Source organism: Methylobacterium sp. WL1, from assembly GCF_008000895.1.
Taxonomy (GTDB): domain Bacteria; phylum Pseudomonadota; class Alphaproteobacteria; order Rhizobiales; family Beijerinckiaceae; genus Methylobacterium.
Genome location: NZ_CP042823.1, coordinates 3,473,380 through 3,529,513, shown reverse-complemented (window position 1 = coordinate 3,529,513; position 56,134 = coordinate 3,473,380). Strand labels below are relative to the sequence as shown.

Sequence of the window (56,134 nt, the reverse complement as noted above, 5' to 3'; positions counted from 1 at the left end):
CGACGCCAAGAAGCTCGCAGGAGCCGACATCGTGTTCGTCAACGGCCTCGGTCTGGAGGGCTGGCTCGACAGGCTGATCCGGGCCTCCGGCACCCGCGCCCCGGTCGTCGTCGTCTCCGCAGGGGTGAAGACCATCGCGGCCGTAGACGATCACGCGCATGCGGAGGACGGGCACGACCACGGCGCCCACGCGGTCGATCCGCATGCCTGGCAGAGCGTGGCCAACGTGCGGATCTACGTCGCCAACATCCGCGACGGCCTGGCGAAGGTCGATCCGGCCCATGCCGACGCCTACCGGTCGGCTGCTGAGGCCTACACGGCGGAGCTCGATCGTCTCGACACGGCGGTGCGACAGGCCGTGGAGAAGATCCCCCCGGCAAACCGCCGGATCATCACCACCCACGATGCGTTCGGCTACTTCGCCGACGCCTACGGGCTGCGCTTCATCGCGCCCCAGGGCGTGTCCACCGACAGCGAGGCGAGCCCCCGGGACGTCGCGACGATCATCCGGCAGATCCGCCGGGACAAGGTGCCGGCGGTGTTCCTCGAGAACATCAGCGATCCGCGCCAGATGGAGCTGATCGCGCGGGAGGGCGGCGCCCGGATCGGCGGCAAGGTCTATTCGGACGCCCTGTCTGGTTCGGACGGGCCGGCGGCGACCTACCTGGACATGATGCGCTCGAACCTGCGGGCGTTCGACGCGGCCCTGGCCCCGGGCTGAGCCGCCCGAGACGCGGCTCTTGCCCCGGGCTGAGCCGCCCGAGCCGCGGCTTGCGCACCCCGATCCGCCCCGGTGCTTCAACCGGGGCGTGCGCAAGCCCGCAATCTTTCCCGCCCCGGGAATGACACAGCGTAAACCGCCGGTTAAGAGGCCGCCTCTACCCTGAAACGAAACGGGTGCCAGCCGATCCTCGTACCCGGGGGCTCGGGCCCTTGGGGCCTGGCGAGATCGCGTGGCTCGGAGATCGCGTGGCTGGGATATTGCGTGGCTTGGGGGCCTGACCGCTGGCGCTTTTATCGGCTCGTGGGGCGCGAGGCCGCGCGGACCCTCCGTGCCGTCGGCGCCAGCCTGACCGCCTCGCCCGACATCCTGACGCGGATGCGCGTAACCGGGCTGGTGATCGCCCCGCAGGACCTGCGCACCTCCGACGCGACCTTCGCGGACGACATCTATTCCGGCCTGTTCGTCTTCGCCGGACGCTCGCTGGCGGCGAGCGGCGGCTCGCCCTTCGACTACGCGGCGCCTTCGCCGGAATGGGCCGATGAGCTCTACGGCTTCGGCTGGCTGCGCCACCTCCGGGCGGCCGACACCGCGCTCGCCCGGGCCAATGCCCGCGCCTTCGTGGCCGATTTCATCGCCGGCCGGGGCGATGCCGCGTTGGCCCGCCACACCCCGGTGGCGGCGCGGCGGCTGATCTCGTTCCTGTGCCAGTCGCCCCTCGTTCTCGAGGGCGCCGACCACACCTTCTACCAGAACTTCCTCAAGGCCATCGCGCGCAACGCCCAACAGCTCGAGCGCGACCTGCGGCGGGGCGTGCCGCCGCAATGGCGCCTGAGCGCCGCCGTGGCGCTCTGCTACGCCGGCCTGTGCTGCGACGGCATCCAGCCGATCCTGCGCCGGGCGACCCGCATCCTGTCGCGGGAGCTCGACCGGCAGATCCTGACCGACGGCGGCCACCGCTCCCGCGACCCGCGCTACGCCATGGAGCTGCTCCTCGATCTTCTGCCCCTGCGCCAGAGCTATCTCAGCCGCAGCGTCGAGCCGCCGGCCGCGCTGCTGCGGGCGGTGGACCGGATGCTGCCGCTGCTGCGGCTCCTGCGCCACCCGGACGCCTCGCTCAGCCACTTCAACGGCATGGGCGCCACCGATGCCGACCATCTCGCGACGCTCCTGGTCTACGACGGCGCGCTCGCCCGGCCGATGATGCACGCGCCGAATTCCGGCTACGAGCGCCTGGAGGGCGGCCGGGTCATCGTGGTCGCCGATGTCGGCAAGAGCCCGCCGCTGCCCTACTCGCTCAACGCCGGAGCGGGCTGCCTCGCCTTCGAGATGTCGAGCGGGCCGCAGCGCATCGTGGTCAATTGCGGCCTGCCCGCCAGCGGGCCGGACCTGCGCCTGCTGGCCCGCTCCACGCCGGCCCATTCCACCGCCAGCGTCGCCGACGCGTCCTCGTGCCGATTCCTCACCGCGACCGGGTGGTGGGGCGAGCGCCTGGCGGCCGCGTGGCTGATTCGCCGGCGCGGCGCCGTGGTCCTGCGCGGTCCCGCCGCCGTCGCGTCCGAGCGGGTCGAGGAGGCCGACAGCGTGATGCTCGCCGCCCGGCACGACGGCTACGCCCCGGATTTCGGCATCGTGCACGAGCGGCGCTGGCAGCTGTTCCCCACGAATACCCGGCTCGAAGGCCGGGACGCGTTCCTGCGCCAGGGCAAGGCCCGGGTGCGCGGCCACGACGTGGCGATCCGCTTCCACCTGCATCCCGGCATCGCCGTGCGCGGGGTGCCGGATGGGCTCGAACTGGCCTCCGCGCTGGGCGAGGTCTGGGTGTTCCGGGCGTCGGCCGCGGAGATCGCGATCGAGGAGAGCGTGTACTTTTCCGGCCTGACCGGGCCGCGCCGTACCGACCAGATCGTTCTGTATCTGCGCGTCTCCGACGACGTCGAGGTGCGCTGGAGCTTCGAGCGCCTGGCTTCGGCGCCGATGCGGGGCGCCATCGCGCCCTGACTCTGGCGGCTGGCCCCCCGCACCGGTTCCATGCTACCGCGCGCCGAAATCACAAGGTTCGGCAAGCAGCTATGGCGCACGATCAGGTGCGGGTCTCCCGCGCGCTCCTCTCGGTCTCGGACAAGGCCGGCCTCGTCGATTTCGCCCGGGCACTGCATGCCCGCGGCATTGCGCTGGTCTCGACCGGCGGCACCCATCGCGCCCTTCAGGAGGCCGGCCTGCCGGTCACCGAGGTCGCCGACCTGACCGGCTTCCCCGAGATGATGGACGGGCGGGTGAAGACCCTGCACCCGGCGGTGCATGGCGGCCTGCTCGCCATCCGCGACAATCCCGAGCACCAGGCCGCGCTCGCCGCCCACGGCATCGGGGCCATCGACCTGCTGGTGGTGAACCTCTACCCGTTCGAGGCGACTATCGCGGCCGACAAGCCGGAGGCCGACTGCATCGAGAACATCGACGTCGGCGGCCCGGCGATGATTCGCGCGGCCGCCAAGAACCACGCCGACGTCGCGGTCGTCACCGACGTCTCGGATTACCCCGCGGTGCTGGCGGCGCTGGAGCAGACCGGCGGCGCCATCGGGTCCGAACTGCGCCGGCATCTGGCCCAGAAGGCCTTCGCCCGCACCGCCGCCTACGACGCCGCCATCGCCAACTGGATGGCGGTCCAGTTCGGCACCGAGACGCCCGGCCAGTTCCGCGCCTTCGGGGGCGCGCTGGCGCAGGGCCTGCGCTACGGCGAGAACCCGCACCAGTCGGCCGCCTTCTACCGGGCGCCCGGGAAGGTCCGGGCCGGCGTCGCGACCGCGCGCCAGCTGCAGGGCAAGGAGCTGTCCTACAACAACTTCAACGACACCGATGCCGCCTACGAGTGCGTCGCCGAGTTCGATCCGGCCCGCGCCGCCGCGGTGGCGATCATCAAGCACGCCAATCCCTGCGGCGTCTCCGAGGGGGCGAGCCTGCTCGAAGCCTACGAGCGGGCGCTGAGCTGCGACCCGACCTCGGCCTTCGGCGGCATCGTCGCGCTGAACCGGACGCTCGACGCGGAGGCCGCCCGCCGGATCGTCGAGATCTTCACCGAGGTGATCATCGCCCCGGACGCGACCCCGGAGGCCGCCGCGATCGTGGCTGCCAAGAAGAACCTGCGCCTCCTGCTGGCCGGCAGCCTGCCCGACCCGCGGGCACCGGGCGAGACCGTGCGCACCTTGTCCGGCGGGCTGCTGGTCCAAGGCCGGGACGCAGTCGTGGTCGACGACATGCCGCTCACGGTCGTGACCAAGCGCGCGCCGAGCGAGGCCGAATTGGCCGACCTCCGCTTCGCCTACCGGGTCGCCAAGCACGTGAAGTCGAACGCCATCGTGTACGCCAAGGGCGGCGCTACGGTAGGAATCGGGGCGGGCCAGATGTCCCGGGTCGATTCCTCGCGCATCGCCGCCTGGAAGGCCGCCGAGGGTGCCAAGCGCCTGGGGCTCGCCGACAGCCTGGCGGTGGGATCCGTCGTGGCCTCGGACGCCTTTTTCCCGTTCGCCGACGGCCTGCTGGCCGCGGCCGAGGCGGGGGCGACGGCGGTGATCCAGCCGGGCGGCTCCATGCGCGACGCCGAGGTGATCGCGGCCGCCGACGAGGCGGGCTTGGCCATGGTGTTCACCGGCCACCGTCACTTCCGTCACTGACGGCCCCGATCCGGCAGAGATCGCGACGTTCGCGCAAACGACGGAGCGGAGGTTCGCCGCCGCCGCTCCGGGGGCGGTCCGGCGTTAACGCTTTGCGGAGAAACGTGCGCCGCTGCGAAGGCTTGAGACGCGGCGGATGCGCCCGCCGGTAGCTTGCTGACCGATCTATTGGCGCAGCCTCGACCAGCGACAAGCCGGTCTAGCAGAATCGATTTTACAGAACAGAATAATAGATAGCCGAATACGCGGCATTTGACACGATTTGCGTCGGATCTGTCCGGGGCTTGATATTTTGGCGCCCGGGCGTCATGAAAAATTTGCCGCTCGACGGAACTTTGTCGTCGGACTACGCGCTCTCTTCATGGATCGCGTGTGCGGTGCCCGTGGCATTGGGCTTCGGAGCCCCCATTTCGGGGATGTTGTTTCAGTGTCGTGCGCTGAACAACCTTGGGCCAGGTGACGCGATGTTACTCGCTGCAGTTCTGTTCGTGATCGGATTGCTGATCGGCTGGGCTTATACCATGCTGGTCATGATCGCGACGTCGTTTCTGATCCTGGTCGGCGCCGTGCTTCTGTTCGCGTTCGGCCCCGGTCTCGACCTGCTCCACGTGCTGATCATCCTCGGCTATCTCACCGCGCACCAGTCCGGATACCTGTTCGGCGCCTATTGCAGCGGGTATTTCGATGGTAAACGCAATCGCCAATCGCCGCTACCATAGCCAGACCGGACCGCCGGCGAGGTTGTAGATAAGCGCCCAGACGGCAATCATGGTTGTGTTGGCACCGATAACTGCGACGAGCGGCGGCCTGCGTCCGGCCCTGCGATGTAAGTGCGTCACAGCCTCGTCCACGATCCGTTCCCTCTTGTGTCTCAAAGCGTATCGAAGACGGAAGAGAACCGCTTTTGGTTCCACCAAGACTGATTCTTGATCGGCAACAAGCGGTTGTCAGCATACAACCTGTGTGTTTGTGTCGGCCGACTTCGGAGCTGCCCGTACCATTGGGTGCAAAATAATAATAGCCTTTTCGTGGCCGAATTCGCGGCAATGCCAATCTTGAGGCTGCCCGTCCCTTCTTCATGAGGCGGGATCCTCAATAGGCTGCCGATCAGCCAGTACCGAAGTTGTCGGAGCGGATGCGTGACGAAGCGCACCGGAGGCAGCAGCCCCCGAGCCCGCCCGCGCAGGTCCCACCGCGACCCTGGAAACGAAAACACCCGGACCGCGTCGGCGGCCCGGGTGTCGTCACCTGAGGAGGGTCGTGGGTCGGATCAGGTATCGGCGAAGATGTCGCGATCCTTGGTCTCGGGCACGAAGATCAGCCCGATGACGACCGTCGCGACCGCGATGACGATCGGGTACCAGAGGCCGTAATAGATGTCCCCGGTCTGGGCCACCATGGCGAAGGCGGTGGCCGGCAGCAGGCCGCCGAACCAGCCGTTGCCGATATGGTAGGGCAGGGACATCGAGGTGTAGCGGATCCGGGTCGGGAACAGCTCCACCAGCATGGCGGCGATCGGGCCGTAGACCATCGTCACGAACACCACGAGGATGAACAGCAGGCCGATCACCTGCGCCACCTGGGGCCGGAAGATGTCGAACGGGTTCGCCATCTTGACGATGTCGGCGTCGCCGGCCTTCGGGTAGCCGGCCGCCTGGAGCGCAGCGGTCACGGCCTTGTTGGCCTCCGGCGCGCCGCCCTGCGGATAGGCGATCTCGGTGTCGTTCACCCGAATCGTCGCGGGCTGGCCGGGGGCGCCGGGCGCGGTGGCGTATTTCACCGAGGCCTTCGACAGGAAGTCCCGGGCGAGGTCACAGGGCGCCGTGAACACCCGGGTGCCGACCGGATTGAACAAGGTCCCGCAGGCGGCCGGGTCGGCCGAGACGGTGACCTTCACGTTCTCGATCGCGGCTTCGAGCTTCGGGTTGGCGGTGGCGGTGATGCCCTTGAAGATCGGGAAGAACGTCGCCGCCGCGATCGCGCAGCCCGCCAGGATGATCACCTTGCGGCCGATCTTGTCCGACAGCCAGCCGAACACCACGAAGAAGCCGGTGCCGAGCAGCAGCGACCACGCGATCAGCAGGTTCGCCGTGTAGCCGTCGACCTTCAGGATCGATTGCAGGAAGAACAGCGCGTAGAACTGGCCCGTGTACCAGACCACCCCCTGGCCGGCGACGAGGCCGAACAGGGCGATGATCGCGAACTTGGCGTTCTTCCACTGGCCGAACGCCTCGGTGAGCGGCGCCTTCGAGGTCTTCCCGTCCTCCTTCATCTTCTGGAAGGCCGGCGATTCGGACAGCTGCAGCCGGATCCAGACCGAGATGCCGAGCAGCAGGACCGAGACCAGGAACGGGATGCGCCAGCCCCACTCGGCAAAGGCCGCCTCGCCGGTGAGGCTCCGGGTCGCCAGGATCACCAGCAGCGACAGGAACAGGCCCAGCGTCGCCGTGGTCTGGATCCAGCTCGTGTAGAAGCCGCGCCGGCCATTGGGGGCGTGCTCGGCCACGTAGGTCGCCGCGCCGCCATACTCGCCGCCGAGCGCGAGGCCCTGGGCCAGCCGCAGGACGATCAGGATGATCGGCGCCGCGATCCCGATGGTGGCGGCGTTGGGCAGGATGCCGACGATGAAGGTCGACAGGCCCATGATCAGGATCGTGATCAGGAAGGTGTATTTGCGCCCGACGAGATCGCCGATCCGCCCGAACACCAGCGCGCCGAACGGCCGGACGATGAAGCCGGCCGCGAAGGCCAGCAGCGCGAAGATGTCCCGGGTCGCCGGCGGGTAGGCCGAGAAGAACTGGGCGCCGATGATCGCGGCGAGCGACCCGTAGAGATAGAAATCATACCACTCGAACACGGTGCCGAGTGAGGAGGCGAAGATCACCCGCTTCTCGGCCGAACTCATCGGCCTCGCGGCGTCCCCCGCCCGTGGGATCGCAGTTGCCCCAGCCATGACCCGGTTCCTCCCTGACGACACGTGCGGCCGATGGCGTCGGCTGCGAATCTACGGACTGCGGGCCCTGCACGGGGCGCAGATCACGTATGCGTGACTGTAAGGAACCTGTTGGTCAATCCGCAATCTGGCGGTGGGGCCGGTCATCAACATGGCGGCTTGCGGTGGGTGCGATCCGCCGCTCCGGCGCCGGCCCGGGCGCTCGAACGACGAAGGGCGCGGCTCGCGCCGCGCCCTCCGATCCGTCTGCGTCGGCTCGGCTCAGTGAGCGTGCGCGCCCACCGCTCCGATGCCGGTCTCGGAGCGCACGAACTGCGCCTCGAAGGCGGCGCGCTCGCGCTGGGCCTTGCGGGACCGGTCGAGGCTCGACACGGCCCAGATCGTGAAGAAGGCCAGCGGCATCGAGAACAAGGCCGGGTTGTCGTAGGGGAAGATCGATGCGGCGTTCCCGAACGTCACCACCCAGACCGCCTTGGACAGCACGACCATCCCGACCGCCGAGATCAGCCCGACGAGGCCACCCGCGAGCGCCCCCCAGGTGGTCGTGCCGCGCCACAGGATCGACATGGCGAGCACCGGGAAGTTGCAGCTCGCCGCCACCGCGAAGGCCAGCCCGACCATGAAGGCGACGTTCTGGTTCTCGAACACGTAGCCGAGATAGATCGCCACGATCCCGATCACCACGGCCGAGAGCTTCGACAGGTTGACCTCGTGCTTCTCGGTGGTGCGCCCGCGGGCGATCACCTGGGCGTAGAGGTCGTGGCTGACCGCGGAGGCGCCAGCCAGCGTCAGGCCCGCCACCACCGCCAGGATGGTCGCGAAGGCCACCGCCGAGATGAAGCCCAGGAAGTACGGGCCGCCCACCGCGTTGGCGAGGTTGACGGCGACCATGTTGGTGCCGCCGATCATGTCCTTCAGCTTGTCGAAGGTGCCCGCCGCGCCGAGCTTGAAGTAGCTCGGGTCCGACATCAGCAGGGCGATGCCGCCGAAGCCGATGATGAACGTCAGGATGTAGAAGTAGCCGATCAGGCCGGTGGCGTAGAACACCGACTTGCGTGCGGCCTGCGCGTCCGCGACCGTGAAGAAGCGCATCAGGATGTGCGGCAGGCCGGCGGTGCCGAACATCAGCCCGACGCCGAGCGAGATCGCCTCGATCGGGTTCGAGACCAGGCCGCCGGGCGCCATGATGGCGTCGCCCTTCGGGTGGACCTGAACCGAGCTGGCGAACAGCGCCTCCGGGTTGAAGCCGTATTTCAGCAGCACCGCGCCGGCCATGAAGGTCGCGCCGCCGAGCAGCAGGCAGGCCTTGATCACCTGGACCCAGGTGGTGGCCTTCATGCCGCCGAAGGCGACGTAGACGATCATCAGCACGCCGACGATGATCACCGCGTAGAGGTAGGGCAGGCCGAACAGCAGCTGGATCAGCTTCCCGGCGCCGACCATCTGGGCGATCAGGTAGAAGGCCACCACCACCAGGGTGCCCACCGCCGAGATGATGCGGATCGCGGTCTGGTCCAGGCGGAAGCTCGCGACGTCGGCGAAGGTGAACTTGCCGAGGTTACGCAGGCGCTCGGCGATCAGGAACAGCACGATCGGCCAGCCGACCAGGAAGCCGGTGGAGTAGATCAGTCCGTCGAAGCCCGAGGTGTAGACCAGGCCCGAGATGCCCAGGAACGAGGCGGCCGACATGTAGTCGCCGGCGATCGCCAGGGCGTTGGTGCCGGCCGAGATGCCGCCGCCCGCGGCGTAGAAGTCGGCGGCCGACTTGGTGCCCTTGGCGGCCTTGTAGGTGATGCCCAGCGTCAGCAGGACGAAGAACAGGAACATGCCGATGGCCGGCCAGTTCGTGGCCGATTGCGAGACGGCGCCGAGGTCGGGCCCGGCCGCATAGGCCGCGCAGGCCGTGATCGTGGCTAGCGTGAGGCCGAGGAGTATGCGGTTCATCGGCCGACCTTCCGCTTCAGTGCGTCGCTCAGCGCGTCGAAGCGCGTGTTGGCCCGGGCCACGTAGATGCCGGTGAGCGCGAAGGCGAACAGGATCACGAACACGCCCATGAACAGCCCGAGCGAGGCGGTGCCGCCGCCGACCTTCACGGCGAGCAGCGACTTGTCGAAGGCGATCAGGCCGATGAAGCCGAAATAGACCACCAGCATTAGGATCGTCAGGATCCAGCCGAACCGGGTGCGCTCGGTGACGAGCTGCTTGAATTCCGGGGTTCGGACGATCCGGTCGATCTGCGGATCGACCGTCGCGGCGGGCTTGCGGGTTGATGGGGGCGCCGTGCCCCCGCGAAGGCCGAGTGTTGAGCCGCTCATGGCGTATTCCTCCCGCGAGGGCGCTTCGGCCCTCCGGTTCCTCTTGAGACCAAGGTTCGTGATTTGTGTTGGTAACGGGCGCCGGACCGGCACCCGCCTCGTCGTTCCTGCGCGGTCCGGCCGATCAGGGCCGGTTCTGCCGGTTCTCGATCAGATCCTCGACCACGGCAGGTTCGGCCAGGGTCGAGGTATCGCCCAGCGAGCCGAAATCGTCCTCGGCGATCTTGCGCAGGATGCGGCGCATGATCTTGCCGGAGCGGGTCTTGGGCAGGCCGGGGGCGAACTGGATCAGGTCCGGCGAGGCGATCGGCCCGATATCCTTGCGGACCCAGGTCACGAGCTCCTTGCGCAGGGCGTCGTCGCCTTCCTCGCCGTCGTTAAGGGTGACGTAGGCGTAGATGCCCTGGCCTTTGACGGTGTGTGGGTAGCCGACCACCGCCGCCTCGGCGACCTTGGGGTGGGCGACCAGCGAGGATTCGACCTCCGCGGTGCCCATCCGGTGGCCCGAGACGTTGATCACGTCGTCGACCCGGCCGGTGATCCAGTAATAGCCGTCCGCGTCCCGGCGGGCGCCGTCGCCGGTGAAGTACTTGCCCGGATAGGTCGAGAAGTAGGTCTGCTCGAACCGCTCATGGTCGCCGTAGACCGTGCGCATCTGGCCGGGCCAGGAATCCGCGATGCAGAGGTTGCCCTCGCACGGGCCCTGCAGAACCTTGCCTTCGGCATCGACCATCTCGGGCTTCACGCCGAAGAACGGCCTTGTCGCCGAGCCCGGCTTCAGGGCTGTGGCGCCCGGGAGCGGGGTGATCAGGATACCGCCGGTCTCGGTCTGCCACCACGTGTCGACGATGGAGCAGCGCCGATCGCCGACGACATTGTAGTACCATTCCCAGGCTTCCGGGTTGATCGGCTCGCCGACCGAGCCGAGCACCCGCAGCGAGGCCCGCGAGGTCTTCTTCACCGGACCTTCGCCGCCGCCCATCAGCGAGCGGATCGCGGTCGGCGCGGTGTAGAAGATGTTGACCTTGTGCTTGTCGACCACCTCCCAGAACCGGGAGGTCGACGGGTAGGTCGGGATGCCCTCGAACATCAGCGTGGTCGCGCCGTTGGCCAGCGGCCCGTACACGATGTAGCTGTGGCCCGTGACCCAGCCGACATCGGCCGTGCACCAGTACACGTCGCCCTCGCGGTAATCGAAGACGTATTGGTGGGTCATCGAGGCGTAGACCAGGTAGCCGCCGGTGGTGTGCACCACGCCCTTCGGCTGGCCGGTCGAGCCCGACGTGTAGAGGATGAACAGCGGGTGCTCGGCCTCCACCGGCTCGGCCGGGCAATGGTCGGTCACCTGCTCGGCGGCCTCGTCGTAGTAGACGTCGCGGCCCGCTTCCATGGCGATGCTGCCGCCGGTGCGGCGCACGACGATCACGTGCTCGACCAGATCGGTGCCGATCCGCTTGATCGCCTCGTCGACATTGGCCTTCAGCGGCACCTTGCGGCCGCCGCGCAGGCCCTCGTCGGCGGTGATCACCACCTTGGAGGTGCAGCCCTGGATGCGCGATGCCAGCGAATCCGGTGAGAAGCCGCCGAACACGATGGCGTGGATCGCGCCGAGCCGCGCGCAGGCCAGCATCGCGTAGGCGGCCTCGGGGATCATCGGCATGTAGAGGGTGACGCGGTCGCCCTTGCCGACGCCGCGGTTGCGCAGGACGTTGGCCATCCGGCAGACCTGCGCGTGCAGCTCCCGGTAGGTGATGTGCTTGGATTCGTCCGGGTTGTCGCCTTCCCAGATGATCGCGGTCTGGTCGCCGCGGGTCTCCAGGTGCCGGTCGATGCAATTGTAGGCGACGTTGGTCTTGCCGTCCTCGAACCACTTGATCGAGATCTTGCCGGGCTCGAAGCTCGTGTCCTTCACCCTGGTGAAGGGCGTCATCCAATCGATGCGCTTGCCGTGCTCGGCCCAGAAGGCGTCCGGATCGGCGACCGACGCCTCGTACAGCGCGCGATATTGGGCGTCGTCGACGTGAGCACCCTCACGCCACGCAGCCTGCACCTCGACGACCTTGCCTTCCATGGCGTTCCATCCCTGTTTGGTGCCCGATCGTATCGCGGCGTCGGCCGCGCAGCCAGGACTTCCAAAGTAACGTAGCCTACATCGTGCGATGTCGGTATCGTCGCCAAGCCGCTTTCCCCGCCGACAAAGACGCGGAAATAAGTTGGGCGCAATTTAAGGCTTGAGTGAAGGTCGGCCGATGCGCTGTCAAGCGGAGCTTGGCGGCATGCACGTCAGCCGCGGCCGGGTGTTTCCGAATACTTCGCGGAAACGGTCAGGTGAGTGCGCCGGGGGGCGAACTCACCCGTTCGCCGCCCGCCGCGTCGGCATGATGATCTCCACAAGCGTGCCGTCCTCCGGCCGCGCCGAGAGCTTGAGACGGCCGCCATTGGCCTCGACCAGGGCACGGGGCAGGGCGAGGCCGTCCTCGACAGCGCCGGCCGATCCGGCGGCGGGCACCGTTGCCCCGGCGCCGGTATCTCGCACCCGCAGGGCGATCGCCGCGCTCTCGGTCGAGCCGGTGGAGACGATCACCTGTCCGCCCGCAACCGAGCGCCGGATCGCGTGCTCGATCACGAGGCAGGCCGCCCGGCTGACCGAGCGCTCGTCGGCCTCCAGGTCGTCGAGGTCGGTGGAGAAGCTGGTGCGCACCACGATCCGGCCGCGGGCGGCCTCGCTCTGGAGCCGCGCGACGCAGCCGGCCACCACGTCGTTCAGCGCGATGCGGCGCGGATCGAGCCGCAGGGCACCGGCCTCGACGGTGGCGAGGTCGAGGAGTTCGCCGACGCGCTCCAGCATCAGCTCGCCCGATGTCCGGATCTGGGCGAGGCAACCGCGATAGCGCACGTCCCCGAGGGGGCCGAACGGCTCCTTCAGCATCGCGTCCGCCAGCTCGATCATCCCGGTCAACGGACCCCGGAAGGCCCGATCCAGGCGCGCCAGCGCCGAGTCGAGGCCGCCGCCGGAGGCCGCGGTCGGCCCTCGGCGCTCGGCTCAATCTGGGCGGCAAGGGGCGGCGCGGCGTTCAGGACGGCGACCCGGCGCCCGTCGTCCCGGGCGGGCGAGACGCCGAGCGTCAGCGCCCGTCCGGCCACAGAGACCGAGCCCGGGCTACCGGCCGCACCGCGCGCAGGACGTCGGCCACGGCCAGCACGCTCCCCCGATCGAACAGCGCGACGAAGCTGCCGCCGACGATCTCGCGGGGATCGCAGCCGAACAGCTCGGCGGCCGCCCGGTTCAGCGCCACGATCCGGCCGGCGGCGTCGAGGGTCAGGACGCCCGCCTCCAGCGCGTCGAGGGCGGCTTCCGCGGCGGCGGTGCGTTCGGCTTGCGCGGCGCGCGCGAGCCGCTCGGCCGTGAGCGCGCCGGCCGGGTCGGCCTCGTCGAGGGGCGCAGGACCAGGCAGGTCGCCGCCCGGCCTTCCCAGGTGCAGGCGCCGCCCATCACTTCGACCGGCCGGCTGCTGCCGTCGGCCGCCGCGACGGCCGTCCGCCGCGCGGCCGGCTCCGGACCGTCCGGCTGGGGCACCCCACGGAACAGCCGCTCGAGGCCGGCCGTCGTGAGTGCCGGAACGTCGGCGTAGCCGGTCAGCGCAAGGGCGGCCTGATTCGCCGCCAGGATCGCGCCGTCGCGATGCACCAGCGTCGGCAGCGGCAGCCCGGCCAGGAAATCGGGATCGCGCGAGACCGCGGGTTCGCGGGCCTCCGGGCCGTCGGCGAGGGAGCCAGGAATGGAACCGGCAAGGGAGCCGACAAGGGAGCCGGCGAGCGAACCGGCATGCGGGCCGGGGAACGGCATGACCGCGCCGCCCCGGGGTGCCGGGATGTCGGTCTCCGCGTCGTCGCCGGCGTATCGGGCTCCGAGCGCCCGCGCGATCTCTCGGAAGGCGGCGTGCTCGTCGGTCGAGAGCGGCGGCGGCTCGACGACGGTTGCGGCAGGGGAAGGCGGCTCGGAGAACGGCTCGGAGGGCGCGGGAGCGGCGTCGGCCGGCGTCTCGGTCGGCTCCTCAGCCGCCTCCGGTTGCCCTCTCCACGCTGGTGATCGCGGGCTTCGGCCCGGCCGGGATCGGGGCGGAAGCTCGGCCGGCGGGGACAGCCTCGGCTGCCGCCGGCTCGACGCTCGCGGGTTCCGGCGCGGTCGGCACCGGTACGGACAAGGCGGAGGCATCGGGCGCCGGCACCGGCTCGGGCGACCGCTCGGGAGCCGCGGCCGGCGCGATCGGGGCCGTGGCCGCCTTCGAACCCAGCGCTGCCGGCACGCTGCGCACCAGCCCGAACCCGCCGAAGCCGGAGAACGCCGCATCCCCGCCCCAGTGGTGCGCCGGACAGCTCCACCTGGAACGGGCCGTCGCCGAGATCCAGGCAGGCCGGCTCGGCGCGGAAGGTCATGCGTTCGGCAAGCGCCGCGAACATCCCGTCGGCGCCGGTGATCCGGCCGGTCCCGGCGAGCTCCTGCCAGCGCTGGCCGATGAGGCCGGTGAGGCCCTCGGACCCGGTCAGCGTCGTCACCGCCCCGGAGGCATCGCTGCGCCACAGGAAGCGGTCCCCCGTGTTCAGGGCTGGCGCCTCGACCGGGACGGCGGCGGGCGCCGGTTCGCTCGCGGGTGCCTCCGGCTGCCGCGCCGCCGGGACACCGTGTCGTGGGCGCGGCAGCTTCACCGGGGCTGTCGGAATCACCAGGAAGACCGGCCGGCCGTCGTCTCGGGTCCCGCGGACGACCTGGCAGAGCGTTGGCGGGGCGATCCGCCTCGCGTCGAGGGCGAGGCGCGCGAGCCGGGGCGCGGTGTCGTGCGGGTTGGCCCGGGCGACATGACCGGCGAGGGTCGCGCGGTCGGCCTGCCCGAGTGCCGCGCAGAGGGCCTGTCCCGCCGGGGAGGCGAGCAGGATCCGCCCGTCGACCGGGTCGATCACGAAATGAAGGCCGTCTCGGTCGGCCAGCGCGGCGGCCAGGCTGGGCAGGCGCGCCCAGGCCGCGAACGCAGCGACGAGGTCGGCCTCGGCTGCTCCAGCGGTCGATGTCTGTCTCGTCTGCAAAGCCCGCGACCCCGAACCCACGCCCGATCCCTCGTCCCCCGGCCCGCTTTGCCCGAGAAACACGCCCAACCGTACCCCTATTGTAAAGCCACCTGGGTTGCGACGCTGGACTCTTGCGCCGAGCGTCACACGTTTACGTCATGTCAACCTTAATGATGACGGCGCAGGTGGCATATGGCGGCGAATCAGTTATTGTGCAGTGCACAAGGCGCCATCAACAGCCGAATTGAGAGGAGACGTCCATGAGCAACCCCCCGAATTACGAAGTCCCGACCGAGATGCGCGACTTCGCCGAGAAGAGCGTCGATCAGGCCCGCAAGGCGTTCGATAGCTTCATCGGCGCGGCCCGCCGCACCGCCGACACCGTTCAGGGTTCGGCCGAGGTCGCCCGCACCAATGCGCAGGACGTCTCGTCCCGCGGCTTCGAATATGCCGAGCAGAACGTGAACGCCGCGTTCGACTTGGCGCAGAAGCTGGTCCGCTCGCGCGACGTGCAGGAGGCCATGCAGCATCAGGCCGAGTTCGTGCGCAGCCAATTCGCCGCCATCCAGGCGCAGGCGAAGGAGTTCAGCGGCATCGCTCAGAGTGCGATGCAGCAGGGCGCCGAGCGGGCCAAGACGGCGATGCAGCAGAGCGCCGACGAGACCCGCAAGGCCATGGAGCAGGGCCAGGATGCCGTCCGGCAGACGACTCAGAACGCCCAGGACGCCGCCGACCGCTCGTCGCACTGACGCCGTCCGCGCTTTGAACTGTCTCTGCGGCCCGCTTCCGGTTTCCCGGAGGCGGGCCGTCTCGTTTTCGCCGGTATTGCCATCGAGAGCCGCCGGAGCAGGAACGATGCGCCTGCGTCGCGCGAAAGGATCACGGATGCGCCTCACCTCACACGGCCGATCCGGGCTGCGGGCCCCGTTCCGGCTGACCCTCGCCGCCTTGGCGTTCGCCGCCGCGCTTCCGGGCTCCGTCGCCCTGGCTCAGTACGGCGGTGGCTATGGTGCGCCGCCGCCGGGTTACGACGATCCGGCCGACGAGGGCCCCTATCGCCCCGCCCCGCGCCGCCGTGAGCGCCAGCCGGTCGGCTACAATTGCGATGCCATTCAGCAGGGCCTCACCGGGCCGAAGCCGTTCGCATGCCCGCTTCCGGGTCCGCGCCCCCTCGGGGTCCGCTGCTTCTGCGACCTCCCGATCGCCTCGTTCAGCCCGCCGCAGACCGCGGTCGGCCGCGTGGTCCCCTGAGAGGACGCGGGTTTTCAAGCCCAACAGGATCGCCGCTGCGCCTCCACCCAAATGTCTCCGGGGCCTGGAATTCGCGCATGAAGCGCGAGTCTCCTCTCCCACGCGAACTGTCGGATTCACACCTCGGGGACCGCAGAAGGCACGGGCGACACCGCGACTCTCCCTCCCCCCTCTGCGGGGGAGGGGGCAACGCGCGCCCTTCACGAGCCGATGCGCGAAAAACCTGGCACTTCCGCAGGCAGATTCCACCCGCATCGGGTCATGCGTGACTCTGCAATGTCCTGTCGAGCGGATCGGCGCGTTCCATCAAAACGCCGTCCGTCGCCCCTGTCATAAGCCGGCTTTCGTTCGCCGCCCACGCACATCCCACCTTGCGTAATCCGAAGCCCGCCACCTACAAGTTGGGCAAGGGAAACGTCGCCCTAACCGGGTGACGACGGGACGGCGCGGGCCGCGTGGCACCGCCCCGCAGGGAGAGAGACGCGTGACATTCGCTCGGTACGGCGCAGCCTTGGCGCTGCTCTGCGGACTCGGCTCGCTGTCGCCGGCGCGGGCCGCCGAATGCGCCAATCGCGGCCAGCTCGACGACACCTATTGCGACACGAACCAGGATCTCGTCGCCGACATCCCGGCCAAGACCCGCGATCCGAGCGTCATCGTGTTCGCCTACACGCCGGTCGAGGACCCGGCGGTCTACGAGAACGCGTTCAAGCCGTTCACCGCCCACCTGTCGCAATGCACCGGCAAGCGCGTCGTCTACTATCCGGTCCAGTCGAACTCGGCCGAGATCGAGGCGATGCGCTCGGGGCGGCTGACGGTGGCGGGCTTCTCCACCGGGCCGCTGGGCTTTGCCGTGAACATGGCGGGCGCGGTGCCGTTCGCCGCCAAGGGCACCGAGAAGGGGGCCGAGGGCTACAACCTGATCGTCGTCGTGAAGGCGAGCAGCCCGTATAAGACGCTCGCCGACCTCAAGGGCAAGCGCGTCGCCCACACTGCCCCGTCGTCGAATTCCGGAAACCTCGCCCCGAAGGCGCTGTTCCCCGAGCAGGGCCTCAAGCCCGGCGAGGATTACAAGATCGTCTATTCGGGCGGTCACGACAAGTCGGCGCTCGGCGTCGGCACCGGCGATTACGACGCCGCGCCCGTGGCCTCCGACGTGTTCAACCGGATGGTCGCCCGCGGCACGATCAAGGGCGACGATTACCGCGTGATCTACACCAGCGAGAAGTTTCCGAGTTCCGGCTTCGCCTACGCGCACGATCTCAAGCCGGAACTCGCCGAGAAGCTGAAGCAATGCTTCTACGACTTCCGCTTCCCGCCCGACATGGTGAAGGATTTCGAGGGCGATGACCGGTTCGCGCCGATCACCTACCTCAAGGACTGGGCTATCGTGCGCAAGGTCGCGGAGGAGTCGGGCACGCCCTACAACAAGGCGGCCTACGAGCGCGAGGCCGCCCGCGAGGCCGAGGCCGCGCGCAAGAAGGCCGAAGGCGCGCCCAAGCCGTGACCGCGTCCGCTGCGCTGCGCGCGCCCGGGACCGAGGTGCGGGCGGAGGATCCGCGCGCCCTGGTGATCCGCGGGCTCGTCAAGGAATACCGGGCCGGGCAGCCGGTCCTGCGGGGCATCGACCTGGTGGTGCCGGGCACGGGCCTCACCGCCATCATCGGGCCGTCCGGCACCGGCAAGAGCACGCTGATCCGGTGCATCAACCGATTGGTGCAGCCCACCGCGGGCGAGATCCTGTTCCGCGGCGAGGACTTGGCCAAGCTGTCCGGCCGCCCCCTGCGCCGGGCGCGGCGGCGGATCGGCATGGTGTTCCAGGAATACAACCTGGTCGAGCGCCTCTCCGTGATGGAGAACCTGTTGTGCGGGCGCCTCGGCTACGTGCCGGTCTGGCGGGCGTGGCTGCGCCGGTTCCCCGAGGCCGATATCCAGCGCGCCTTCGATCTCCTCGAGTCCGTCGGGCTCTCCGGCTTCGCCACGCGCCGGGCCGACGCCCTGTCGGGCGGCCAGCGCCAGCGGGTCGGCATCGCACGGGCGATCATGCAGGAGCCCGAGATCGTGCTGGCCGACGAGCCGACCTCGTCGCTCGACCCCAAGAGCTCGGTGGAGATCATGGAGATCCTGTCCCGGCTCGCGGCCGAGCGCGGGGTGCCGGTGGTGGTCAACATCCACAACGTGGCGCTGGCCCAGCGCTTCGCCACGCGGATCGTCGGCATGTCGGGCGGGCACGTCGTCTATGACGGGCCGCCCGATCGCCTGAGCGAGCGCGACCTGCGCGGCATCTACGGCGGCGAGAACTGGCTCGAATGAGCGCCGTCCCCCAACCGGCCGACCGGAGCGCGGCCGCCCGCGTCGCCTTCCGCCCCAACTGGACCGCCCGGGCCGGCTGGCTGCTGCTTGCGGCCTACGCGGTGTATGCCGCCAGCCAGCTCGGCTTCGCCCCCGAGCGCTTCGCCACCGGGCTCACCCACGGCCGGCAATTCCTGGCCCGGATGTTCCCGCCGAACTTCTCCCGGTGGGAGCTGATCCAGTCCGGCATCGTCGAGAGCGTGCAGATCGCCGTGATCGCCACCGTGATCGGGATCGTGATCGCCCTGCCGATCGGCTTCCTGGCCGCCCGCAACCTGATGCCGGCCTGGGTGACGTGGCCGACCCGGGCGCTGATCGCCCTGTGCCGGTCGTTCCACCCGATCATCGTGGCGATCCTGTTCGTGAAGGCGATCGGCTTCGGGGCGCTGGCCGGCGTGATGGCGCTGATCGTCGCGTCCGTCGGCTTCATCGCCAAGCTGTTCGCCGAGGCGATCGAGGAGATCTCCCTGAAGCAGGTCGAGGCAGTGCGGGCCACCGGCGCCGGGTTCCTGTCGACGCTGATCATGGGCGTGCAGCCGCAGGTGTTGCCGCGCTTCATCGGCTTCGCGACCTACCAGCTCGATTCCAACCTGCGGAACTCGACCATGGTCGGGATCGTCGGCGGCGGCGGCATCGGGGCGACCCTGTTCACCGCCTACCAGCGCTTCGACTACGACGTGGTCCTGGCGATCCTGATCGTCATCGTGGCGCTGATCATGGTGGCCGAGATCGTCTCGGGCTGGGCCCGGAAGGTGTTCCAGTGAGCGCCGGCACGGCCTTGGCGGCCCCCCCGCGGCGCTGGCAGCGCTTCTCGCCGTGGAAGCGCGTGGCACGGCTCGCCTTCACGCTGTTCGCCGTGGCCGCCTTCGTGGCGAGCCTGCGCACGATCGAGGTGATCCCGGAGTTCCTCTACGACGCCCCCGACCAGATGGCCGACCTGTTCGGCCGGATGTGGCCGATGGATGCCGGCTATATCGGGCCGACGCTGCGCGCGCTGGTGGAGACCCTGCACATCGCTACGCTGGGCACGCTGATCGCCATCGTGATCGCAGTGCCGATCGGGCTGCTCGCCGCCCGCAACATCACCCCCAGCCTCCCCCTGAACCTGTTCGCCAAGTTCGTGTTCGTGACCTCCCGGTCTGTGAATTCCCTGGTCTGGGCGCTGCTGTTCGTGGCGGTGTTCGGCCCGGGACCGCTCGCCGGAACGCTGGCGATCGCCCTGCGCTCGGTGGGCTTCACCGGCAAGCTCCTGGCCGAGGCGCTGGAGGAATCGAACCGCGGCTCGATCGAGGCCCTGCAGGCTGCGGGCGCGGGGCGGCGGGCCACGCTGCTGATGGGCTACTGGCCGCAGGTGAAGCCGGCCTTCTGGTCGATCGCGCTGTTCCGGTGGGACATCAACATCCGCGAATCCGCCGTCCTCGGCCTGGTCGGGGCAGGCGGCATCGGGGTCGCGCTCGATACGGCGCTGAATCTGCTCTACTGGGATCAGGTCGCCGTGGTGCTGGCCGCAATTTTCGCGGTGGTGATCGTGGCCGAGATCGTCGTCACCACGGTGCGGGCAAAGGTTCTCTAGCCTTCATCGAGATGTGGTGAACGCGGGATAAGGCGCGTTCTCAGTCCGGGCTTCGCATCGGAGAACCGGAACGATCGGTGCGATGCATGGACGGGGCGCCGATCCGGACTCCACGGGCGGAACCTGTCGAAGCCCACGATCGCCGTGTTCGCCTGACGCCGCCGTTCCGATACACGCGCGGCACGCGGCATTATCAAAAGTTGTAAAATGGCGGCGCAATACGCGTGCAGTCGCGATAAGGCGCCGCCAACTTTTAATCCCCACCGGTGCGTGCGCGCCGGCACGTCACGATGGCGTTGGCGTCCCCATATCAGTCTCAAGCAAGAGGAAGCGGGTTCGACCAATCGAACCGTACTTGTAAGAGCGTGAGTTTATTTATGAAGACCCGTATCGCCGCCGCCGTCACCGCCCTTCTCCTTGGCGTTGCCCCGGTCTCGTCTGCCATGGCCGATAACGGTGCCCGCTGGACCGGCTTTGCGCCCTACGACGTCGAAGCCACGCATTCGCTCGGCCTCGGCGTCCACGACAACCCCTACTACGAGGGCTGTCCGATGAGCTCGGCGGCCGAGGGCAACGCCAACCAGCAGACGCGTCCCGTGAAGCAGTACGGCCAGACCGCCGGTGGAAACCGCTGCTGATCGGTCGCGGGACCCGTCCCCCGCCCGGGATCGGAACAGCGTGATGGGTGCGACCCCGGCGTGAGCGGCGCGTCTCTCACCCCAACCCTCCCGCGCTTGGGAGGGGGAGCGCGTCGCAGCCGCCATGAGCGATGGCGGCCTCTTGATGGAAGACTTCGCCATCAACCCGAAGGGCATTGAGGAGCCGTCGCGCCATGACACGCACGAGCCTGAAGCGAGCCGGACTGATCCTCGGCCTGATCGCGTCGCCGGCGTGCCTCGATGCGGCGCAGGCCGACCCCGTCACCGGCACGGGCGGCGGGCCCGAGACGACCGTGAACGCGCCCTACCGCTCGTCGGTGGGCCAGACGGTTCCGCCGGGGCGCGCGGCGGCTCCCCTGCACGATCCGAACGCTTGGACGACGCGCCAGAAGGATCTCGACCCCGTCCTCGGCAGCATCTGCGACGCTTGCTGAGCCGGCGTCCAATCAGCCTGATACCCGATCGAAACCAACGGGATAGGTCATTTGGATTGTTTGCACCCCTCCGGGGCCCTCGACAGTCAGGGCCAGGAGGTCGCCCTGCGTCGGGGTGGCGGGCCGCGGTAGGCACAGTCCGACGCCGCGGCCCCGATGGTCCTTCAACGACGGTGGGTTGCCATCGCCCCCTGGCCGCGGCTCTTCGGCCGCTCGCGGTGGTCGAAGTGCTGTCGCCCTCGGCGATGGACTATGACAGGGGCGGCAAGCTCAAGTTCTACAAGTCCCTGCCGACGCCGCGCCACGTCGCTCCGATCTACCGGGACCAGATGCGCGTCGTACCCTTTGAGCGGACGGATGAGGGGTGGCGCCTTCATGTTTCGACCGCACCAGAAGGCGTCTTGAGGTCCGATGCGGTCGATTTCGAGATCGACCTCGACCGGACCTGTTTCGATGCCCCCGTGCGGCGACCGATCTTGGACGGCGACGAAGCGCGCTGAGCCTCGTTCCGTCCGCTATCCGCGACGGCCGGGGTCGAGGGATGGTTTTGGGCCGAGGTGGAAGCGCGGAGACTTACCGTTATGCGGGCGGTCGTCCAGACGACGACGCGTCGTCCCGGCGACGATGCTGCGCCGACAGGTGCTCGGCAACGAAAAAGCCGGCCGGTCACGACGGTGACCGGCCGGCTTCATGCCTAGAAAGCTCTGTGCGCCCAAATCATCTCACCTTCAGCCTCACGATGAGGCGGGTACCGAAGATCCGGATCCGTCGTCAGCTCAGTTCAGCACGACGACCTTGGCGCCGACCTTCACACGCTCGTACAGATCGGTGACATCGTCGTTGGTCATCCGGATGCAGCCCGAAGACACCGCCTGGCCGATCGTGTCCGGCTCGTTGGAGCCGTGGATGCGGTATTCGGTGCTGCCGATATACATGGCGCGGGCGCCGAGCGGGTTCTCGATGCCGCCGGCCATGTAGCGCGGCAGGTCGGGGCGGCGGGCGATCATGGCCTTCGGGGGCGTCCAGGACGGCCACTCGCGCTTGGCGGTGACCTTGTTGACGCCGCTCCAGCTGAAGCCCGGCCGGCCGACGCCGACGCCGTAGCGGATCGCCTCGCCGTTACCCATCACGTAGTACAGGCGGCGCTCGGCGGTGGAGACTACGATCGTGCCCGGTGCGTAGGGGGCGTTGAACGCCACGATCTCGCGGGGGATCGGCTGGACCTGCGCCTGCGGCGCGTCCTGCACGCCCTGGCCGTAGCCCGGGGTGCCCTGGTACCCGTACTGGCCCGGATCCGAGTAATACTCCTCGGCGCCGTTGGTGCCGAAGGGATCGTAGGCCGGGGCGGCCAGCGCCGGCGCGGCGGACAGAACAGTTGCGGCAAGGAGCGCCGCGAGGGCGGTGGCCGAGGTCTTCATGGTGTGCCTGCCTGTGCGATAACCTTTGCTATTACAAGCGTGAGCATAGGTTGGCAGTTCCACCCGCCGAAGAAGATTTTCGCTGACGTTGGAATACGTAAGCGGGTTCGCGCGTGCCGCGCGCCACACTCTGCGCTCTGCATCGCCCCGCTCCGAACATCAGTAACCATCGTTCGTGATCACCGACGCGTCACGCGACCTCGTCGGTGTGGACGTCGAAGCGCGCCAGGTGGGCGTAGCCGAAATTGGTCGAGATCGCGCAGTCGGTGGCATCGCGGCCCCGGGCCATGACGATGCGGCCGATCCGCTGGCGATTGTGCCTCGCGTCGAACGTGTACCAGCGCGGGCCGTCGGGTCCCTGGAGGTAGACCTCGAACCAGGCGGAGAAATCCATCGGCGCCGGGTCCTTCGGCACGCCGATGTCGCCGAGGTAGCCGGTGGCGTAGCGGGCCGGGATGTTCATGCACCGGCAGAACGCCACCGCGAGATGCGCGAAGTCGCGGCAGACGCCCTCGCGCTGCATGAAGCCGTCATGGGCGGTGCGGGTCGCGTCGGCGCGCTGGTAGTCGAACCGGATGCGCTCGTGCGTGTAGGCGACGATCGCCTGCACCCGGGCCCAGCCCTCGGGCGTGTTGCCGAACAGCGACCAGGCCGTCTGGGAGAGCTTGTCGGTGTCGCAGTAGCGGGAGCCCAGCAGGAAGACCATCACGTCGTCCGGCAGGTCCTGGACCGGGATCTGCTGGGCCTCCGGGACGTAGGCGTCGAGGAGCCCGGAATCCTGGATCGTGAAGTCGGCCGAGATCGTCATCAGGCCGGGCGGCGCGACGATGCGATGGCAGACGTTGTCGTACACGTCCCGGTACGTATGCGACGGGACCCACGGATCGAACCGGATCTCCTGCGGGGTCAGCAGGTCGGGCATCCGGGAGGGATGGACGCTGAGCATCAGGACCATGGGCGTGGGCTGGGTCAGGCTGAAGCCGATATCGTAACCCGTCCTGATCTTCATCGCGGCCACCTGCTGTCCTCTCGCCCCGGCGGGTCGCCCCGCATGTTCCATCCGGATCCGCGGGCTCAACGCGCCACGATCGGCGGATGAGCTTCAAATCCTGGTGTTCGTGCCTCGTCGTCAGGCAATTCGACCACGTCGACGTCCACCCGCATGCCGAGATCGTCGCTGGCGAGCCCGAAGAACGAGCCGTGCAGCGGCACGGCCTGCGCCGGATCGCGCGCCACCGCCACGCGGATCAGGTCGCGGTTGCCGACGATCCCGTTGGTCGGGTCGAACTCGATCCAGCCGGCGCCCGGCAGGTAGACCTGCAGCCATGCATGGGTCGAGCCGCCGCCGACATGGCGGGCGCGGTCGTTGCGCGGGTTATACAGGTATCCGGAGACGAACCGGGCGGCCATGCCGAGCGCCCGGACCGCCTCCATCATCAGCACCGCGAAGTCCCGGCACGAGCCGCGCTTGCTGCGCAGAGTCGTCAGCGGCTCCTGCACGCCCTTCTCGGAGCGGGCGAGGTAGGTGAAGTTCGCCCGCACGCTCCGGGTCATGTCGGCGAGCAGCTCCTGGGTCGGGATCCGGCCGTCGGCCGGGATGAAGCTGCGCGCCCAGGCATCGACCTCGTGGCGCGGATCGGGCCATTGCCGCTCGATCGACCGCGACAGGTCGGGCATGTCCTCGACCCCGTACCCGAACGGGTAATGGGTGGCGTGGGGCGCCAGCGGGAAGACCGGGGCGTGCTCGGGGGTGTGGTCGAGGGTGATCCCGCACACGAAGGTCAGGGTCTCGGCCCGGCCCCCGAAGGTCGCCACCGCGACGCAATTGCCGAACACGTCGAACATCCAGCGCAGGGCCGTGGGCTCGGGTGTGATCTCGAGTGAGGCCTCGATCAGGCGCTGGTCGTAGCTGTCCCGGGGCCGGAACATGATCCGGTGCTCGCCGAAGGCGACCGGGCGCCGGTACCGGTAGACCGTGCGGTGACGGACGGACAGGATCGGCAAACTGGAGGCTCCTCGCGCCGATACGTCGACCGTCAATGCAAGGGCCGGGCCTGTCGCCGTCTCAGGTGACCGGCGGTGCCGGATCCGTGGTCGCCCGCTCGGCCTCCACCAGCACGTCGAAGGGGCGCCAGGGCTTTGCGATGAACACCGCTTCGCTCGGCAGGTCCGGCCGGCGGCCGCCCTGGCCGGTGGTGACCACCAGGCGGGCCCGGGGCCACAGGGTCGCCACCGCGCGGGCGAGCTGAAGACCGGTCATGGCGCCCGCGAGCTGGATGTCGGCGAAGACCAGGGCGACGTCGCCGCCGCGGGCCTGGAGCACGACCAGGGCGGCCTCGGCGCTGTCGCAGCCGACGACCTCGAGCTCGGTCTCCTCCAGCAGAGTCTCGGCCAGCGCGCGCAGCTGCGGGTCGTCCTCGACCACCAGCGCCAGGCGCGGGCTCGCCGCCTCGGCGGCCTGCGGGCTCGGCGTCGGAGCGACGGACGGCTCGACCTCGGCCTGCCGCACCCGGCGCACCAGGGCGGCAAGGTGTTCCGGCACGCCCTCCGACATGAGGTCGTCGTAGATCGACGCCAGCGTCTGCCCGATCTGGTCGAGCGGCATGCTGCTCGGCGAGAGCGTATCGGTGAGCGGCGCGGCCGTGCCCGTCAGAGGCTTTCTCAAGAACTTCCCCCGAAGTCTCCGTGTCACGCCGCAGGTGAGCGCGGCGCTTGTGGACGAACGTCGACGGGACGCCGGGAGTTGCGCGCGAGACCGCGAATAGAGGCCCGCTCGCCGTGCTGTTACTGCGTGGCGACGCCGGTGGCGGCGTCCGCGTAGGCCATGATCCCCGAGACCGCCTGGACGTTCTGGTACCGCGTGCCGCGGGTGCTCATCATCGCCTCGAACTTCTCGTGGACCTGCGCCACCGAGAGGCTGGCCGGCTTGCGGTGCCGGCCGCGGCCGACGAAGCGTCCGGCGGCGAAGAAGATCGAGCGGTTGGCCCGGGCCGGGCCGGGCAGCAGCACGGCCGCGGCGGCGGCCGGCTTGTTGACGACGTTGGCCAGGAACTCCCCGGCATCGTCCGCGCCCAGGAAGTGGGCGAGGTAGACCTCGCCGAGGGTGAGTTCGCGGCCGATGCGCTGGGCGATGCGGCCGGCGTCGCGCTTCAGCATCTCGCCGGCCATCAGCGCCGAGAGATAAGGGTCGCGGCGCAACTCGAGCACCCGGGCGCGCTCGGCGGCGTCGGTGATCGCCGGCCGGTCGTTGGCGTCGGCGGTGACCAGCGCGGCCTCCTTCTCCAGCCCGTACTTGGCGCCGAAGTCGCGGACCACGCCGAGCCAGGTGCGCTCGATGAACTGATAGAGGCCTGTGGCCGAGGAGGTCTTGGCCTGGACCGCGGTGACGAAGCTCGACTCCTTGTCGGCCACCGCCATGAGCAGGACCGGGTCGGTCTGCACCGCCTGGGCGGCCCGCACGATCGTCTGCACCAGGTGGCGCCGGATCTTCATCGGGCCGAATTCGAGGATGTCGTTCGGGTCGCCGCCGGCGCTCTCCGAGAGCAGGAAATCGTAGGACACGCGGTCGACGCCGTTGGAGCCTACGGCGGTGTCGAGGTCGTGCACGGCGGCAAAGCTCGCAGACGCGCGCAGCGGGGTCCGCTCCAGCTCCTCGCTGAGAGCGACGGTGTGGATGCGCGGGCGCGGCATCGGCGGCTCGGTGGCGGCCTGCGCGGAGGAGACCGCCTGGCTCAGCCCGACCTTGCCGAGATCGACCCCCGAGCCGATCAGCGCGGCGCTGAGGCCGCCGGCGATCAGCGATATCGTCAGCACCGAGCGGGCCAGCGCCGGGACGCTCCCGTGGGCACGGCCGAGCATCGGCTGTGCGGTGATGGCATCGGCCCGGCCGGAGCCGAACCGGCCCTGCTGACCCGTGACGTTCCTCGGCGATCCGACCGTGCGGCCCTGCATCGTCTACCCGAATCCTCACGCGCCCTTGACGGCGCCACGGACACACCATCGCTTGACAGATGTGGCGACAACACGGCCGTGCTTGTGGCGGCGATGGGGCGGGCCGGGGTGATTTCGCGGCGGGGCGCCCGTGACTTGGGCCTGATCCGTCCTTAAGAGGGCGGCATGCGGGTCGCGCCTGAAACGGGTGGCGGCCCAGTCCCTTGAGCCCTGCTTAGAGTTCTGCCCCGATGAGCGGCGTCAACGAGATCCGGTCGACCTTCCTCGACTTCTTCGCGCGTGCGGGACACGAGGCCGTGCCCTCCTCGAGCCTCGTTCCGAAGAACGATCCCACGCTGATGTTCACGAACGCCGGCATGGTGCAGTTCAAGAACGTCTTCACGGGCATCGAGAAGCGCGGCTACGACCGGGCCACCACGGCGCAGAAATGCGTGCGGGCCGGCGGCAAGCACAACGACCTGGACAACGTCGGCTATACCGCGCGCCATCACACGTTCTTCGAGATGCTCGGCAACTTCTCGTTCGGCGACTACTTCAAGGACCGCGCGATCGAGCTGGCCTGGACGCTGATCACCAAGGAATTCGGCCTCAAGCCCGACCGGCTGCTCGTCACCGTCTACGCCGACGACGACGAGGCCGCGAACCTGTGGAAAAAGATCGCCGGCTTCCCGGATGAGAAGATCATCCGGATCGGGACCTCCGACAACTTCTGGCAGATGGGCGACACCGGCCCCTGTGGCCCGTGCTCGGAGATCTTCATCGACCAGGGCCCGGCGCTCCAGGGCGGACCGCCCGGCTCCCCGGACGAGGACGGCGACCGCTTCCTCGAGTTCTGGAACCTCGTGTTCATGCAGTACGAGCAGCTGGAGCCGGGGGTGCGCAACCCGCTGCCCCGGCCCTCGATCGATACCGGCATGGGCCTGGAGCGCATGGCCGCGATCCTCCAGGGCGTGCACTCGAACTACGACACGGACCTGTTCAAGGCGCTGATCGACGCCGTGGCGCACGCCGTCTCGCGGGCGCCCGAGCCCGCCACGATGGCGTCCTACCGGGTGATCGCCGACCACCTGCGCGCCGCCTCGTTCCTGGTCGCCGACGGTGTGCTGCCGGGCAACGAGGGGCGCGGCTACGTGCTGCGCCGGATCATGCGCCGGGCCATGCGGCATGCCGAGATCCTCGGCGCCCGCGAGCCGACCATGTACCGCCTGGTGCCGACGCTGGTGCGCGAGATGGGCCAAGCCTATCCCGAGTTGATGCGCGCCGAGGCGCTGATTGGCGAGACCCTGAAGCTGGAGGAGACCCGCTTCCGCCGCACCCTGGAACGGGGTCTATCGATCCTCGATTCCGAGACGCGCGATCTCAAGGCCGGCGAAAACCTCTCGGGCGACACCGCCTTCACCCTGTACGACACCTACGGCTTCCCCCTCGACCTCACCCAGGACGCCCTCAAGGCCCGGGGCATCGGGGTCGACACCGAGGCGTTCACGGCCGCGATGCAGCGCCAGAAGCAGGCGGCGCGCGAGGCCTGGAAGGGCTCCGGCGAGGCCGCCACCGAGACGGTCTGGTTCGGCATCCGCGAGCGCGTCGGCGCCACCGAGTTCCTGGGTTACGAGACCGAGGCCGCCGAGGGCATCGTGACCGCGCTGCTGCGCGACGGCGCCGAGGTGAAGAGCCTCGAGGCGGGGCAGACCGGCCTCGCGCTGGTCAACCAGACGCCGTTCTACGCCGAATCCGGCGGACAGGTCGGCGATACCGGCCTGATCCTGGCGGCGGGCCTGAAGGTCCGCGTCACCGGAACCGAGAAGAAGCTCGGGGACCTGTTCGTCCACCACGTCAGCGTGGAGGCGGGTACCCTCGGGCTCGAACAGGCCGTGGAGCTGAAGGTCGACCACGCCCGCCGCAAGGCGATCCGTGCCAACCACTCGGCCACGCACCTCCTGCACGAGGCCCTGCGGCAGGTTCTCGGCGACCACGTCGCCCAGAAGGGCTCTCTCGTCAGCCCGGAGCGGCTGCGCTTCGACATCAGCCATCCGAAGCCGATCGAGGCGGACGAGCTGGCCCGGGTCGAGGACATCGCCAACGCGGTGCTGCTCCAGAACGCCCCGGTGGTGACCAAGCTGATGGCCGTGGACGACGCCATCGCGTCCGGCGCCCGGGCCCTGTTCGGCGAGAAGTACGGCGACGAGGTCCGGGTCGTCTCGATGGGCCTGCCGGTGGACGCGTCCGGCGCCGAGACCGACCGCGGCCGGCTCAAGAACTTCTCCATCGAGCTGTGCGGCGGCACCCATGCCGGGCGCACCGGCGATATCGGGGCGATCACCATCGTCAGCGACAGCGCGGTCGGGGCCGGCGTCCGCCGGATCGAGGCGCTTACCGCTGACGCGGCGCGCCGCCACCGGGCCGAGGAGGCCCGCACGCTGGCCGCGCTGGCCGGCATCCTGAAGGCCCCGGTCGCGGAGGCGCCAGACCGCCTCACCGCGCTGATGGAGGACAAGCGTCGCCTGGAGCGGGAGCTCGCCGACACAAGGCGCAAGCTGGCGATGGGTGGTGAGACCGGATCGGGGTCCAACGCCCGCCAGAGCGAGATCGGCGGCGTGGCATTCCGGCGCTCGGTGGTCGAGGGGCTCGACATGCGCGACCTCAAGCCGATCATCGACGAGGAGAAGAAGCGCCTGGGCTCCGGCATCGTGGCGATCGTCGGGGTCGCGGCCGACGGCAAGGCGGGCCTCGTGGTCGGCGTCACCGAGGACCTGACCGGCCGTTACGACGCGGTCGGGCTGGTGCGGGCCGGGGCGGGCGCGCTCGGCGGCAAGGGTGGCGGCGGCCGTCGCGACATGGCTCAGGCCGGCGGCCCCAACGGTGCCGGTGCCGAGGCGGCGCTCGACGCGATCGAGCAGGCGCTGACCGACGCGGCTTGAGGCGGGACGGTCCCGCCCACGGCCTCATCGCGAGGTGGCGTAGCGCAGCGAAGCCCTCGAAGGAGGGCTCCAGAACGCTCAAAACTTCTTGAAGCCTACGAACCACTTAGGTTCGAGGCGCCCCCTCCGCCCTGGGGGGGGCGACCTGCGAGGGCTGGTTGGCGTTGCCGGCCGCGGCGGAATCGTTGGAGATCGAGGCCGCCGGCCGTCCCGTCGGCGAGTCGGCGAGGGCGCTCTCGGCACCGGTGGCGTTCGATTGCGGCGTCACCACCCCGGGGGGCCGGGCGGCACGACGACCACGGTGCCGGTCGGGGATGCGATCACTCGGGCGGAGGCCGGTCCGACCAAACAGGTTGCGCGGGCGGCGGCGCGAATCGTCCGGGTCACGAAGCGGGTCAGTTCACCCGCGTCCAGGTCTGGCGCTTGCAGAACACGCTCATCACGCACCCCGAGACTTCGAGGGCGTTCGGGCCGGTCAGCCGCAGCGCGCCGGAATAGGTCTTCCCGTCGTTCGGGTTGTAGAGAGAGCCGCTGTAGCCCGATCCGTCCGCCTGGGGGGCGTTCAGGATCTGCACGCCGACGACGCTGCGGACCCGCAAGGCCGGGTCCGGGTTCTTGGCGTCCAGCGCCTTGCCGGGGGCGCTGACGATGGTGCCGCAATAGCCGCCGCCGCAGGGGGTGACCTTCACCCGGGAGCTGCCGGTCTCGGTCAGCCAGAGGCCCGCCGGATCGGCCGCCAGGGCCGGACCGCCGGCCGCCAGAGCCGCCAGTGCCGCCGAGACCGCAAGTAGCGCCGAAACCGAACGCCGCATCCTCATCCTCCCGAACCGATTCTGTGGGACGCCGTCTTACCGCGACGCTTCGGGCAGCGCACCGCCCAGATAGGTCTCGGCGACCTCGCAGAACGGTTGTCCGGCCCCGGTGGAGAGCACGGCGTCGATCTCGAACAGCTTGTCGTCGGGGCCGGGTGCCGCCGGCTGCGCGAAGGGGCGGACCGCGATGGTCTGCCGGGTCGGCTCCAGGGGGCGCACCACCCGGCCGAAGGGCGTGCGGGTGCCGTCGAGGGTCGCGTTCATCTCGGGCGTCAGGCGCGCCGGGACGTACCAGTTGTCCGCCTCCGATAGCACCCGGTCGCCGCAGGCCAGCCGGACCCGGCGGTAACGCACGGGCTCGTCGGGGCCGATCGCCAGGCGGGCACGCTGGGCGGCGCTGAGCGGCTTGTCGGCCACGTCCATGCGCCGGGCGACGAGATGCGGGTCGCCGGCGAGCTTGTGGTCGGCGCACCAGCCTCCAGCGCCAGGGTCGCGCTGTGCGCCGCCAGCACGCGGCCCTGCAGCGCGGCGATCAGCGCGGCCTGCGGCTGGGTCGCGGCCGGAGCCTCCGCCGCGACCGCCGACGGCCTCATCGGAAGGCCCGCCAGCGCCGCCGCGAGACCGAGATGGAGCGCCCAGTCGCGCCGGACCAGGAAGGCGACGCAGCGTCTGACGGCCCGTGGATCAAGGGCGGCGAAGGTGAGTCTGGGCATCGGGAATCCCCGGAGAGCGTAATTCGGTCCACCGCATCGTCTCGGCCCGAATCCCCCCGGGTGGAGGCGTCCTGTTGGTCTCACGCCCGGTCGGGCGCGTCCGGCCTCGCGGGCGAACGTTTACCCAACCTCGGCCTTTGGGTCGAGGCCGCTGCTACCGCCGGGCTGGCGGCAGGTCGGTGCAGAGGCCGAGCGCCGCCTCGGCCGCGAGCCCGATGGTCTCGCCGAGCGTCGGGTGCGGGTGGATCGTGCGGCCGATGTCGGTGGCGTCGGCGCCCATCTCGATGGCGAGCACGATCTCGCCGAGCATGTCGCCCGCGCTCGGCCCCACGATGGCGCCGCCGACGATCCGCTGCGTCTCCGCGTCGAACAGCAGCTTGGTCAGCCCGTAATCGGCGCCGTTGGCGATGGCCCGGCCCGAGGCGGCCCAGGGGAAGCGCGCCACCGCGACGGCCCGGCCGGCGGCTTTCGCGGCGGTCTCGGTGAGGCCGGCCCAGGCGATCTCGGGATCGGTATAGGCCACCGACGGGATCACCGCGGCGTCGAACCCGGCCTTGTGGCCGGCCGCCACCTCGGCGGCGACGTGGCCCTGGTGGACCGCCTTGTGGGCCAGCATCGGCTGCCCGACGAGGTCGCCCACCGCCAGGATGTGCGGCACGGTGGTCCGCATCTGCGAGTCCACGGGCACGAAGCCGCGCTCCACCGCGACGCCCGCCGCGTCGAGGCCCAGCCCATCGCTGTTCGGACGCCGACCCGCGGCCTGGAGTACGAGGTCGTAGACCCGCGGCTCCGGCTCGCCCGCGAGCGTGACGGCGATGCCGTCCGGGGTGGCGGTGGCCGAGACAACCTCCGCGCCGGTCAGGACCCGGTCGAACCGTTGGGCGTTGCGCTTGGTCCAGACCGCCACGAGGTCCCGGTCCACCCCCTCCAGCAGGTTCGGCAGGCGCTCGACCACGTCGACCCGGGCGCCGAGCGCGCTGTAGACCGTCGCCATCTCCAGGCCGATGATGCCGCCGCCGATCACCAGCAGGCGGCGGGGCACGAACGGTAGCTCCAGCGCGCCCGTCGAGTTCACGATGCGGGGGTCGTCCGGCAGCATCGGCAGGGACACCGGCGACGAGCCCGCCGCCACGATGGCGCTCCTGAACGCGACGGCGCGGCTGCCGCCCGCCTGCAGCGCGACCGAGACCGTGTTCGCCCCGGTGAAGCGCGCGGTGCCGCGCACGACCTCGACCTTGCGCTGGCGCGCCATCTGGGTGAGCCCGTCGGTCAGGCGCCGCACGGTGCCGGCCTTGAACGTCCGGAGCTTGTCGAGGTCGATCGCCGGCGGGCCGAAGCTGATCCCGTGGGCGGCGAGGCGACCGGCTTCTTCCGTGACGGCGGCCACGTGCAGCAGCGCCTTCGAGGGGATGCAGCCGACATTCAGGCAGACGCCCCCCAGCGTCGCCTCCCGCTCCACCAGGATTACGCGCTGCCCGAGGTCCGCGGCCCGGAAAGCGGCCGCGTAGCCGCCGGGCCCGCCGCCGATCACGAGGACGTCGCAGGACTCATCCGGGGGCGCGACGGCGGGCGCATCGACGGACGCTGTCGTCTCCGCCTCCCTGGCCACGCGGGCGATCAGGGTCCCGGCCGACACGGTGTCGCCGAGGCCGACCAGGATCTCGATCAATCGGCCGGCGAAAGGCGCGGGGATGTCGAGGGTCGCCTTGTCGGATTCAACCACCAGCAGGGTCTGGTCGCGCGCGATGGCGTCCCCCGGCGCCACCGGGATCTCGATGACGGGCACGCCGGAAAAGTCGCCGATATCGGGGACGCGGATCTCGCGGGTCTCGGTCATGGCGGCGTCCGTCACAGCACGGCCCGGCGCAGGTCCGACAGGACCGACGCGATGTGGCCAAGGAAGCGGGCGGCGGCGACCCCATCCACGACCCGGTGGTCCCAGGACAGGCTGAGCGGCAGGATCAGGCGCGGCTGAAACGCCTTGCCGTCCCAGACCGCCTCCGTGCGCGAGCGCGCCGCGCCCAGGATCGCGACCTCGGGGGCGTTGATGATCGGGGTGAAGCCGTCGCCGCCGATGCCGCCGAGCGACGACACCGAGAAACAGCCGCCCTGCATCTCCGAGCCCGAGAGGCTGCCGGCCCGGGCCTTGTCGGCGAGCGCCGCCATCTCGGTGGCGATCTCGATCAGGCCCTTGCGGTCGCAATCGCGCACCACCGGCACCATCAGGCCCTTCGGGGTGTCCACCGCGAAGCCGACATGGACGTAGTCCTTGAGGACGAGGTCGGAGCCCTCCAGGGAGGTGTTGAAGCGCGGATAGGCCCGCAGCGCGAGGGCGGCGGCCTTGATCAGGAAGGCCACCATGGTCACCCGCGCCGGCGGTGTCCGCGTCTCCGTGTTGAGTCCGACCCGGAACGCCTCGATCTCGGTGACGTCGGCCCGGTCGAAATTGGTCACGTGTGGGATGGTCAGCCAGTTGCGGCTGAGATTGGCCCCGGAGATTGTCTGGATCCGCGACAGGGGCTCGCGCCGCACCGGTCCGAACTTTTCGTAATCCACCTGCGGCCAGGGCGGCAGGCCGGCGCCGATGCCCGAGGGGGCGGCCGGCGCCTGGGCCGGGGCCTGGAGCGCCGCCTTGACGAAGGCGTGCATGTCCTCCCGCAGGATCCGCCCCTTGGGGCCGGTGGCGGGCACCCGGTCGAGGGTGATCCCGAGCTCGCGGGCGAGCTGGCGCACCGACGGGCTGGCGTGGACGTCGCCGGTGTGGGCGGTGCTTGGGTTGTCACGCCCCACTGCAACGCGCGCGCTCCCTCCCCCCTCTGTGGGGGAGGGTGGCCCCCGAAGGGGGTCGGGAGAGGGGAGCGCCGTATCCGGAAGAGTGGCGACAGGTGTGAAACCCGCCCCGTCGCGCTGCCCCTCTCCCCCCCTGCTTCGCAGGGTACCCTCCCCCGCAGAGGGGGGAGGGAGAGGCGCGTCGGCCGCCTCACCGCCCTCCGCAGGCTCGACCAAAAGTATCGGCGTCCCCTCCGAGACCTTCGATCCGACCCCGACCAGAATTTCCCGCACGGTGCCGGCCACCGGGGAGGGGACCTCCATGGTCGCCTTGTCGGATTCGATGCTGAGGATCAGGTCGTCCACGGCGAGGCGGTCGCCCGGCTTCACCAGGAGTTCGATCACAGGCACGTCCCGGTAATCGCCGATATTCGGGAGGGCGATCTGCAGCGCGGCGCTCATGCGGGCGGGTTTCCGTGGCTTGTCTGGAGCGGATTGTCGTTTGGTGCGGGCGGGGCCCGGGGGCCTCGCGAAGCGACTGCGACGTCCGGTGGCTTCCCACCCGCGACCTCATCCTGAGGTGCTGCGCAGCAGCTTCGAAGGAGATCTCCAGGGATCGCGCGGCCGGCTGGAGGGCTCCTTCGAGGCATCCGCTACGCGGACGCACCTCAGGATGAGGTCGCGGGTGGGAGTTCGTCAGGTCGCACTGGCCGTCAGATCGTCCAGGGCGCCGGCGTGTCCGCGTCGATCCCGTAGCGCCGGATCGCCTCGGCGACCGTGGCGCGCGGCACCGTGCCGGCCTCGGCCAGCGCGTGCAGGGCGGCCACCACCACGTGCTGCCGGTCCACCTCGAAGAAGCGGCGGAGCGCGTTGCGGGTGTCGCTGCGGCCGAATCCGTCGGTGCCGAGCGTCACGAACCGGGCGCCGAGATAGGAGGCGATCAGTTGCGGGTAGGCCCGGACGTAGTCGGTCGCCGCCACGATCGGCGTCGCGCCCGGCAGCAGGGCAGCCACGTGGCTCTTGGGCGCTTCGGCCTCCGGGTGGAGCATCGCCCGGCGCTCGGCCTCTCTCGCGTCGCGTGCGAGCTCGCTGAAGCTGGTGACGCTGAACAGCTCGGCCGCGATCCCCCAATCCTGCGCCAGCAGGGCTGCGGCTGCGATTACCTCGGGCAGGATCGCGCCCGAGCCGATGAGCCGCACCGCCGCAGGGCCGATGTCCGGGCCCCCCAGGCGGTACATCCCCCTCAGGATGCCCTCTTCCGCGCCCGCCGGCATCGACGGCTGGGCGTAGTTCTCGTTCATGGCGGTGAGGTAATAGAAGGCGTCCTCACCCTCTTCCATCATCGCCCGGGCGCCGCGATCGATGATCACCGCCATCTCGTACGCGAAGGCCGGATCGTAGGCCCGGCAGTTCGGGATACCGGCGGCGGCGAGGTGGCTCGACCCGTCCTGGTGCTGCAGGCCCTCGCCGCCGAGCGTCGTGCGGCCGGCCGTGGCGCCGATCAGGAAGCCGCGCGCCCGCTGGTCGGCCGCCGCCCAGATCAGGTCGCCGACGCGCTGGAACCCGAACATCGAGTAGTAGATGTAGAACGGCAGCATCGACAGGCCGTGGACGCTGTAGGCCGTAGCCGCCGCGGTCCAGGACGAGATCGCCCCGGCCTCGGTGATGCCTTCCTCCAGCAACTGACCGTCCCGCGCCTCGCGGTAATACAGCATCGAGCCGGCATCCTCCGGCTCGTAGAGCTGCCCCTCGGGGGCGTAGATCCCCACCTGCCGGAACAGGTTGGCCATGCCGAAGGTGCGCGCCTCGTCGGCGACGATCGGGACGATGCGCGGCCCGAGATCCTTGTGCTTCAGCAGGTTGCCGAACAGGCGGACCACCGCGGTGGTGGTCGACATCTCCTTGCCGGCCGCCTCGAGGGCGAACCCAGCATAGGTCGAGAGCGGCGGCACGGTAACGGTCGGCGCCGTGCGGCGGCGGGCCGGCAGCACGCCGCCCAGCATCTCGCGGCGTTCGCGCAGGTACCGCATCTCGGCGCCGTCCTCGGCCGGCTTGTAGAAGGACAGGCCCTCCACCTGCGCGTCGGTGAGCGGCAGGGCGAAACGGTCGCGGAAGGCGCGGAGCGCATCCACGTCCAGCTTCTTGGCTTGGTGGGCGGTCATGCGCGACTCGCCCGCGCCGCCCATGCCGTAGCCCTTCTTGGTCTTGGCCAGGATCACGGTCGGGCGGCCCTTGGTGGCCTTGGCGGCGGCGAAGGCCGCGTAGAGCTTGCGGAAATCGTGGCCGCCACGCTTCAGCCGGTCCACGTCGGCATCCGACATGTGCGCGACGAGTTCGCGGACCTCCTCGTCCTCCCCGAAGAAGTGGGCGAGGTTGTAGGCGCCGTCCTTGGCACCGAGCGTCTGGTACTTGCCGTCCACGGTGTCGGCGAAGCGGCGCAGCAGGGCGTGGTTGGTATCGCGGGCGAAGATCCCGTCCCACTCGGAGCCCCACAGCACCTTGATGACGTTCCAGCCCGCCCCGCGGAACAGGCTCTCGAGCTCCTGGATGATCTGGCCGTTGCCGCGCACCGGGCCGTCCAGCCGCTGCAGGTTGCAGTTGATCACGAAGGTGAGGTTGTCGAGCTTCTCCCGGGCGGCGAGCGCGAGGCCGCCGATCGATTCCGGCTCGTCCATCTCGCCGTCGCCGAACACGCCCCAGACGTGCCGGGCGGAGGTGTCGGCCAGCCCCCGGTGGCCGAGATAGCGCATGAACCGCGCTTGGTAGACGGCGTGGATCGGGCCGATGCCCATCGAGCCCGTCGGGACCTGCCAGAAATCCGGCATCAACCAGGGATGCGGATAGGAGCACAGGCCGTCGCCGGCGATCTCCTGGCGGTAGTGCTTCAGCTGCTCCTCGGAGAGCCGGCCTTCCAGGAAGGCGCGGGCGTAGACGCCCGGCGCCGAGTGCGGCTGGAAATAGACGAGGTCGCCGTCCGGACCGCCCTTGAAGAAGTGGTTGAACCCGACCTCGAACAGCTCCGCCGCCGAGGCGTAGCTCGCCACGTGCCCGCCGAGCTCGCCGTAGGCCATGTTGGCCCGCACCACCATGGCCAGCGCGTTCCAGCGCATGATCGAGGTGAGCCGTTCCTCGATGTCGAGGTCGCCCGGGTAGCGCGGCTGCTTCTCCAAGGCGATGGTGTTGCGGTAGGGCGAGTAGGGCAGGGCCTCGTCGAGGATGCCGATCTCCTTCGAGCGCCGCTCCAGCCGGTCGAGGATGAACCGCGCCCGGGCCGCGCCCTCAGTGCGAAACAGCGATTCGAGGGCGGCCAGCCAATCCTGGGTCTCAGCCGGATCGTGATCGACCTCGGCGGACCGCGCGATCGTCGTCCTCGGCGGTATGGCGTTCATGGGTGCGGCTCCCGATTTTGATCGGAGCATACGAGCTTCCCGGCGGCGGGATGTGCCGAATTTTTGTCATCGAGGGCCGATGATTGGAATGTTTTGCTCGATATTTGCGTTACGACGGTCAATCGTACCGATTGTGAGCCGCTGAAGTGGCTTCAAGATGAGCGACCCGGTCATTTCGCGGCGCCGCAGGCAAACAGGAACACTGGCAGAGCGAGATCCTGCACCCTCGGCGGCTCCGGCATGACGGGGCGGCGTTTGGGTTTGGGTGCAAGACCCAGGGCGGTCGGACGAACAGAGGATCGAAGGCGCTTGCCCGGCGCGCAGCGGTGCCGCCAAAAAACTTTCCTGCCGTCACGTGCTCAGCGGCATGCTATGCCCGTGGCAAACCGGAGAGCGAAACAATGGCCTCCCGACCGGCCCATCTCGACCCAGCCAGCCTGCGCATCCTCGAACGCCTGCAGCAGGACAGCGAGATCAGCATCGCCGACCTCGCCGAGCAGGTCGGGCTTTCGACCTCGCCGTGCTGGCGCCGGGTCAACGACCTGAAGGAGGCCGGAATCATCCGGGGCTGCGTCGCGGTGGTCGATCCGATGAGCCTCGGGCTCGCGGTGAACGTCTTCGTCCACGTCTCGCTGGAGAAGCAGACCCAGGCGGCCCTCCAGGCCTTCGACGAGGCGGTCCGCAGCCGCCCCGAGGTGATGGAATGCTACCTGATGAGCGGCGAGGCCGACTACATGCTGCGGGTGGTGGTGGAGGATCTCGGCCAGTACCAGCGCCTGGTGCTCGACCACCTCACGCGCATTCCGGGCGTCGCCAACATCCGCTCCAGCTTCGCGCTGGGTCAGGTGAAGTACACCACGGCGCTGCCGCTCGGGCACCTGACGCGGTGAGCCGGCCGTTCGCGGAATAAAGTATTGTCAGATCGGCCAGCGGAGCCGGCCTGAACCGGCGGCGTCACGCTGAAAGGAAAATGGTGGAGCCTAACGGGATCGAACCGATGACCTCTTCCATGCCATGGAAGCGCTCTCCCAGCTGAGCTAAGGCCCCACTTGTCCGCCGCGGTTTGGGTCCCGCAGGGTCTCGCCGACCGGCTGGCGTCCGGCGAGGCCGGTTCTATAGGCGGCTCTTTCCGCGGACTCAACCCCCTTTTTCGGGATTCTTCGTCGAAACGCCGACCGTCTTGGACTCTCCACGGACGCTTCGTGAACTCTTCGAAGTCTGGGCGCCGGAACGGGTCGAGTTTCTTCGTCAGTCTCGAGATCGCTGCCGATCAGACCGCAAGCGTCGTCGCCGGAAGCCTCCTCCCCGACGACGGTGTCGCCCCCGGCCGAATCCCGTCCTGGGCGTCGGCTGGCCGCGCCTCAGGGGTGGCGCCGCGACACGCCTGCTCGCCGCGAGGTATACCGCACCGCATCTCGGGCAGGCGGAAGCTCGCGGGCGCCGTCGTCGAACGTCGCGCCGCCACGCGGGCATTGGCGCGTCATGCCAAGTTCGTGGCGGGCCACGCACTGATACCTCGTCGCCTCCGCTGCCTTTAGAAGTCGCTCCCGGTAGTCGCGGCTCCCGCACCTGTCCATCGCGCTGCAGACCCCGTTTCCGGCGGGACGTCGGGGGAGCGCGACGGATGACGCGGGCCGGTGCGCGTGTTAACCGCGCCGCCAGCTCACGGTCCGATTGCAGCGCCGCGGCGCACCCGCACGACGCGCCGGATCCCGTCCCACCTGAGATTCCCGAACGGACATCCCGTGTCGCACGACTCGCCTCCACAGCCCCTCTCCGCCGCACCGGGCAGTCCGCTCAAGGGGCGCCTGCGTCCCCCGGGCGACAAGTCGATCTCCCACCGGGCCATGATCCTCGGGCTGCTGAGCCAGGGCGAAACCCGGGTCGAGGGCTTGCTCGAAGGTGACGACGTGCTGCGCACCGCCGCCGCCGCGAAGGCGCTGGGCGCCGGGATCGATCGACTCGGCGAGGGGCGCTGGCTCGTGCGCGGCGTCGGCATCGGCGGCCTCACCGACCCAGCCGACGTGCTCGACTTCGGCAATGCCGGCACCGGCTCGCGGCTGATGATGGGTGTGGTCGGCGGCCAGCCGGTCACCGCGACCTTCGACGGCGACGCGTCGCTCCGCTCGCGCCCGATGCGCCGCATCCTCGATCCGCTGACCCGCATGGGCGCGCAGGTCCTGTCCGAGGCCGAGGGCGGGCGCGTGCCGCTGACCCTGCGCGGCCTCAACGAGGCGATTCCGATCACCTACGAGACCCCGGCAGCCTCCGCGCAGATCAAGTCCGCAGTGCTGCTTGCCGGCCTCAACGCCCCCGGCATCACCACGGTGATCGAGGCGGCCGCCACCCGCGACCACACCGAGCGGATGCTGCGCCTGTTCGGCGCCGAGGTCCGCGTCGAGCCGCACGGCCCGGGCGGCCACGGCCGCAAGGTGTCACTCACCGGGCAGCCAACCCTGCGCGGGACCGACGTCGTGGTCCCGGCTGATCCGTCCTCGGCGGCGTTCCCCCTCGTGGCGGCGCTGATCGTGCCCGGATCCGACGTGACGATCGAGGGCGTGATGATGAATCCGCTGCGGACCGGGCTGATCACCACCCTGCTGGAGATGGGCGCGCAGATCGAGCGCGTGGCCGAGCGGGAGGAGGGCGGCGAGACCGTCGCGGACCTGCGTGTGCGCGCGAGCCGCCTCTCTGGGGTCGATGTCCCGGCCGAGCGGGCGCCCGCGATGATCGACGAGTACCCGGTGCTGGCGGTGGCCGCGAGCTTCGCCGAAGGCCGGACCCGGATGAATGGCTTGCACGAATTGCGGGTGAAGGAATCCGACCGGCTCGCTGCCGTCGCGGCGGGCCTTGCCGCTACCGGCGTCCGGCATAGCGTGGAGGGGGACGACCTTGTCGTCGAAGGCGACGGCACGGCAGCGCCCGGAGGCGGCACGGTTGCGACGCATCTCGATCACCGGATCGCCATGGCGTTCCTGGTGATGGGGCTCGCAGCGAAGGCTCCGGTCACGGTGGATGACGGGGCAATGATCGCCACCAGCTTCCCGAGCTTCCTGCCGTCCATGCAGGCCCTCGGCGGCCAGATCGGGGCCTGACATCATGCCGCTCGTCATCGCGATCGATGGACCGGCCGCCTCCGGCAAGGGAACGCTGGCTAAGCGACTGGCCGACCATTACCGGCTGCCGCATCTCGACACCGGGCTCCTCTACCGTGCCGTTGCGCTGTCCATGATCGATTCCGGCCTGTCCCTGGACGATTCGGAGGCCGCGTCCCGGGCGGCCCAGGCCCTCGACGCCGACAGGTTGGATGATCCGCGCCTTCGCGACCGCGCCATGGGCGAGGCGGCCTCGCGGATCTCGGCAGTCCCAGAGGTGCGCGCCGCCCTGCTGGCTTGGCAACGCCGCTTCGCGGCCGATCCTCAGGGCGCCGTGCTGGACGGTCGCGACATCGGCACGGTGGTTTGCCCGATGGCCAGCGTGAAGCTGTTCATCACCGCCTCGTCCCAGGAGCGCGCCCGCCGTCGCCACCTCGAACTCAGCGGACGCGGCGAAGCCGCGACCTTCTCGGCGATCCTGTCCGACATCGAGGCCCGCGACGCCCGCGACGCCTCCCGGGCCGCAGCGCCGCTGCGCATGGCCGACGACGCGGTCCGCTTGGACACCACCACCCTCGACCCGGACGCAGCCTTCGCCGAGGCCCGGAGCATTGTCGAGCGCGCTCGCGGGGACGGCGAATAGGCACCACCCACAACCACGTGTTGACCCCCCGGCCCCGCTCACCTATTGCGAACGCGCCGTCCCCGCGCGGCCGCCGCAGGGCGGTCCCCGGACGCGAGCGCGTAGCTCAGCTGGTAGAGCAACGGACTTTTAATCTGTAGGTCCTGGGTTCGAGTCCCAGCGCGCTCACCATGCAATTCACGATGATGAAGACCCGAATGAGATCGGGCTCCGGCTTGATCCGATCGCGTACGGATGACCAAAGCCGGCAGACGAGAAGTAAATAGTTAGAAAATCAGAAAAATTCTACGTTGTCCTTGTGTGTGCTTATCTTGTGTGCCGCGAAGATTGCGATTCGCAGTTTCGGGCCAATCGGTTCTCACACGCAGAACAGAACCCCGGCCGTCCGCTCTTTCCGCCAGATTAGTTTCACGGCGTAGCGTATTTCGGTATTCGCCAGCACGAGGTCGAACGCCGTCTCCAACGTGACAGCCTGGGAGCCGAGGAATTCCAGCATAGCGCCGCCGTCGGAAAGGTTCTGGATCCGGCAGGGAAAGCGCGATCCGTCGGGGTGCTGCGCGAAGGCCAGGAGCGCCGTTGCCTTGCGGTCGCTGGTGCGTCGCTCGACGAAGCCGCTCGGGGGCCTGGCGGTGCGGGGCATGGCCGAATGACCCTGGAAATCTCGGCCGATATGCCGCGATGTCAGTAAAAATGCGCCGAAAACACTAATGATCGATTGACTATGGTTGTATCTTCACGAAATTAAAGTTCCGGATTGAACCTCCGACGTTGTGCGCGGATCGGCGCACGCCGCCCTCTGTCACGAGCGGCGTGCATCCGGCGATGCGCTGCGGCTGCTACCGACGCTCATCCTTGGGCATTGGCGGTCCTTTGCCCGCCTTGATGAAGCGGCCGACGAACAACCCGACCGGGATCGACAGCAGGAACCAGTTCCGCAGGAATCGCAGCGACTTCGACACAGGTCGCTCTCCTCATCTCGATGTGTTGCGCATCAGATCACGATGCTCTGTGGGACCCAAACGCACGGTCCGACCACCGCGTTCGAGCCAGTTGCCGGAATCATGGCTTTTCCGATGCCGAGCCGGCAGGCTCGGCGCACAACCTCGACGCCCCCAGCACCCACGGGGCCCCGGAGACGATCCATGCGCATCCGCCCCCGCCTCGCAGTCTTGTCATGTCTCGTCTCGGCCGCCTTGCCGGCCACCATCCGCGCCGAGGCGCCCGGCGTCGCGCCCACCCCTGCAGCGCCCCCATCCTGGACCACGGGGCTCTCCCACGATGTCCAGGGCAGCGGCCTGCCGGGCCTCGACGGCGGCCACGCATTCCTGTGGAACCGTCCAGGGGGTTTCGATCCTGCTTCGACGCTGCGGGTCGACCGGCACATCCCGGAGGGGTCGGGAGAGCCGGGCCACACCTACAAGGCGCTGTGGGCGCTGGGCTCGTCGGGCCCGCAGAATGCTGGCTACGAGTGGACGATCACGGGCGAACTGCACAACCGGAGCCTGGCCAGCACCGGAGCGCAGAACGTTGCCGTTAACGGCACGATCTTCAAGGAGCCCAACGGCATCGGTCCGGTGGGGCCGTCCTGGGCCGGAAACTTCAACTGCGTGGACATGACCCAGGAGGCCGACCCGGTCGCCTCCTGCATCGGAGCCGAGATCGACGTTTCCGCGCAATCGCCGACGACGGATCGCAATCGCCAACGGGTCGGCCTTCAGATCTCCACGGGCGGCGTTCCGGGCGCCCACACCGGCTACGGCGTCCTGCTGGGCAACCTCCCCGGCTCGGTGACCGACCGTGGTTTCTCGTTCCAAGGGGAGGGCACCTACGGGATCGGGATCGACACCGCGGCCGGCCGTTTCACCGGTGTGCCGATCCTGCTGGGCGCGGGCCAGTCGATCGCGCTCGACGGCAACCGTGACGGTGCCTTCGCGCGCACCTTAGGCTTCGATGGCCGGGATCTGGTCTACGGGACCGGGAACGGTCCCGTGTTCCGGGTGAGCGATGGGGGACGGGTTCAGGCCGCCTCCGTCCGGGAGACGCCATCGAACCCGCCGCGGAGCAGCCGTGAGACCTGCTCGCCGGGCGATCATGCCTGGGACGAAGCCTTCGAGTATCGCTGCGTCGCCCCCGACCGCTGGAAGCGCGCTGCGCTCAGCGACTGGTGAGTGTGGTGCTCAGGCTCGGCGGAAGGGCAGGATCGCCACAAAGGCGGCAGCCGCGGCGCCGATCACGCGCAGGAGCGCAGAGACCGGACTGTCCGGCGAGATCACCATCCACTCGAACAGCATCGCCCCCGACAGGAGGAGCAGCACCGAGACGAGCAGCGCTTCGCCCGAGACCACGTATGGCTTGGCCTTCATGTATTTCCCCCTGGCGCTTTTCTTGATCGTTCGCACCAGGGTGTTAGCGGATCGGCGACCGGAAGGCGAACCAGCGCCGGTTCAGGCTCAGCGGTCGAAGATGCGTACCACCGCGCGGGTCGCCGGATCCACAACCACGACTTTATCACCGGGGGCCACGAAGTAGCCGTAGCGGCGCAGGCGCGGGTTCTGTGTATCGGTGAACGGCGCAAGTTCGACATCAGCCGGCACGATGGTACCCGGCCGAAGCGGGATCGATCCGACGATCGGGCCCGGGCCGACCGGACGGCGCACGATGTAGTCGCGCACGACGACCTCATCGTCGGGACCGAAATCGTCCTGATCCACGATCACGCCCTGCGCGAAAGCGGATCCGGTGAACAGCGCGGCAAGCCCGAGGGCTGCGGCGAGGCTTGCGCGTGTCGACATGCGAGGCTCCGTGACGTCCAGGACCCGCGGAAACACCGCCCATCACGAATGCGTTCCCGCACGCTACAACGCGCGGCGTCAGCGCCCGACCTGCGCGGCCTCGGCCAACGGCACCGGCGACCAGCGGGTGATCTGCACGTAACCGTCCAGCGCGGCGATCACGACGTGCCGGCGATGGCGGTGCACGACGGTGCCGGGCGTGTGCGGGTGGCGCTCGCGCCAGCCCTGCGCCGCGGCGACGTAGACCCGCGCGTCGCCCAGCCGGGCGATGGTTTCGACGGTACCGAATGCCCTGACCCGGCGCAGGATCGACTCGACATCCTGGCGGAAGTCGAGGGTCCGGTCGCCGTCGGTGGCCCGGGGCCAGTACGACCCGTCGCCCTGAGGCTCGGCACGTCGCCAGCGTGCGGCAAGGTCCTTGCCGATCGGTCCTGACGCGAGACGCCGGGCCGCCATCTGGCACTTCGCGAGCACGGTCTCGTGGGACTCGGCCGATTCGAGGCCGAAGATCTCCTGGGCCAGGATATCGCCGGTGTCGAACCCGTCGGCGAGCACGTGAGCCGTGACACCCCAGGTCTCGTACCGGTCCAGCACCGCGCGAAACAGCGGGTAGGGGCCGCGTCCGGTCGGTAGCGGTGAGGGGTGGATGTTCAATCCGTAGGCAACCCGTCCGCGCCAGCCCTTCACAAGCCAGGGATAGCCGGCGACAACCAAGGCCCAATCCTTGCCATGCTCTGCCTGAAGGGCCTCGATGTCGCGCTCGCGGATACGCGACAGTTGGATCGGCAGGCGCATCGAACGAGCGCGGGCGACCAGCACGTCGTTGTGGTCGTAGACGCCGTCGCAGGGCCGGGTGAACAGCTTGACCGGCTTCCAGCCGGCCTCGACGAGGCCCTCGAACACGCCGCCGAGGAAATCGATGCCGGCGAACGCGAACTTCATGCTTGCCGCCTGCGACCTTGTGCACGTGGAGAGGGTGGGCCGGCCGCCTGCCCGGCAACAGCACCGGCCTTACTTTGTCCGGGTCAGGTTGGGTAGCAAGAGGCCCGTGCGTGCGACAGGTTCTGATCTACGGAGGCACGGGGGGAATTGGCCTGGCGACCGCCCGGGTTCTGCGGGCGCGCGGCTACGCCCTGCATCTCGCGGCCCGGGACGGCGACCGGCTGGCGCAAGTGGCCGACGAACTCGGCGATACGACCTTTACGGCGGGGGACGTCGGCGATCCGGACTTCTTCGCAGCTGCCAGCGAGGCGGCGGGGCCTTGTCTCGCGGGTCTGGTCTACGCGGTCGGCACCATCAACCTGCGGCCGCTCGGACGGCTGACCCGGGCCGATGTGGAGGCCGACTTCCGCTTCAATGCGCTCGGCGCCTTCTCGGCCGTGCAATCCGCCGCAGCCGCACTCAAGTCCGGCGCCGGCGATTCGGGCTCCGGTGTCGTGCTGTTCTCGACGGTGGCCGTGGCACAGGGCTTCCCGGCGCACGCCTCGGTGGCGATGGCCAAGGGTGCCGTCGAGGCGCTCGGCCTGTCGCTTGCGGCCGAACTGGCACCGCAGATCCGGGTCAACGTGGTTGCGCCTTCACTGACCCGGACGCCGTTGGCCGCCGCCATCACCGGAAACGAGACTTTGGCCCAGGGAATCGCCGCCATGCACGCACTCCAGCGTCTGGGGCGGCCGGAGGATATCGCGGCGCTCGCGGCCTTCCTGGTGTCGGACGAGGCCGGCTGGATCACCGGGCAGGTAATCGGGGTCGATGGTGGGCGCGCCAACCTGCGCACGAAGGGCTGACGGGGTGCCGGCGAAGCTCGCTCGGCGGACCGGAGGGGTCTTACGGTTCGTCCTCGGCGATCAGCTGAACCGGCGCGTGTCGAGCCTGCTCGACCTTGATCCCGAACTCGACGTCGTCCTGCTCGTCGAGGTGCGGGACGAGGCGACCTATGTCCGCCACCACAAGCAGAAGATCGCCTTCCTGTTCGCCGCCATGCGCCATTTCGCGGCCGAACTGGAGGCCGAGGGTATCGCAGTCGACTACGTCCGCCTGACTGATCCCGGCAACACCGGCAGCTTCACGGGCGAGCTGGAGCGGGCTGTCGCTCATCATGCACCCGATACCGTCGTCGTCACCGAACCCGGTGAGTGGCGGGTCTGGGAGATGATGCAGGACTGGCGCGAGACGCTGCCCGTCCCGGTGGAGATCCGATCCGACAACCGCTTCCTGTGCCCGCGGGCGGATTTCGACCGCTGGGCCGAGGGGCGTCATCATCTGCGGATGGAGACCTTCTACCGCGGCATACGGCGTCGGACCGGACTCCTCATGGATGGTGGCGAGCCAGTCGGCGGTCGCTGGAACTTTGATCCTGATAACCGTAAGCGCCTACCGAAAGGGCACCAGCTGCCGGACCGGATCGGGTTCCAGCCCGATGCGACCACCCGGGATGCCATCGCGCTGGTGGAGCGTGAGTTCGCCGGCCATTTCGGCGATCTCGCGGCCTTTTCCTGGCCGGTAACGCGGGCCGACGCGCTGGCCGCCCTCAAGCACTTCATCGAACAATGCTTGCCCACCTTCGGCGATTACCAGGATGCCATGAAGGCCGGTGCGCCGTACCTCTACCACGCGCTGCTCTCGCCGCCGCTCAACGCTGGACTGTTGACCCCGGAGGAAGTCTGCTGGGCCGCCGAGCGCGCCTATCGGGACGGCACTGCGCCGCTCAACTGCGTCGAGGGGTTCATCCGGCAGATCCTCGGGTGGCGGGAATATGTCCGCGGCGTCTACTGGGCGCGGATGCCCGAGTATCGGGAGACCAATGCACTGGATGCTGGAAGGAACCTCCCGTGGTTTTATTGGTCGGGTGAGACGAAGCTGAATTGCATCGCCAATGTGGTCGCCGATACCCGGCGCCACGCCTACGCCCATCACATCCAACGCCTGATGGTGACCGGAAACTTTGCCCTGATCGCAGGCCTGGATCCGGCACAGGTCGAGGAATGGTACCTGATCGTGTTCGCCGATGCCTACGAATGGGTCGAGCTGCCCAACGTGCACGGCATGGTGCTGTGGGCCGATGGGGGCGTGATGGGCTCGAAGCCTTACGCGGCCTCAGGCGCCTATATCGACCGGATGTCGGACTACTGCACGGGTTGCGCCTACGACGTGAAGGTCAAGGCGGGGCCGGACGCCTGCCCATTCAACTACCTGTACTGGAATTTCCTGATCGAGAACGCGGATACGCTTTCCGGGAACCCGCGCATGACGATGCCGTATCGGACCCTCCGGGCCATGAGCGACCAGCGCCGGGCCGAGATCCGTGCGGATGCGGGCCGTTTCCTCGGCGCCCTCGAATCCGAGCGCGCTCACCAGGGCGACCAGACCGCCAACGCCACGTAGGGTGAGGCGCTTCGCCGGGCCGTCTCGGTTTGGAGACCGGCCGACACACGGAAGCTGTAGCGGGCGATGGCGAAATCGGTTGCGTGCAAGCCGAGATTCCATTTCCGATAGCCCGTCTCGTCTCCGTAGACGCTGATTTCAGGGCCGAGATAAGCACCGCCTATCCGATAGCCCCAGGCCAGCCGTGTCCATAAACTGTCGCGCGTCGAGCCGGCGACAGCGGTCGCCTGCAGGAGCGTATTGTCCGTCGGGCGTGCCCAGATTTCGGCGTGTAGGCGCAAGCCATACGCGGCTGGCGAGACCGCCACGGCGCGCCCGTCGGCCAGCATCTCCATCGAGCCTTCAGGCCCCGCGAAGATTGCGGCCGTTCCCCAATCGAAGAACCATTGGTAACCCAGCACCGCGGCCGCGTTGAACGCGTAGCGCGTGCGCGGAAGGCCGAAATCGCCGCGTTCGCGTTGCAGGCCGCTTCCGACGCTCGCGAGTATGACGAAGCCGTCCTGATCGAGGGGGCCGAGCCCGAGCTTCGCGCCGATGGTCAGGAACGTCGCAGCGCCGGCGTCGAGGCTGCCGAACAGAAGCGCATCGATCTCTCCGCCGCATGCCGGAGAAGCCTGCGCAAAGAAAAGAAAAGCCGCAAGGGCGGGTCCGAGCCGTCTGTTCCGGCTTATTACGAAGGCTTTGCTCCTGCACACGGATCCGTCCTGTGTGGAGAGCCTTATACCTACAGGCAAACGACGTAGAAAGCCGCTCTACTCATCGTAGGTTCACTGGAAAATTACCTGAAGCTGCGCCAACGTGCTGTCCGAGATCTGCGCCGATTCGAAAATATGCTTTGATTGACTTAAGATATGCTTCAGGGTGAATCGGGCTGACCTCAGGTAGGGATCTCCGGCCGGGCGCCCACGATAAATTCGTGCGGCAGCCCCGCGCTTGGCCTGCCGGGTGATCTCGGCTAGAGCCCGCGCCAGGACAGCGAAGGTTGGCGGATCCTTGACTGCCGGTTCACGAACGTCGGACGTCCTCACTGTGCTGGCGAGCCAGGAGGGGGAGCGCCTTACCGTGGGCGACATCGTCGCGGTCCTGCGGGATCGCGCCTTCGCGCTGCTCGTGGTGCTGCTCGGCTTGCCGAACTGCTTGCCGATGCCGCCGCCGATCCCGCTGATCTGCGGGCTCCTGCTGCTGCTTGTGGCGGTTCAGATCGCGGCCGGCATGTCGGCGCCGTGGCTGCCCCGGATCCTGCTCGGCCGATCGATCGCGCTCACCGATGTAAGGCGCGCCGTCACCCGGGCGGTGCCGATCCTACGGCGTCTGGAGCGCTGGTCGCGTCCCCGCGTCAGCGTGTTCGAGACCGCGCTGGGCATGCGCGGGATGGGGATCGCCCTGTTGGCGCTGGCGCTGGCGCTGATCGTGGCCGCACCGATCGTCGGGCAGATCCCTCTGGGGCTCGCCGTCTGCCTCGTGGGCCTCGGCCTCGTCGAGCGCGACGGCCTTGTCGTCATGGGCGGATTGGTGATCGGCCTCTTCGGCGTCGCCATCAATGCGGGCTTCGCCTACGCGGTCATCGCCGGGATCGTCAGCCTCCTGAACCTTTAAGCCGCACGGATCAGAGCCGGTAACGGATCTGGTCGGTCCAGAAACGCTCGAGGCGGCCCAGAGCCGTATTCAGCCGGCCGAAGTCGTCGTCCGAAATGCCTCCGATCGGCGCGATCGTGCGGGCATGCTTGTCGTAGAGCCCCTGGATGATCTCGTGGACCTGCTGGCCCTTCTCGGTCAGGCTGATCCGGACCGAACGACGGTCGGTCTTCGAGCGGGCGTGGTGCAGGTAGCCGGCCTCGACGAGCTTCTTGACGTTGTAGGAGACGTTGGAGCCGAGATAGTAGCCCTTCGTCCGCAATTCGCTCGCGGTCAACTCCTTGTCGCCGATGTTGTACAGGAGCAGCGCCTGGACGCTGTTGACGTCTTCCCGGCCGCGGCGCTCGAACTCGTCCTTGATCACGTCCAGCAGCCGGCGGTGCAGCCGCTCGACCAAGTGAAGCGCCTCCAAGTAGGAGCCCTTGGCGGACGGGGTCTCCTCGGGGGCCTCGCTCTTCGCGACACGGGCGCTCTGGGTCTTCATCGTCTGCCTCACCGTCTGATGCCGCGGCGCCCGTTCGATGCGGTGCCGCTGATGATGGCTAAGCTACGTACCGGGAATGAAAGGCGATTTAAGCGACAGGATGAATTCCCGATTTACTCTTCGCGGTAAAGACAAACTGAAGCGAAGATCAGAACGCTTCGTTCACCGTGCTTCCTGGGCGGCCAGCCAGGACAGCATGAAGTACATCAGCACGACGGTGAGGCCGAATACGAGCAACGGCACCGGCATCGGCACAAGTTGCGGGGTCAACACCGCCAGCGTCATCGCGGATGTCACGGCCAGCAACCAGATCACGCCGCCCCACGCGCTCGTCAGCCACAGGCCGATGGCGGCCGACGCGTCCACCACGGCGAAGTAGACGATCGCGGCCTGGCGGCCGAACGGCTCGATCTCGAAGGGGCGCGACTCTGGCATGACGTCGAGGATCGTCGCCCAGGACGCGATGCTCTTGGCCAGCCAGAACAACGCGGTGATCCGCATGAACCAGACGAGGACCGTATCCCATGTCCCGGGAGCGGGCCCCGGCGCGCGCTCGATCCGGTCGGTGGGCGTATCGCCCGGCCGAACACCCTTGCGCCGGATCGGGAAGGAGGCGGGCACTACGGCGTGTCCGTGGGTGAGAAAAGCCAATGCATCGTCGGGGGCCGCGATTGATGGGGGATGCGCTGGGTTGAATCGGTTCCGGCGCCCTGCGTCAACGGTCTGATTTCACCGTGCTCGGAGGGTGTGCTAGTCCGACAGCCCCAGCGCCGATGCGCCGCGCGACCCACGCTTCACCGCGCGCACGATACCGAAGCCGCATGTCAGACACCTTGCCAGAGCCGCGCCCGATCGCCCTGGAGGCCGCTCGCGAGAGCGCGCGTCCGGACGTGCTGAAGATCACGCAGCGCCCGCGCCGCAACCGAAAGGCGGAGTGGTCGCGGCGGTTGGTGCGTGAGCATACGCTCACGGTCGACGACCTGATCTGGCCGATGTTCGTGATCGAGGGCGAGGGCCGGCGAGAGCCGATCGCCTCGATGCCAGGGGTCGAGCGGCTCTCCGTGGACGAGATCGTACGCGACGCGGAACGTGCGGCGCGGCTCGGCATCCCGGCGGTGTCGTTCTTCCCCTACACCGAGGTCGCGCTGCGCGATCCGACCGGCTCCGAGGCGCTCAACGCCAACAATTTGGTCTGCCGCGCGGTGCGGGCCGTGAAGCGGGCGGTGCCCGAAATCGGCGTGATGACCGACGTGGCGCTCGATCCCTATACCAGCCACGGCCACGACGGGCTGATGAAGGACGGCGCGATCCTGAACGACGAAACGGTGGCGATCCTGGTGGAGCAGAGCCTGATCCAGGCCGAGGCCGGCACCGACATCATCGCCCCTTCTGACATGATGGACGGGCGCGTCGGCGCGATCCGGGCCGGGCTCGACAAGGCCGGTTTCCTCGACGTGCAGATCATGGCCTACGCGGCCAAGTATGCGAGCGCATTCTACGGGCCATTCCGCGATGCGATCGGCACCCAGGCAGCGCTGGTGGGCGACAAGCGCACCTATCAGATGGACCCGGGCAACTCTGCGGAGGCTCTTCACGAGGTCAGGCTCGATCTCGCAGAGGGAGCCGACTCGGTGATGGTGAAGCCGGGGCTGCCCTATCTCGACATCATCCGGCGGGTACGGGACGAGTTCCAGGTTCCGACCTTCGCGTATCAGGTGTCCGGCGAGTACGCGATGATCGAGGCGGCGGCCCGCAACGGCTGGCTCGATGGTGACCGCGCGATGGTGGAGGCTCTCCTCGCTTTCAAGCGCGCCGGTGCCGATGGGGTTTTGACCTACCACGCGCCCCGGGTCGCAGAGCGCCTGCGCACCATCCGGTGAGGCATGGGCGCCGCTGGCTCCTCGGAGCGGCGGTGGTGGCGGGTTTCCTAGGGGGGCTCGCGGCCTGCCAGGACACGCTCCGCCAGGAACGCGTCGCGACCTGCCGGCGTGCTCTCCCGGCTGTGGCGCCGCAGCCCGGCATCCGGTTGCTGCGCGCCGCGCCGGGGCCAGCCGCGGATACTGTCCGGGTCGATTATGCCGAGGGCAACCGTCAGCATTGGCTGACTTGCCGCTTCGATGCTGGCGCGACGCTCATCGCGCTGGCCACCGAGGGGAGCAGCCTGTCCGGTTCTTCGCTCTACCTGCTGAAGCGGTTCTACCTCGACACGCCGGACGCGGAGGCCGATGATCCGGCGCAGCGCTGAACGCACGCGCATCCGCTCTTGCGGCGGTCGCTTTCCGCACCCACGTTTCGATCGGCCGCCTCGCTTGCAGGACGCGACACCATGCAGAATCCCCAACCCGGTTATGCCGAGCAGCGCTACGAGGCCCCCGGCTACGCGGCTTCGCTGCCCATCCCGTTCGTGCGTGCCAGCCTCGGGGCCCGCACCGTCGCGTACCTCCTCGATATCCTGTTCATCTTCGGCTTCACCGCCCTGTTGACGCTGTTGATCACGGTCGTCGGCGTGGTGACCTTCGGGCTCGGCTGGACCTTGTTTGCGGTGCTTCCGGCGAGCGGCGTGATCTACAGCGCCATCACGGTGGGAGGAGCCAAGCAGAGCACCATCGGGCAGCGCCTGATGGGCCTCCGGGTTGTCGCCCCCGAGCGCGGCGGCCCCGTGGACTTCATCAGCGCGGCTGTCCACGCGCTGCTGTTCTACGTTGCGGTCTCGACCTTCCTTCTGTGGTGCCTCGATGTCGCATTCGGCCTGATGCGCGCCGATCGACGCCTGGGCCACGACCTGCTGCTCGGCCTGGCCGTCGTCCACGACCGCTGAGATCCCGTAGGCGCGACGAAATTCTCATGCGGCGAGCGGCCGGGGGCATTGAGCCCGGCCGCGTCGCCTGTACATTGGTACGCCGGCGCCGCAAGGACCACCCGGTGCAGGGCCAAGACCAAGCGTGACGAGTCACCCGCGCGACACTCCGCAATTCTACCTGACCGCGCCTTCGCCGTGCCCGTACCTTCCGGGCCAGGAGGAGCGAAAGGTGTTCACGCATCTGGTCGGGCGCCGTGCCCGGGACCTCAACGAGATCCTGACCCAGGGTGGCTTCCGCCGCTCGCAGACCATCGCGTATCGCCCGGCCTGCGAGACCTGCCGCGGCTGCATCTCGGTGCGGGTGGTGGTGGATGACTTTCAGCCGACCGCTAGCCAGAAGCGGATCCTGGCGCGCAACGACGACTGGATCGGCGCGCCGGAACCGAATCGCCCAGCCTCGGAGCAGTACGCTCTGTTCCGCCGTTACCTCGACGCCCGCCACGGCGATGGCGGCATGGTCGACATGACGGTGCTCGACTACGCCATGATGATCGAGGACAGCCACGTCGACACGCATCTGGTTTCGTACCGGCGGCGTGGTCCGGACACGGCGATTACCGGCCGCGGGTTCGGCCCGCCGCTCGCCTACAGCCTCACCGACGTCCTCGCGGACGGCCTGTCGATGGTCTACTCGTTCTACGATCCGGAGGAGGCCGGGCGCTCGCCGGGCACCTACATGATCCTCGACCACATCCAGCGCGCCCGTCGCCTCGGGCTGCCGTATCTCTACCTCGGCTATTGGGTCGAGGGCTCGCGCAAGATGGATTACAAATCCCGGTTTCGCCCGCAGGAGCGCCTGATGGGACAGGGCTGGGTCCGCGTGCCCTGACCGGGATCGACATCAAACGGCATGCTCTCGCGTGGCGCTGGCCTGCGTGGACCGCATTGAGCGGCCGGGCCGCCGCATGCTACCGGCCACGCACGAACTCCGGACCGTGCCGAGGCCCCCATGATCCCCCGTTACAGCCGCCCGACGATGACGGCGATCTGGTCGCCCGAGAGTCGCTTCAAGATCTGGTTCGAGATCGAGGCCCATGCCACCACGGCGCTGGCCGAGATCGGTGTCGTGCCGAAGGCGGCGGCGGAGACGATCTGGGCCAAGGGCAAGGATGCGGCGTTCGACGTGGCCCGCATCGACGAGATCGAGGCGGTGACGAAGCACGACGTCATCGCGTTCCTCACCCACCTCGCCGAAATCGTCGGCCCGGAGGCGCGCTTCGTCCACCAGGGCATGACCTCGTCGGACGTGCTCGACACCTGTCTCAACGTCCAGCTCGTGCGTGCCGCCGACATCCTGATCGCCGATGTCGACGCGCTGCTGGCGGCCCTGAAAAGCCGGGCGCTGGAGCACAAGCTCACCCCCACCATCGGCCGCTCACACGGCATCCATGCCGAGCCGGTGACCTTCGGCCTCAAGCTCGCACAGGCCTATGCCGAGTTCGAGCGCAACCGCCATCGCCTGGTCGCAGCCCGCGAGGAGGTCGCCACCTGTGCGATCTCGGGCGCGGTCGGCACCTTCGCCAACATCGATCCGCGGGTTGAGCAATACGTCGCCGAGAAGATGGGCCTGACCGCCGAGCCGGTCTCGACCCAGGTCATCCCGCGCGACCGCCACGCGATGTTCTTCGCGACGCTGGGCGTCGTCGCCTCGTCACTCGAGCGCTTGGCCATCGAGATCCGCCACCTGCAGCGCACCGAGGTGCTCGAAGCGGAGGAGTTCTTCTCCGAAGGTCAAAAGGGATCTTCGGCGATGCCGCACAAGCGCAACCCGGTGCTCACCGAGAATATCACCGGCCTCGCCCGGATGGTCCGGGGCTACGTCGTCCCAGCCATGGAGAACGTGGCGCTCTGGCACGAGCGCGACATCTCGCATTCCTCCGTGGAGCGGATGATCGGCCCGGATGCTACGGTGACCCTCGATTTCGCGCTGGCCCGCATGACCGGGGTGATCGAGAAGCTGCTGATCTACCCGGCCAACATGCAGAAGAACCTCGACCGCCTTGGCGGCTTGGTCCACTCGCAGCGGGTGCTGCTGGCGCTCACCCAGGCCGGCGTGTCCCGCGAAGATTCATACCGGCTGGTCCAGCGCAACGCGATGCCGGTCTGGCGCGGGGAGGGCGACTTCCTGGCTCTGCTGAAAGCGGATGCCGAGGTGACGGCGGCGCTGACGCCCGAGCAGATCGAGGAATGCTTCGACCTCGGCTATCACTTTAAGCACGTCGACACGATCTTCGCGCGCGTCTTCGGCGCAGCCTGAAAACCGCTGCACGAATCCTGCTTGGGCCCGTGACGAACACAGGAAGGCAATCCGTGACCGCTCCCCGCATCGTCTACCTCAACGGCGTATTCCTTCCTTTCGAGGAGGCGCGCGTACCGATCATGGACCGTGGCTTCCTGTTCGCGGACGGAATCTACGAGGTCTCGGCGATTATCGACGGCAAGCTCGTCGACAACGCCGCGCATCTCGCCCGCCTGGATCGCTCGCTCGGCGAGATCGGCATCCGCAACCCGCACGACGCGGCCGGATGGGAGAAGCTGCAGACCGAGCTCGTCGCGCGCAACGGCGTCCGCGAGGGGCTCGTCTACATGCAGGTCACCCGCGGTGTCGCCGAGCGCGACTTCGCCTTCCCGAAGGCCGGGACAGAGCCGACCGTGATGATGTTCACGCAGGCCAAGACCGTCCTGGCCAACCCGCTCGCCGAGACCGGCGCCCGGGTCATCACCGTCGAGGACCTGCGTTGGAAGCGGCGGGACATCAAGTCGGTCGCCCTGCTGGCGCAGGTTCTCGCCAAGCAGCAGGCCGCCGAGGCCGGTGTCGCCGAGGCCTGGATGGTCGAGGATGGCGCCGTGACCGAAGGCTCGTCGTCCACAGCGTTCATCGTGAGCCGCGAGCGCGTGCTCGTCACGCGGCCGCTCTCGACGGCGCTGCTGCCGGGCATCACCCGGGCCTGCGTGTTGAAGCTCGCCGGGGAGGCTGACCTCAAGGTCGAGGAGCGGTTGTTCTCGGTCGCCGAGGCCTACGACGCCCAGGAGGCGTTCTACACCAGCGCCTCAGCCTTCGTGATGCCGGTGGTCGAGATCGACGGCCGGTCGATCGGCGAGAGCGGCCCCGGTCCGCTGACCCAGCGCCTGCGCGAACTTTATATCGAAGCCGCGCGTCAGGGTTGAGTGGCCCGGGCCACGCAGCAACCAGGAACGGATCCGACACAAGTCTGTTGCTCTCGGAACTCGTGTTCCAAGAGAGGAGACCAACCTTGTCGCGGAAAATCCTGCTCGCCGCTTTTGCGGCGGCCCTGTTTGCTGTTCCCGCCTATGCCCAGAACCCGGATGCGCCGCTGAAAGGGCGCGATACCGATCCGGCCCTGCCGCCATCGACCCAGACGCCACCGGATCGCGTCCGCCCCAGCGCCGACGCGCCACCCAAGGATCAGTCGCTCAGCGACAAGCTCCAGAAGAACGACGGTGTGATCAAGCCGCCGGAGTCCGGCACCACCGGCACCGTGGTGAAGCCGGACGAGACCGGTTCGATGCCGGTGATCAAGCCGCAGGAACTCCCCGGCCGGAACTCCGGCACCGAGGCGAAATAAGCGCGTTCCGCGGAGCGTGCGGGCTGCCATGTGGCAGCCTTGCTTGATTTCGCCGCGCGGATCGCGGAAACGGCTCACGACGTACGCAGCCCGCACCCGTGGGCTGCTCCGTCCCGGTTTCCGTCGCGGGTAAGCAGGCAGGCATGGCCAACGTCGTCGTTGTAGGCGCCCAGTGGGGTGACGAGGGCAAGGGCAAGATCGTCGACTGGCTCTCCGAGCAAGCCGACATCGTCGTCCGGTTCCAGGGCGGCCACAACGCCGGCCACACGCTCGTCATCGACGGGGTGACGTACAAGCTGGCGCTCCTGCCATCCGGGGTCGTGCGCGGCGGCAAGCTCTCGGTGATCGGCAACGGGGTCGTGGTCGATCCCTGGCACCTCGTGGACGAAATCGAGCGCATCAAGGCGCAGGGCGTCGAGGTTTCGCCTGCTTCGCTGCGGATTGCCGACAACGCCACGCTGATCCTGCCGCTCCACCGCGAACTTGATCATTTCCGTGAGACTGCCAACGCCGGCCTGAAGATCGGAACCACGAAGCGCGGCATCGGGCCCGCTTACGAGGACAAGGTCGGCCGCCGCGCGATCCGGGTGGTCGATCTGGCCGATATCGATGCGCTGCCGGCCAAGATCGAGCGGGTTCTGACCCACCACAACGCGCTTCGGCGCGGCCTCGGCATCGAGGAGGTGAACGC

55 protein-coding genes and 2 tRNA genes (2 of these 57 running past the window's edge) are annotated in these 56,134 nt (G+C 69.0%); 31 read left to right on the top strand and 26 right to left on the bottom strand.

The window, feature by feature from the left end:
- The 4 genes from FVA80_RS17145 to FVA80_RS31320 all read left to right on the top strand — a co-directional run.
- Nucleotides 1-721, top strand: partial view of a metal ABC transporter substrate-binding protein gene (locus tag FVA80_RS17145; RefSeq protein ID WP_147909853.1) — the 3' portion only. It extends 218 nt beyond the left edge of the window; 721 of the gene's 939 nt are visible here — the last part of the coding sequence; the start codon falls outside the window, past its left edge; its stop codon occupies nucleotides 719-721.
- A gap of 264 nt (nucleotides 722-985) precedes the next feature.
- Nucleotides 986-2,722, top strand: a complete 1,737-nt coding sequence (locus FVA80_RS17140) for a heparinase II/III family protein (RefSeq protein WP_147909854.1) — start codon at nucleotides 986-988, stop codon at nucleotides 2,720-2,722.
- Between the two features lie 71 nt (nucleotides 2,723-2,793).
- Complete coding sequence (purH, locus tag FVA80_RS17135) at nucleotides 2,794-4,392, top strand: bifunctional phosphoribosylaminoimidazolecarboxamide formyltransferase/IMP cyclohydrolase (protein WP_147909855.1); 1,599 nt, start codon at nucleotides 2,794-2,796, stop codon at nucleotides 4,390-4,392.
- A 308-nt stretch (nucleotides 4,393-4,700) separates the two neighbouring features.
- Entirely contained in the window at nucleotides 4,701-5,111 is a 411-nt protein-coding gene (locus FVA80_RS31320) for a hypothetical protein (protein ID WP_246691994.1), read from the top strand.
- Between the two features lie 551 nt (nucleotides 5,112-5,662).
- Here FVA80_RS31320 and FVA80_RS17125 read toward each other — a convergent pair.
- The 7 genes from FVA80_RS17125 to FVA80_RS31975 all read right to left on the bottom strand — a co-directional run bounded on the left by FVA80_RS17125 (nucleotide 5,663) and on the right by FVA80_RS31975 (nucleotide 13,507).
- Nucleotides 5,663-7,297 carry an MFS transporter gene (locus FVA80_RS17125; RefSeq protein ID WP_147909861.1) on the bottom strand — a complete coding sequence of 545 codons (1,635 nt, stop codon included), beginning with the start codon at nucleotides 7,295-7,297 and terminating at the stop codon, nucleotides 5,663-5,665.
- A gap of 309 nt (nucleotides 7,298-7,606) precedes the next feature.
- The gene (locus FVA80_RS17120; RefSeq protein ID WP_147909856.1) at nucleotides 7,607-9,289 is read right to left on the bottom strand and encodes a cation acetate symporter; all 1,683 of its coding nucleotides are present in this window, start codon (nucleotides 9,287-9,289) and stop codon (nucleotides 7,607-7,609) included.
- Nucleotides 9,286-9,660: a DUF485 domain-containing protein gene (locus FVA80_RS17115; protein WP_147909857.1), complete on the bottom strand. Its 375-nt coding sequence runs from the start codon at nucleotides 9,658-9,660 to the stop codon at nucleotides 9,286-9,288. The genes FVA80_RS17120 and FVA80_RS17115 overlap by 4 nt, the downstream gene beginning before the upstream one ends.
- A gap of 124 nt (nucleotides 9,661-9,784) precedes the next feature.
- Complete coding sequence (gene acs, locus FVA80_RS17110; RefSeq protein WP_147909858.1) at nucleotides 9,785-11,731, bottom strand: acetate--CoA ligase; 1,947 nt, start codon at nucleotides 11,729-11,731, stop codon at nucleotides 9,785-9,787.
- Between the two features lie 279 nt (nucleotides 11,732-12,010).
- Nucleotides 12,011-12,610 (bottom strand): hypothetical protein, encoded by a 600-nt coding sequence (locus FVA80_RS31985; protein ID WP_281408655.1) that lies wholly within the window; start codon nucleotides 12,608-12,610, stop codon nucleotides 12,011-12,013.
- A 175-nt stretch (nucleotides 12,611-12,785) separates the two neighbouring features.
- The gene (locus FVA80_RS31980; RefSeq protein WP_281408654.1) at nucleotides 12,786-12,956 is read right to left on the bottom strand and encodes a PAS domain-containing protein; all 171 of its coding nucleotides are present in this window, start codon (nucleotides 12,954-12,956) and stop codon (nucleotides 12,786-12,788) included.
- A gap of 23 nt (nucleotides 12,957-12,979) precedes the next feature.
- Nucleotides 12,980-13,507, bottom strand: coding sequence for a hypothetical protein (locus FVA80_RS31975; protein WP_281408653.1), 528 nt, complete (start codon nucleotides 13,505-13,507; stop codon nucleotides 12,980-12,982).
- A 239-nt stretch (nucleotides 13,508-13,746) separates the two neighbouring features.
- Between FVA80_RS31975 and FVA80_RS31970 the strand changes: the two genes are divergently transcribed.
- The 10 genes from FVA80_RS31970 to FVA80_RS17055 all read left to right on the top strand — a co-directional run bounded on the left by FVA80_RS31970 (nucleotide 13,747) and on the right by FVA80_RS17055 (nucleotide 21,493).
- Nucleotides 13,747-14,895: a hypothetical protein gene (locus FVA80_RS31970; RefSeq protein ID WP_281408652.1), complete on the top strand. Its 1,149-nt coding sequence runs from the start codon at nucleotides 13,747-13,749 to the stop codon at nucleotides 14,893-14,895.
- Nucleotides 14,896-14,984: 89 nt separating this feature from the next.
- Nucleotides 14,985-15,473: a phasin gene (locus tag FVA80_RS17095; protein ID WP_147909934.1), complete on the top strand. Its 489-nt coding sequence runs from the start codon at nucleotides 14,985-14,987 to the stop codon at nucleotides 15,471-15,473.
- A 136-nt stretch (nucleotides 15,474-15,609) separates the two neighbouring features.
- Complete coding sequence (locus FVA80_RS17090; protein ID WP_147909933.1) at nucleotides 15,610-15,975, top strand: hypothetical protein; 366 nt, start codon at nucleotides 15,610-15,612, stop codon at nucleotides 15,973-15,975.
- A 484-nt stretch (nucleotides 15,976-16,459) separates the two neighbouring features.
- On the top strand, nucleotides 16,460-17,482 hold the full coding sequence (gene phnD / locus FVA80_RS17085; protein ID WP_147909932.1) for a phosphate/phosphite/phosphonate ABC transporter substrate-binding protein: 1,023 nt from the start codon (nucleotides 16,460-16,462) through the stop codon (nucleotides 17,480-17,482).
- A complete protein-coding gene (gene phnC / locus FVA80_RS17080) occupies nucleotides 17,479-18,288 on the top strand; it encodes a phosphonate ABC transporter ATP-binding protein (protein WP_246691993.1) in 810 nt (269 codons plus the stop codon). Before phnD ends, phnC begins: the two co-directional genes overlap by 4 nt.
- Complete coding sequence (gene phnE, locus FVA80_RS17075) at nucleotides 18,285-19,091, top strand: phosphonate ABC transporter, permease protein PhnE (protein ID WP_147909931.1); 807 nt, start codon at nucleotides 18,285-18,287, stop codon at nucleotides 19,089-19,091. Before phnC ends, phnE (FVA80_RS17075) begins: the two co-directional genes overlap by 4 nt.
- Nucleotides 19,088-19,900: a phosphonate ABC transporter, permease protein PhnE gene (gene phnE, locus FVA80_RS17070; RefSeq protein ID WP_147909930.1), complete on the top strand. Its 813-nt coding sequence runs from the start codon at nucleotides 19,088-19,090 to the stop codon at nucleotides 19,898-19,900. The genes phnE (FVA80_RS17075) and phnE (FVA80_RS17070) overlap by 4 nt, the downstream gene beginning before the upstream one ends.
- A gap of 377 nt (nucleotides 19,901-20,277) precedes the next feature.
- Nucleotides 20,278-20,538, top strand: coding sequence for a hypothetical protein (locus FVA80_RS17065; protein WP_147909929.1), 261 nt, complete (start codon nucleotides 20,278-20,280; stop codon nucleotides 20,536-20,538).
- A 194-nt stretch (nucleotides 20,539-20,732) separates the two neighbouring features.
- Nucleotides 20,733-20,993 (top strand): hypothetical protein, encoded by a 261-nt coding sequence (locus FVA80_RS17060; protein ID WP_147909928.1) that lies wholly within the window; start codon nucleotides 20,733-20,735, stop codon nucleotides 20,991-20,993.
- 218 nt (nucleotides 20,994-21,211) lie between these two features.
- Entirely contained in the window at nucleotides 21,212-21,493 is a 282-nt protein-coding gene (locus FVA80_RS17055) for a hypothetical protein (protein WP_246691992.1), read from the top strand.
- Between the two features lie 276 nt (nucleotides 21,494-21,769).
- Here FVA80_RS17055 and FVA80_RS17050 read toward each other — a convergent pair whose 3' ends face one another.
- The 5 genes from FVA80_RS17050 to FVA80_RS17030 all read right to left on the bottom strand — a co-directional run bounded on the left by FVA80_RS17050 (nucleotide 21,770) and on the right by FVA80_RS17030 (nucleotide 26,362).
- Nucleotides 21,770-22,411, bottom strand: a complete 642-nt coding sequence (locus FVA80_RS17050) for a L,D-transpeptidase (RefSeq protein WP_147909927.1) — start codon at nucleotides 22,409-22,411, stop codon at nucleotides 21,770-21,772.
- Between the two features lie 190 nt (nucleotides 22,412-22,601).
- On the bottom strand, nucleotides 22,602-23,420 hold the full coding sequence (locus FVA80_RS17045) for a transglutaminase family protein (protein WP_147909926.1): 819 nt from the start codon (nucleotides 23,418-23,420) through the stop codon (nucleotides 22,602-22,604).
- A 65-nt stretch (nucleotides 23,421-23,485) separates the two neighbouring features.
- Entirely contained in the window at nucleotides 23,486-24,415 is a 930-nt protein-coding gene (locus tag FVA80_RS17040) for a transglutaminase family protein (RefSeq protein WP_147898787.1), read from the bottom strand.
- A 61-nt stretch (nucleotides 24,416-24,476) separates the two neighbouring features.
- Nucleotides 24,477-25,016, bottom strand: coding sequence for a response regulator (locus tag FVA80_RS17035; RefSeq protein WP_147909935.1), 540 nt, complete (start codon nucleotides 25,014-25,016; stop codon nucleotides 24,477-24,479).
- Between the two features lie 179 nt (nucleotides 25,017-25,195).
- Nucleotides 25,196-26,362, bottom strand: coding sequence for a transglycosylase SLT domain-containing protein (locus FVA80_RS17030; RefSeq protein WP_147909925.1), 1,167 nt, complete (start codon nucleotides 26,360-26,362; stop codon nucleotides 25,196-25,198).
- A 230-nt stretch (nucleotides 26,363-26,592) separates the two neighbouring features.
- Here FVA80_RS17030 and alaS point away from each other — a divergent pair, with 230 nt between their 5' ends.
- Entirely contained in the window at nucleotides 26,593-29,280 is a 2,688-nt protein-coding gene (gene alaS / locus FVA80_RS17025) for an alanine--tRNA ligase (RefSeq protein ID WP_147909924.1), read from the top strand.
- A 395-nt stretch (nucleotides 29,281-29,675) separates the two neighbouring features.
- On the opposite strand, the gene FVA80_RS17015 is transcribed toward alaS, so the two are convergent.
- From FVA80_RS17015 to mdeB, 5 genes are all read right to left on the bottom strand, one after another.
- Nucleotides 29,676-30,092, bottom strand: a complete 417-nt coding sequence (locus FVA80_RS17015; RefSeq protein WP_147909923.1) for a DUF2147 domain-containing protein — start codon at nucleotides 30,090-30,092, stop codon at nucleotides 29,676-29,678.
- Nucleotides 30,093-30,128: 36 nt separating this feature from the next.
- On the bottom strand, nucleotides 30,129-30,509 hold the full coding sequence (locus tag FVA80_RS17010) for a hypothetical protein (RefSeq protein WP_348644580.1): 381 nt from the start codon (nucleotides 30,507-30,509) through the stop codon (nucleotides 30,129-30,131).
- Between the two features lie 450 nt (nucleotides 30,510-30,959).
- Nucleotides 30,960-32,642 carry a dihydrolipoyl dehydrogenase gene (lpdA, locus tag FVA80_RS17005; RefSeq protein WP_147909921.1) on the bottom strand — a complete coding sequence of 561 codons (1,683 nt, stop codon included), beginning with the start codon at nucleotides 32,640-32,642 and terminating at the stop codon, nucleotides 30,960-30,962.
- An 11-nt stretch (nucleotides 32,643-32,653) separates the two neighbouring features.
- Nucleotides 32,654-34,036, bottom strand: a complete 1,383-nt coding sequence (locus FVA80_RS17000; protein WP_147957849.1) for a 2-oxo acid dehydrogenase subunit E2 — start codon at nucleotides 34,034-34,036, stop codon at nucleotides 32,654-32,656.
- 251 nt (nucleotides 34,037-34,287) lie between these two features.
- The gene (gene mdeB, locus FVA80_RS16990; RefSeq protein ID WP_147909749.1) at nucleotides 34,288-36,963 is read right to left on the bottom strand and encodes an alpha-ketoglutarate dehydrogenase; all 2,676 of its coding nucleotides are present in this window, start codon (nucleotides 36,961-36,963) and stop codon (nucleotides 34,288-34,290) included.
- Between the two features lie 401 nt (nucleotides 36,964-37,364).
- Between mdeB and FVA80_RS16985 the strand changes: the two genes are divergently transcribed.
- Nucleotides 37,365-37,853 carry an Lrp/AsnC family transcriptional regulator gene (locus FVA80_RS16985; RefSeq protein ID WP_147909750.1) on the top strand — a complete coding sequence of 163 codons (489 nt, stop codon included), beginning with the start codon at nucleotides 37,365-37,367 and terminating at the stop codon, nucleotides 37,851-37,853.
- Between the two features lie 81 nt (nucleotides 37,854-37,934).
- Here FVA80_RS16985 and FVA80_RS16980 read toward each other — a convergent pair.
- Nucleotides 37,935-38,010, bottom strand: a tRNA-Ala gene (locus tag FVA80_RS16980).
- 698 nt (nucleotides 38,011-38,708) lie between these two features.
- On the opposite strand from FVA80_RS16980, the gene aroA reads away from it, so the two are divergent.
- The 3 genes from aroA to FVA80_RS16965 all read left to right on the top strand — a co-directional run bounded on the left by aroA (nucleotide 38,709) and on the right by FVA80_RS16965 (nucleotide 40,872).
- Entirely contained in the window at nucleotides 38,709-40,058 is a 1,350-nt protein-coding gene (gene aroA, locus FVA80_RS16975) for a 3-phosphoshikimate 1-carboxyvinyltransferase (protein ID WP_147909751.1), read from the top strand.
- Between the two features lie 4 nt (nucleotides 40,059-40,062).
- Complete coding sequence (cmk, locus tag FVA80_RS16970; RefSeq protein WP_147909752.1) at nucleotides 40,063-40,701, top strand: (d)CMP kinase; 639 nt, start codon at nucleotides 40,063-40,065, stop codon at nucleotides 40,699-40,701.
- A 95-nt stretch (nucleotides 40,702-40,796) separates the two neighbouring features.
- Nucleotides 40,797-40,872 (top strand) — tRNA-Lys (locus FVA80_RS16965).
- A gap of 187 nt (nucleotides 40,873-41,059) precedes the next feature.
- On the opposite strand, the gene FVA80_RS16960 is transcribed toward FVA80_RS16965, so the two are convergent.
- The gene (locus tag FVA80_RS16960) at nucleotides 41,060-41,341 is read right to left on the bottom strand and encodes a PilZ domain-containing protein (protein ID WP_147909753.1); all 282 of its coding nucleotides are present in this window, start codon (nucleotides 41,339-41,341) and stop codon (nucleotides 41,060-41,062) included.
- 196 nt (nucleotides 41,342-41,537) lie between these two features.
- Nucleotides 41,538-41,660, bottom strand: coding sequence for a hypothetical protein (locus tag FVA80_RS31965; protein ID WP_281408650.1), 123 nt, complete (start codon nucleotides 41,658-41,660; stop codon nucleotides 41,538-41,540).
- Between the two features lie 183 nt (nucleotides 41,661-41,843).
- Here FVA80_RS31965 and FVA80_RS16955 point away from each other — a divergent pair, with 183 nt between their 5' ends.
- Nucleotides 41,844-42,869 carry a hypothetical protein gene (locus FVA80_RS16955; protein WP_147909754.1) on the top strand — a complete coding sequence of 342 codons (1,026 nt, stop codon included), beginning with the start codon at nucleotides 41,844-41,846 and terminating at the stop codon, nucleotides 42,867-42,869.
- Between the two features lie 9 nt (nucleotides 42,870-42,878).
- Here the strand turns inward: FVA80_RS16955 and FVA80_RS16950 are convergent, their stop codons facing one another.
- The 3 genes from FVA80_RS16950 to FVA80_RS16940 form a co-directional block, all read right to left on the bottom strand.
- On the bottom strand, nucleotides 42,879-43,064 hold the full coding sequence (locus FVA80_RS16950) for a hypothetical protein (protein ID WP_147853280.1): 186 nt from the start codon (nucleotides 43,062-43,064) through the stop codon (nucleotides 42,879-42,881).
- 87 nt (nucleotides 43,065-43,151) lie between these two features.
- Nucleotides 43,152-43,493, bottom strand: coding sequence for a DUF1236 domain-containing protein (locus FVA80_RS16945; RefSeq protein ID WP_147853279.1), 342 nt, complete (start codon nucleotides 43,491-43,493; stop codon nucleotides 43,152-43,154).
- A 78-nt stretch (nucleotides 43,494-43,571) separates the two neighbouring features.
- Entirely contained in the window at nucleotides 43,572-44,435 is an 864-nt protein-coding gene (locus FVA80_RS16940; RefSeq protein ID WP_147909755.1) for a formyltransferase family protein, read from the bottom strand.
- Nucleotides 44,436-44,545: 110 nt separating this feature from the next.
- Between FVA80_RS16940 and FVA80_RS16935 the strand changes: the two genes are divergently transcribed.
- Both FVA80_RS16935 and FVA80_RS16930 read left to right on the top strand, forming a co-directional pair.
- On the top strand, nucleotides 44,546-45,280 hold the full coding sequence (locus tag FVA80_RS16935; RefSeq protein ID WP_147909756.1) for an SDR family oxidoreductase: 735 nt from the start codon (nucleotides 44,546-44,548) through the stop codon (nucleotides 45,278-45,280).
- 4 nt (nucleotides 45,281-45,284) lie between these two features.
- Complete coding sequence (locus FVA80_RS16930; protein ID WP_147909757.1) at nucleotides 45,285-46,877, top strand: cryptochrome/photolyase family protein; 1,593 nt, start codon at nucleotides 45,285-45,287, stop codon at nucleotides 46,875-46,877.
- On the opposite strand, the gene bcsS is transcribed toward FVA80_RS16930, so the two are convergent.
- Nucleotides 46,844-47,572, bottom strand: coding sequence for a cellulose biosynthesis protein BcsS (gene bcsS / locus FVA80_RS16925; protein WP_147909758.1), 729 nt, complete (start codon nucleotides 47,570-47,572; stop codon nucleotides 46,844-46,846). The genes FVA80_RS16930 and bcsS overlap by 34 nt on opposite strands.
- Nucleotides 47,573-47,906: 334 nt before the next feature.
- On the opposite strand from bcsS, the gene FVA80_RS16920 reads away from it, so the two are divergent.
- Nucleotides 47,907-48,473 carry an exopolysaccharide biosynthesis protein gene (locus tag FVA80_RS16920; RefSeq protein WP_147909759.1) on the top strand — a complete coding sequence of 189 codons (567 nt, stop codon included), beginning with the start codon at nucleotides 47,907-47,909 and terminating at the stop codon, nucleotides 48,471-48,473.
- 10 nt (nucleotides 48,474-48,483) lie between these two features.
- On the opposite strand, the gene FVA80_RS16915 is transcribed toward FVA80_RS16920, so the two are convergent.
- Nucleotides 48,484-48,996 (bottom strand): winged helix DNA-binding protein, encoded by a 513-nt coding sequence (locus FVA80_RS16915; protein ID WP_147853274.1) that lies wholly within the window; start codon nucleotides 48,994-48,996, stop codon nucleotides 48,484-48,486.
- 162 nt (nucleotides 48,997-49,158) lie between these two features.
- The gene (locus FVA80_RS16910; RefSeq protein ID WP_147909760.1) at nucleotides 49,159-49,617 is read right to left on the bottom strand and encodes a DUF6163 family protein; all 459 of its coding nucleotides are present in this window, start codon (nucleotides 49,615-49,617) and stop codon (nucleotides 49,159-49,161) included.
- A gap of 200 nt (nucleotides 49,618-49,817) precedes the next feature.
- On the opposite strand from FVA80_RS16910, the gene hemB reads away from it, so the two are divergent.
- The 8 genes from hemB to FVA80_RS16870 form a co-directional block, all read left to right on the top strand.
- Nucleotides 49,818-50,876 (top strand): porphobilinogen synthase, encoded by a 1,059-nt coding sequence (gene hemB / locus FVA80_RS16905; RefSeq protein WP_147909761.1) that lies wholly within the window; start codon nucleotides 49,818-49,820, stop codon nucleotides 50,874-50,876.
- A gap of 35 nt (nucleotides 50,877-50,911) precedes the next feature.
- On the top strand, nucleotides 50,912-51,241 hold the full coding sequence (locus tag FVA80_RS16900) for a hypothetical protein (protein WP_246691991.1): 330 nt from the start codon (nucleotides 50,912-50,914) through the stop codon (nucleotides 51,239-51,241).
- Between the two features lie 81 nt (nucleotides 51,242-51,322).
- Nucleotides 51,323-51,814, top strand: coding sequence for an RDD family protein (locus FVA80_RS16895; protein WP_147909763.1), 492 nt, complete (start codon nucleotides 51,323-51,325; stop codon nucleotides 51,812-51,814).
- A 124-nt stretch (nucleotides 51,815-51,938) separates the two neighbouring features.
- Nucleotides 51,939-52,685 carry an arginyltransferase gene (locus FVA80_RS16890; protein WP_147909764.1) on the top strand — a complete coding sequence of 249 codons (747 nt, stop codon included), beginning with the start codon at nucleotides 51,939-51,941 and terminating at the stop codon, nucleotides 52,683-52,685.
- A 120-nt stretch (nucleotides 52,686-52,805) separates the two neighbouring features.
- On the top strand, nucleotides 52,806-54,113 hold the full coding sequence (purB, locus tag FVA80_RS16885; RefSeq protein ID WP_147909765.1) for an adenylosuccinate lyase: 1,308 nt from the start codon (nucleotides 52,806-52,808) through the stop codon (nucleotides 54,111-54,113).
- A gap of 53 nt (nucleotides 54,114-54,166) precedes the next feature.
- Complete coding sequence (locus tag FVA80_RS16880) at nucleotides 54,167-55,024, top strand: D-amino-acid transaminase (protein WP_147909766.1); 858 nt, start codon at nucleotides 54,167-54,169, stop codon at nucleotides 55,022-55,024.
- A gap of 86 nt (nucleotides 55,025-55,110) precedes the next feature.
- On the top strand, nucleotides 55,111-55,443 hold the full coding sequence (locus tag FVA80_RS16875) for a hypothetical protein (RefSeq protein WP_147909768.1): 333 nt from the start codon (nucleotides 55,111-55,113) through the stop codon (nucleotides 55,441-55,443).
- Nucleotides 55,444-55,586: 143 nt separating this feature from the next.
- Nucleotides 55,587-56,134 carry the start of an adenylosuccinate synthase gene (locus FVA80_RS16870; protein ID WP_147909767.1) on the top strand. 745 nt of this gene lie beyond the right edge of the window, so 548 of the gene's 1,293 nt are visible here — the first part of the coding sequence; the start codon lies at nucleotides 55,587-55,589; the stop codon falls past the right edge of the window.

Bases quoted from the DNA above. Each gene is read 5' to 3' on its own strand.
- hemB (WP_147909761.1), top strand. From the start codon at position 49,818: ATGTCAGACACCTTGCCAGAGCCGCGCCCGATCGCCCTGGAGGCCGCT.
- purB (WP_147909765.1), top strand. From the start codon at position 52,806: ATGATCCCCCGTTACAGCCGCCCGACGATGACGGCGATCTGGTCGCCC.
- FVA80_RS17000 (WP_147957849.1), bottom strand. From the start codon at position 34,036: ATGAGCGCCGCGCTGCAGATCGCCCTCCCGAATATCGGCGATTACCGG.
- acs (WP_147909858.1), bottom strand. From the start codon at position 11,731: ATGGAAGGCAAGGTCGTCGAGGTGCAGGCTGCGTGGCGTGAGGGTGCT.
- mdeB (WP_147909749.1), bottom strand. From the start codon at position 36,963: ATGAACGCCATACCGCCGAGGACGACGATCGCGCGGTCCGCCGAGGTC.
- FVA80_RS17125 (WP_147909861.1), bottom strand. From the start codon at position 7,297: ATGAGTTCGGCCGAGAAGCGGGTGATCTTCGCCTCCTCACTCGGCACC.
- FVA80_RS17095 (WP_147909934.1), top strand. From the start codon at position 14,985: ATGAGCAACCCCCCGAATTACGAAGTCCCGACCGAGATGCGCGACTTC.
- purH (WP_147909855.1), top strand. From the start codon at position 2,794: ATGGCGCACGATCAGGTGCGGGTCTCCCGCGCGCTCCTCTCGGTCTCG.
- FVA80_RS17045 (WP_147909926.1), bottom strand. From the start codon at position 23,420: ATGAAGATCAGGACGGGTTACGATATCGGCTTCAGCCTGACCCAGCCC.
- FVA80_RS16945 (WP_147853279.1), bottom strand. From the start codon at position 43,493: ATGTCGACACGCGCAAGCCTCGCCGCAGCCCTCGGGCTTGCCGCGCTG.
- alaS (WP_147909924.1), top strand. From the start codon at position 26,593: ATGAGCGGCGTCAACGAGATCCGGTCGACCTTCCTCGACTTCTTCGCG.
- FVA80_RS31975 (WP_281408653.1), bottom strand. From the start codon at position 13,507: ATGCCGTTCCCCGGCCCGCATGCCGGTTCGCTCGCCGGCTCCCTTGTC.
- cmk (WP_147909752.1), top strand. From the start codon at position 40,063: ATGCCGCTCGTCATCGCGATCGATGGACCGGCCGCCTCCGGCAAGGGA.
- FVA80_RS17015 (WP_147909923.1), bottom strand. From the start codon at position 30,092: ATGCGGCGTTCGGTTTCGGCGCTACTTGCGGTCTCGGCGGCACTGGCG.
- FVA80_RS16915 (WP_147853274.1), bottom strand. From the start codon at position 48,996: ATGAAGACCCAGAGCGCCCGTGTCGCGAAGAGCGAGGCCCCCGAGGAG.
- FVA80_RS17090 (WP_147909933.1), top strand. From the start codon at position 15,610: ATGCGCCTCACCTCACACGGCCGATCCGGGCTGCGGGCCCCGTTCCGG.
- FVA80_RS31320 (WP_246691994.1), top strand. From the start codon at position 4,701: ATGAAAAATTTGCCGCTCGACGGAACTTTGTCGTCGGACTACGCGCTC.
- FVA80_RS17065 (WP_147909929.1), top strand. From the start codon at position 20,278: ATGAAGACCCGTATCGCCGCCGCCGTCACCGCCCTTCTCCTTGGCGTT.
- FVA80_RS16955 (WP_147909754.1), top strand. From the start codon at position 41,844: ATGCGCATCCGCCCCCGCCTCGCAGTCTTGTCATGTCTCGTCTCGGCC.
- phnE (WP_147909931.1), top strand. From the start codon at position 18,285: ATGAGCGCCGTCCCCCAACCGGCCGACCGGAGCGCGGCCGCCCGCGTC.
- FVA80_RS16985 (WP_147909750.1), top strand. From the start codon at position 37,365: ATGGCCTCCCGACCGGCCCATCTCGACCCAGCCAGCCTGCGCATCCTC.
- lpdA (WP_147909921.1), bottom strand. From the start codon at position 32,642: ATGACCGAGACCCGCGAGATCCGCGTCCCCGATATCGGCGACTTTTCC.
- FVA80_RS16940 (WP_147909755.1), bottom strand. From the start codon at position 44,435: ATGAAGTTCGCGTTCGCCGGCATCGATTTCCTCGGCGGCGTGTTCGAG.
- FVA80_RS17030 (WP_147909925.1), bottom strand. From the start codon at position 26,362: ATGCAGGGCCGCACGGTCGGATCGCCGAGGAACGTCACGGGTCAGCAG.
- FVA80_RS17035 (WP_147909935.1), bottom strand. From the start codon at position 25,016: ATGCCGCTCGACCAGATCGGGCAGACGCTGGCGTCGATCTACGACGAC.
- FVA80_RS17060 (WP_147909928.1), top strand. From the start codon at position 20,733: ATGACACGCACGAGCCTGAAGCGAGCCGGACTGATCCTCGGCCTGATC.
- FVA80_RS17115 (WP_147909857.1), bottom strand. From the start codon at position 9,660: ATGAGCGGCTCAACACTCGGCCTTCGCGGGGGCACGGCGCCCCCATCA.
- FVA80_RS16960 (WP_147909753.1), bottom strand. From the start codon at position 41,341: ATGCCCCGCACCGCCAGGCCCCCGAGCGGCTTCGTCGAGCGACGCACC.
- FVA80_RS17050 (WP_147909927.1), bottom strand. From the start codon at position 22,411: ATGAAGACCTCGGCCACCGCCCTCGCGGCGCTCCTTGCCGCAACTGTT.
- FVA80_RS16895 (WP_147909763.1), top strand. From the start codon at position 51,323: ATGCAGAATCCCCAACCCGGTTATGCCGAGCAGCGCTACGAGGCCCCC.
- FVA80_RS17120 (WP_147909856.1), bottom strand. From the start codon at position 9,289: ATGAACCGCATACTCCTCGGCCTCACGCTAGCCACGATCACGGCCTGC.
- FVA80_RS31985 (WP_281408655.1), bottom strand. From the start codon at position 12,610: ATGATCGAGCTGGCGGACGCGATGCTGAAGGAGCCGTTCGGCCCCCTC.
- FVA80_RS16950 (WP_147853280.1), bottom strand. From the start codon at position 43,064: ATGAAGGCCAAGCCATACGTGGTCTCGGGCGAAGCGCTGCTCGTCTCG.